Raw genomic sequence first — 55,871 nt, 5'->3', positions numbered from 1 at the left:
TGAAGGCCGCGATGTGCTGATCGTCGAAGATATCGTCGACACCGGGCACACGCTGTCCCACGTCACCGATTATTTGCGCTCGCGCCACCCGGCGCGGCTGAAAACCATTGCCCTGCTGGATAAACCCGCCCGCCGCGAAGTCGATTTCCGCGCCGATTGGACCGGATTTGAAATCCCCGACGCCTTTGTCGTGGGCTATGGCATCGACTTTGCGCAGCGCAATCGCAACCTGCCCTACATCGGTCAGGTGCGGTTCACGGACGAGGCATGAACCCGCGCTGGCTGCTGAACGCCAGCCGCTGGGCGCGCAATCCGCCCTCGGCGGGGCGCGTCTGGCTGGTACTGGGCGTGGTTGCGATCTGCCTTGCGCTGGCGGGGGCCGAATGGCTGATTGGCGCTGATGTTGAAATGCAGCGCCAAAACCTGCGGCCGTTCACGACAAATTAAGTGAAAATATGAAATGACGGCGGCATGACACATCATGCCACATTCCGCATCGCCTCCACCCACACCGCTGCGCGGGTGCCGATCATTGACGAAATCCTGTCCACGGTCCGGCGGCATTTAGATATGCCGCTGGCCTATTTGGCGGTCTTTGATTCGGGGGATGTGGTTTACCGCGCCGTATCCACGGATCGCCGCGCCCCGTATTTCGAGGCGGGGGACCGCCGTCCGGCCAAGGGCAGCTACTGCCTTGCTGTGCGTGATGGCCGCCTGCCGCAAATGCTCGCCGACACGCGTATGAATCCCGTTGCGATGTCGCTGCCTGCGACGGTGATGTTGCCCGTGGGGGCTTATGTCGCGGTACCGCTACTTATGGCCGATGGTACAGCCTACGGCGTATTCTGCTGCATGTCCCACGATCCAATGCCCAATCTTAGCGAACGTGACCTGGCAATCGTCACGAACTTCGCCCAGCTTTTGGCTGATGCGATCGGGTCCGGCGTCAAGGCGGATCAAGATGGCCGTGATATGCGCCAACAGATCGAAGACGTGATCATTGATCGCGATTTTACGCTTCTGCTGCAACCTATCGTGGCCCTGCACAGCAATGCCGTTGTCGGGGCAGAGGCATTGTGCCGCTTTCGCCCTACCCCGTACCGCAACCCTGATACATGGTTCGCGGATGCCCGCAAAATTGGCATGCAACGCGAATTGGAACGTGCCGTGATCCTCAAAACGCTCGACAGGCTAGAGGATCTGCCGCGGGCCTTGACCCTCTCCATCAACGTATCGCCGGATATGATGATCCACGGCAACCTGCCCGCGATGATTGATGGCCCCAATAGCGACCGGATCGTGCTGGAACTGACAGAGCATAATTATTTTGACAGCATGACCGATCTACAGACCCAGATTAAACACCTGCGGCGCATGGGGGCGAAAATCGCTGTCGATGATCTAAGTGCGGCGCATTCCAGCCTAAGCACCGTGCTGCAAATCAAACCGGATTTCGTGAAATTGGATAGCGAATTGGTACGCGGCATCCATATGGACCCCGCCAGTCAGGCGCTGACCGCAGGCATTGTCCACTTTGCCAAGGCAATTAATGCCGACGTCATCGCCGAAGGGGTAGAGCGGGTGCAAGAGGCTGAAAGTCTGCACAAACTTGGGGTGAAATTCGGCCAAGGCTATTTCCTAGGCCGCCCCGGCGGCATGAATGCCCTGCAAGCGCGGATGTATCAGATTTGACCCGGGCCAATTTGGTCCGGGACTGCGACCATCCCGGCCGCAGTCCCGTCCGGTCAGCCCAGTTTCGCCAGACGCGCGGCCCGCAGCCGGGCAAAGTCATCGCCCGCATGGTAAGACGACCGCGTCAGCGGGGACGCCGAAACCATCAAGAACCCTTTGCCAAAGGCGGCTTTTTCATAGCCAGCGAATTCCTCTGGCGTGACGAACCGGTCGACGCGGTGATGCTTTGGCGTCGGCTGCAAGTACTGACCGATGGTCAGGAAATCGATGTCCGCGGCGCGCATGTCTTCCATGACTTGCAGAACCGCTTGGCGATCTTCGCCCAGTCCGACCATGATACCCGATTTGGTGAACATCGTTGGATCAAGCTCTTTCACCCGCTGCAGCAGGCGCAGCGAATGGAAGTACCGCGCGCCGGGGCGCACCTCAGGATACAGGCCCGGCACGGTTTCAAGGTTGTGGTTGAACACGTCCGGCTTGGCCGCCACCACGATTTCAAGCACTGACGGATCGCAGCGGATGAAATCTGGGGTCAAAATCTCGATTGTGGTCTGCTGCGCTTGGCGGCGAATGGCGCGGATCGTTTGGGCAAAATGCTCTGCCCCGCCGTCTTCGACATCGTCGCGGTCGACGGAGGTGATGACAACGTGGTTCAGGCCCAGCTTTTTCACCGCATCGGCAACGCGGCCTGGCTCGAACACGTCCAACGCCTCTGGCGGTTTACCGGTCGCGATGTTGCAGAAGGTGCAAGCGCGGGTGCAGACTTCGCCCATGATCATCATGGTCGCGTGGCCTTGGCTCCAGCATTCGCCGACATTGGGGCAACCTGCCTCTTCGCAGACTGTCGTCAGCTTATGTTCGCGCATGATATCGCGCGTCTGGCGATACCCTTCAGAGTTCGGGGCTCTGACCCTGATCCAATCAGGTTTCTTCGGCTGGGCCGCGTCGGGACGCTTGGCCTTTTCCGGGTGGCGCTGGGCAGGAATTTTCAGATCGCGCATGGGCTGCGGGCCTTTTATCTGTGATTGGCAATTACCTAAGGGTCCGCGGGGCAAAAGTCCATTGCCTGCCCCGCAGGTCCGCCATGCGTATTGCCGCAGGATATCAACCGATGCGCGGCGCGAACTTGCCCATGGTTTGTTCATAGTGGCGCACCAAACGCTGGAGCGAGATGCGCAGCACGATCTTGCCCGACCGCGCCGACCAGCCAAGCCGCTTTTCGGTGATTTCCAGCCCTTCAAGCAGGCAGCAGCACCGCAAGGCGGCGTCTTGCAAACCCAGTCCCAGATCATCCAGCGCAGCAATCACGCGGTCGCGGGCGGATTGGGTCGCGGGATGGACCGGGGCCGCACCGGTCAGCGCGCCGCGCCAGTCCTCTGCGACATCGGGGCCGGGCTGGGACAGGACGAAATCTTCGCGCAGCCGCTCTCCGACGCGGACCAAATCGCGGTGCAAGAACGGTTTGCCATCCTTGCCCCGGCGGCGCGACAGCCCGATCAGCGGCGTCTCCGTCGCAATAAAGCGGGCGGCGGCAGCGGCTGCCTCTGGCCGGGTCCAGTCGTTATCGCCGCCCAGATCGGTAAAGCCGCTGGCACGGTTTTCTTCGGCCGCGGTCAGGCGGCGCAGTTCGGTGCGGCCAAGCCCGGTGATGTGATAGCGGGCGATCCGCGCCTCTGGATCGGGGCAACTGACCCAGTTTTGCAAGGCGATCGCTTGGGCAATCTCTGCCTCGACCACAGCAGTGCGCAGCGTGCCGCCTGCGCCGTCCTCTCTGACGATCACCGCACTATCCATATCGCGGGCCACGGCCATGATCGCACGGGGTTCGCACAGCCGGCGCAGCACATGCAGCGCTTCGCGGTTCAGGCGGCTTTGGGACACGCAAGCGGCGGCGGCGGGTATGGAAACAGGCACGTAGTGCAGCATGGCAGAGCTTTCTGTAGCGTCAGGTGTAGAAGAGGTAAGCGAGAGCGCACGCAGCGCCGCGTCGATCAGCGGATCATCGCGCCGCGCTTCGCAGCTGCGCACTTGGCGCAGGATCGTCGAAGGGTGCACATCGCGCTGCCGGGCCAAGGCCCGGATCGACGTGCCGTCGACCGTATGGGCCAGATAATGCCGGACCGGGTCCGGAACCCACGCCGGATAATCCGGTGTGTGAATTTGTTTAAGCATTGTCATATCGGCCAGTCCCCCTGGTCCCTGCAGAACCCACGTGTGCCACCTTGCAGAAAGGGATACAGACTAGATAAATTAAGGACGTTATCTTAACTGATAGTTAATGTTATCAACTTGGTAACACTCTTCCAAAAAATGATTAACGAATGAGAGCAGGACCGTCCGGAGAGTCCGCACGGCCCGCAACACCCTTTTAGGTTGTGCCACCAAGTGTGCATGACGTCGGGATGCCCCCGGCAAAAGGGACATGACATGCAGGACATTCAATCACAGATCAGACAGCTAAAGCGGCCAGGCCTATTGGTGCAGGCGGCGCGATTCGGGCTTGATGGATTTCGGCGCAGCCGGGATTTGGCGCGCTTGCTGCCGGACGCTGCACATGTCAGCTGCGGCGCGGCGTTGATGGCCTTATTAGAGGCAGAGCGCGAAGAGAACGACGCCCGCACCGCCCACAGCGCGCATTACGCGCTGATCCGCCATATTCAGTTGCTGACGGCCATCATGGCAGAGGCGCGCGATTTTGAAATTAGCGCGCGCCCCCGCAGTGTGACGTAGACCTCATCGTTTAAGTGCCGCGATGGCCTACATAAAGCTATCTGGCATCGACGCTTTTTTGTCCGCCACATAGGCCCGCAGCCGCGCCTCGATCTCTGGGTCTAGGGGCGGCTGGACATAGGTGTCGACCATCTTTTTGACCCGTATGCTGGCAAGGGCTTGGGTATCGCGCGCACCCTCTTCGTCCCATGTCTCGAACGGTTTGTAGTCGAACAGATCAGACCGCCAGAACGCGGACTTAAAGTTCGCCTGCGTGTGCGCGCAGCCAAGGAAGTGGCCGCCGGGCCCGACCTCTGCAATGGCGTCCATCGCTTGACCGGTTTCCGACATATCAACACCGCGGGCAAAGTGATGCAGCGTGCCCAGCTGATCTGCGTCCATCACGAACTTTTCAAAGCTGGCAACAAGGCCGCCTTCCAGCCAGCCGCAAGCGTGCAGCATAAAGTTCACGCCGGATAGCAGGCCCATCTGCAGGCTGTTCGATGTCTCGTAAGCTGCCTGCGCATCGGGAAGCTTTGATCCGCAGAACGATCCGGCACTGCGATACGGCAGGCCCAACCGGCGGGCCAACTGCCCTGCCCCGTATGTGATATGCGCAGCCTCTGGTGTGCCGAAGGTGGGCGCGCCAGAGTTCATGTCGATCGAGGTCACAAATGCGCCAAAGATCACCGGGGCACCGGGACGCACGAGCTGGGAATAGGCAACGCCCGCCAGCACTTCGGCCATGACCTGCGTCAGCGTGCCCGCAACGCTGACCGGCGCCATCGCGCCGCCGACGATGAAGGGGCTGATGATGCTGGCCTGATTATGCTCTGCAAAAATCTCGAGCGCGCCCATCATGATCGAATCGAACGTCATCGGAGAGTTGATGTTGATCAGCGACGTCAGCACCGTGTTGTCGCGCACGAAGTCCTTGCCGAACAAAATCTCGCACATCTCGACGCTGTCTTTGGCGCGGCTGGGTTCGGTGACAGAGCCCATAAAAGGCTTATCTGACAGCACCATATGGGCCAGCAGCATATCAAGGTGGCGTTTGTTCACCGGAATATCCGTCGGCTCGCAGACGGTACCGCCGGAATGGTGCAGCCACTTGGACATATAGCCAAGTTTTACGAACTTTTCGAAGTCGGCCATGGTGGCATAGCGGCGGCCACCTTCGGCATCGCGCACAAAGGGCGGGCCGTAGACCGGGGCCAGAACAAGGTTCTTGCCGCCAATCACGACGTTCCGCTCTGGATTGCGGGCGTGCTGGGTGTATTGGCTGGGGGCCGTGCTGCACAGTTTCCGGGCAAGGCCGCGCGGAATACGCACACGCTCGCCTTCGATTTCTGCGCCAGCCGCACGCCAGCGGTCCAGCGCGGCAGGGTTATCAACGAAATTGACACCAATCTCGGCCAGAATCGTCTCTGCGTTGCGCTCGATCACGTCCAGCGCCTCTTCGGTCAGCACCTCGTAGTTCGGGATGTTGCGTTCGATATACTTAGCGGTTTCCACACTGACGGCGGTCCGTTCCGCACGCCGTGCGGCCCCGCCGCCCCCGCGTGCCCTGCGTACTGTTGTTGCTGCCTCGGTCATATCCGCACCTTTCCCGCTGATCTTGCGCCTGTGATACGACGAGTTTCAGCGGGCAGAGAAGCGACAAACGCCACCCTTGGGGCGAAAGCGACATTGCAGCGTTGCGAAATCCGACTTATTCAGCAGCATGGATATACAAGACCACGAACGCCTGCTGATCATCGACTTCGGCTCTCAGGTTACGCAATTGATTGCGCGGCGCCTGCGGGAATTGAACGTCTATTGCGAAATTCATCCCTACCAAAAGGTCACTGACGCCTTTCTGGCAGAGTTTGCGCCCAAGGCAGTGATTCTGTCTGGTGGCCCGGACAGCGTGACCCGCGAAGGATCGCCGCGTGCGCCTGATAGCGTGTTTACCATGGGCGTGCCGATTTTGGGCATCTGCTATGGCCAGCAGACCATGATGACCCAATTGGGCGGCAAGGTTGAACGCGGTCACGGCACTGCCGAATTCGGCCGCGCCTATGTCACGCCCAAGGGCGAGCTTGACCTGCTGCGCGGTTGGTTCCTGACCGAGCGCGAGCAAGTCTGGATGAGCCACGGCGACCACGTGTCCGCCATCGCGCCCGGCTTTGAAGTATACGGCACCTCGCCCAACGCGCCTTTTGCCGTCACCGCTGACGCGTCGCGCCATTTCTATGCCGTGCAGTTCCACCCCGAAGTGCACCACACGCCCAACGGCGCGAAACTGTATGAAAACTTCGTCCGTATCGCCGGTTTCAAGGGCGATTGGACGATGGGCGCCTACCGCGAGCAAGCGATTGAGGCGATCCGCGCGCAAGTTGGCGACAAGAAAGTCATCTGCGGTCTGTCCGGCGGCGTCGATTCGTCCGTGGCGGCTGTCCTGATTCACGAAGCCATTGGCGACCAGCTGACCTGCGTTTTCGTGGATCACGGCCTGCTGCGGCAGGGCGAGGCGGACGAAGTCGTTAAGATGTTCCGTGATGAGTATGCAATCCCGCTGATCCACGCGGACGAGCAGGAATTGTTCTTGGGCGAATTGGACGGCCAGTCCGACCCGGAAACCAAGCGCAAAATCATTGGCCGCTTGTTCATCGACGTGTTCCAGAAATACGCGAACGAGATCGAAGGCGCGGAATTCCTCGCTCAGGGGACGCTGTACCCCGATGTGATCGAATCGGTCAGCTTTTCCGGCGGCCCGTCTGTCACGATCAAAAGCCACCATAACGTTGGCGGCCTGCCTGAAAAGATGGGCCTGAAACTGGTGGAGCCGCTGCGCGAACTGTTCAAGGACGAAGTCCGCGCGCTGGGCACCGAACTGGGCCTGCCGCCCAGCTTTATCGGGCGCCACCCCTTCCCCGGTCCCGGTCTTGCGATTCGTTGCCCCGGTGAAATCACCCGCGAAAAGCTGGAAATCCTGCGCAAAGCGGACGCGGTCTATATCGACCAGATCCGCCGCCACGGATTGTACGACGAGATTTGGCAGGCCTTCGTGGCGATTCTGCCGGTTCGTACCGTTGGCGTGATGGGCGACGGGCGCACCTATGACTTTGCCTGCGCCCTGCGCGCGGTCACGTCTGTCGACGGTATGACGGCGGATTATTATCCGTTCACCCACGAATTCCTTGGCGAGACCGCAACGCGGATCATCAACGAAGTGCAGGGTATTAACCGTGTGACCTATGACATCACATCCAAACCTCCGGGCACCATCGAGTGGGAATGATCACAGCAGCCTCGGCCCGCGTGGCCGGGGCATCCCTATGACGCCGACCCTGCGCGCCTGTCTGTGGATGATAGGTGCGATCTTCTCGTTTACCTCGATGGCCATCGCTGGCCGTCAGGTAAGCTTTGCCCTCGATACCTTTGAAATCATGACATATCGCAGCCTTCTGGGCATCGCGATTGTCTGCTCTATTGCCTATGCGACGGGCACGTGGCGACAGATCAACACGCAGCAACTCGGGCTGCATGCCGTACGCAACTTGTCGCATTTCATTGGCCAGAACCTGTGGTTTTTCGCGCTGACGATGATCCCGCTGGCGCAGGTCTTTGCGCTGGAATTCACCACGCCGATTTGGGTGCTGCTGTTGTCGCCGCTTGTCCTGGGCGAACGGTTAACCCGCGTCGGCCTGATTGCCGCGCTGATCGGCTTTATCGGCGTATTGATCGTCACCCGCCCCGGCAGCGCGCCGATCTCTGCGGGCCTGATCGCCGGTGCGCTCTGCGCCATCGGCTTTGCGTTTTCCGCGATTTTAACGCGCAGGCTGACCCGCACCCAGACGATCACCTGCATCCTATTCTATCTGACGGTAATGCAGGCGGTGTTTGGTCTGATCTGCGCTGGATACGATGGTGACATCGCCCTGCCGACCGCTGCCACGCTGCCGTGGCTGGTCGTGATCGGATGCGCTGGCCTGTTCGGCCACTTTTGCCTGACCACCGCGCTGTCGCTGGCCCCCGCCAGCATCGTCATGCCCATCGACTTTGCGCGCCTGCCGACCGTCGCGATCCTTGGCGCGCTGATCTATGGCGAACAGCTGGATCCCTTTATCTTCTTGGGGGCCGCGCTGATCTTTGGCGGCAATTACCTGAACATCACCAAAGGCCAATCCCGCCGCGCCTAGGGCCTGCTCACGACAAAGATGGCACATCGCACCGCGATCCGCGGTTTGACGCCGCGTCATTAATTGACCGTTCAATTCTGTGTGTACAACGTGTGGATTGAGGAAACTTTCATGACGGGGATGGAGACATGAAAAAACAATTTACGCTGGGCGCAGCCCTGCTGATGACCACGACGGCCGCTTCGGCATCGGGCATCGACCGCAACCTGACCAACTACGGCCTGCTGTTTGAAACCGGCAACTACGCTGAGCTGTCATATGCCAACGTCTCGCCATCCGTGTCGGGTACCTATGGCCCGACCGCAACCGCTTTGGGCGGCGGCGCGACAAGCACCGACGTGATGTCCAAAGACTTCGAAACGCTGTCCGGCTCGGTCAAGTATGACCTGACCGACAAGCTGGCACTTGGTCTGTTTTCGAACCAGCCTTTCGGCGCAAACGCCGACTATACCAACGGCTTCTACACCGGCCTTGCTGCTGAATGGGATTCGCGCGGCACGTCTATCGTGCTGAAGTACAAAGTCACGCCAAACATCAGCGTTTACGGCGGTGCCCGCAGCATCGTGTCGCAAGCAACGATCGACATTCCCGACCAGCTGATCCGCGTGCAATATGGTCTGGCTGCACAGCAGCTGGGTGACGCGGCAGCAGCCGCAGCCGCTGGCGGCGACCTTGCCACCGCAGGTGCCCTTGGCCAGCAGGCGCAGCAGCTGGGTGCCATCGCCACGACGACGCCCGTTGGCGGCCTGACCTATAAGGCGACCACCGATTCCGACCGTCAGACCAGCTATATCGTCGGTGCCGCTTATGAGCGTCCCGAGATCGCGCTGCGCGTCGCACTGACCTACGAGTCGGGCTACACGCACTCTTTCGAATCGGTCGAATCCTTTGGCGGTATCGACACTGATCCAATGACGACCAACATCGAAATGCCTGACGTCTACACCCTCGACTTCCAGTCGGGCGTCGCCACAGACACGCTGATCTTCGGTTCGATCCGTCACGCCACCTGGTCCGATTGGGAGGTTCGCCCCCCCGTCTATGGTGCCAGCATCCCTGCAAGCCCCGTGGGCAGCGCACGTGTGACCGGTATCGACACCGACACGACAACTTACCGCATCGGCGTTGGCCGCAAGTTCTCTGACGCGATTTCGGGCTTTGCCCGCGTGACCTACGAGCCCGGCAACGGCGATGTGCTGTCGCGTCTGTCCCCGACGGATGGTTCCATCGCTTACGGCTTTGGCGGCAGCTACACCAACGGCGCAATCAAAGTGACCGGCGGCGTCGAGTACATCACCTTTGGTGAAGGCGACGACAACGAAAACGCGCTGCTGGCGACTAACTTCTCTGACAACGACGCTGTCGCTGTTGGCCTGTCGGTCGGCTACCGTTTCTAAAAATACCTGACCTGAATTGCAAAAGCCCCGGCACATCGCCGGGGCTTTTCGCATGTTTCGGATTGCGCAAGCGCTGCAATCCCCGTCATGTCAGCCCATGACAACACAGCTTCAAAAATCCATGTCCCCCCGCGCTTGGGCAGAGCTTTGCGTTCTGGCCCTGATCTGGGGCGGATCATTCCTGTCAATTCGCGTTGCCTTGAACGAGATGGGGCCGCTGACCGTTGTCGCTTACCGCGTTGGCTTGGCGGCGGTCATCCTGTGGGCCTATGTCGCGTGGCGCGGGCTGGCCGTACCCCGCAGCGCAAGGCTATGGGTCGGCTTTGCGGGCATGGGGCTGCTGAACAATGTGATCCCCTTTAGCCTGATGGCGTGGGGCCAGTTGCATATCGAAACCGGGCTGACAGCAATCCTGAACGCGGGGACCGCGATCTTTGGCGTGCTGGCCGCCGCGGTCTTTTTCGCGGACGAACGCCTGACCCTGCGCCGCGCCATTGGCACCGCGCTTGGGTTTGCGGGCGTTGCCACTGCGATTGGACTAGACCAGCTTGGCGCGCTTGATCCGCGCTCTCTTGGCCAGCTTGCCGTGATTGGCGGCACGGTTTCTTATGCGTTGGCGGGGGTTTGGGCGCGCAAACGCCTTGCCGGCCTGCCGCCGCAGATCGCCGCGGCCGGGATGCTGACAGCCGCCACAGCGATCATTCTGCCCGCCGCTTGGCTGATCGAAGGTCCGCTGCCGCTGCCCCGCGCGCCTGCGACTTGGGCTGCCATCGTATACTACGCCGTGATCGCCACAGCGCTGGCCTATCTGATGTATTACCGCGTGCTGGCGATGGCCGGGTCCGGCAACCTGATGCTGGTCACACTGCTGATCGCACCCGTCGCAATCCTGCTGGGGGCCGTCGCCTTGAACGAGGCGCTGCCGCCCCATGCCTACGCCGGATTTGCCCTGCTCGCGGCAGGGCTGATCGTGCTTAACGGACGTGGCTTAAGACAGAGCGCGCGGCGCGCAGGCCCGGTGCCTCGCCCCCTTTCCCCAGACGGTCCATCGTCAGCGCCATAGCCGTGTGCTGCGCCATTGGCGCGGCGAGTACCGCCCGCAAACCGTTCGCGATTTGCGACGATGTGCAGTCTTGCCCGATGAATTCGGGCACCGCGCGGGTGTCCGACACAAGGTTGACCAGCGTCACCGTATCCACCAACAGCATCCGCCCGATGATCTGGCGCGACAGCCAGTTCATGTCATAGGCGATGACCATAGGCGTGTTCGACGCCGCAAGTTCAAGCGACACCGTGCCAGAAGCCGCCAGCGCCACATCCGCCGCGCGAAAGGCTGCGCGTTTCGCCACCGCATCATCCGGCGCGATCAAGATCGGCTGAGCGGGCCAATCGGCGGTGAGGTCCCGCACCAGATCAGCCACCGGCCCGGCGCAAGGCACGACGACGCGGATGTCGGGCTGGGATTTTTGCAGCAACGCCAAGGCCCCGCCAAAACGGCTGGCCAGCCGTGTCACCTCTCCCTTGCGGGATCCGGGCAGCGCGAGAATCAGGGGCGCATCGCCGATGCCGTGGGCGGCGCGGAAGGCGTCCGCCTCGGCCCCGGTCGCGACAGGCTGCGCCACAACCGGGTGACCGACGAAATCGCAGGTCATACCAGCGGCTTGCATCAACGGCGGCTCGAACGGGAACAGCGCCAGCACATGATCGATATGGCGTGCCATCTTGGCAGCGCGCCCCGGCCGCCACGCCCAGACTGTCGGTGCGACGTAGTGGATGGTGCGGATGTTTGACCGCGCCTTGACCAGCTTTGCCACGCGCAGGCAGAAATCCGGGCTATCGATGGTCAACAGCACGTCAGGCTGGGCCGCGATCACGGCCTCGGCGCATTCGGCAATCCGGCGTTTCAATGCGCGGTATTTCGGCAAGACTTCGGCCAGCCCCATCACGCTCAGCTCGTTCATATCGAACTGGCTGACCAAGCCCTGCGCCTGCATCAGCGGACCGCCGACACCTTGGAATGTCACGTCCGGTGCAAGCGCGTGCAGCCCCGCCATCACCGCGCCGCCAAGGGCATCGCCTGACGGCTCTCCTGCGATCACGAAAACCTTCATGCTGCCCCCTTTGGCCTGACCCACAGGAACATGCCCTGCGCGTCCAACACCTTTATTACACCCGCCAAATCCGGCACCATGACGCCGTCCGCCTCGATCACAATTCCTGCAAGGCCCGCCGCTGCGGCATTCGCCACGGTGCGGGGGCCGATTACAGGCAGATCGGCGCGGCGGTCTTGGTTTGGCTTTGGGCCTTTGAACAGGATCGCGGCCTTTGCCGTTGCTCCTATGCGGCCGAGCATCGCATCCGTGCCTGCGTCATCCTCTGACGCGATCACGGTGCCCTGCCGGATGACACAAGCTTGCCCCAGATCGGCAGCGCCCATCAGGGTCAGCTGCGCCACACCGGCAAGCGCATCCGCGCGGTGCAGCTGGGAAGGCTGCGCTTTGGTCAGAACGCCTGCGGGGGGCAGCAAATCAGGTGCAGCCTCGTGCGCACCGATTACTTGAAATCCACGCTGTTCCAGCACTGCGATAAAGCCACGCAGCGCGCCGTCGTCGCCTTTTCGCAGGCTGCGCCAGATCGTCGGCACCAGCCGAAGCGTCGCAAGGTCAAAGGCGCTGACGTGGATTTGCGGGCGACGGACGCTGCCCACCATGCAGATCTGCGTCACGCCGCGCGCTTTCAAATCGTTCAAAAATCCGCCCAGCCGTTCGATGCGAAAGGTCACATCGGGGGCGATTTCTGGCGTAAAGCCGTCCAGCGCGCAGACCAAAGGCCGCTGCGGCAACGCATGCAGCACCGCCGCCGGCAGCGCGCCGGTCCCGGCGATCAGCGCCAGCATCAGTGCGGTGTCAAGAAACTGCGGTCGCTGTCAGCCATGATAAAGGCCAAGACCTGCTGCACCGCTGCGCTGTCACTGCCCGCCAAACCTTCGGCGCGGGCGTGGAAGGTGCCATCGCCGTCCTTAAGCGCCGCATAGGCTGCCCGCAGGGCAGAGATATCGGCGCGCGGCATACCGCGACGTTTCAGGCCGACAAGGTTCAACCCTTCCAGCGTCGCGCGCGGGCCCATAACAAGGCCGTGGGGGATCACGTCGTTGGTCACCATCGACAGCGCACCGATAATGGCACCCTGCCCGACGCGCACAAACTGATGCAAACCCGACAATCCGCCAACGATAACATCGTCTTCTAGGATGCAATGCCCCGCCACAGCGCTGGAATTCACGATGATGACGCGGTTGCCGATCATGCAATCATGCGCGACGTGGCAGCCCGCCATCAGCAGACAGTCGTCGCCAATCCGGGTCAGACCGCCGCCGCCCGCCGTGCCCGTATTCACCGTCACATGTTCGCGGATGCGGTTGCGTGCGCCGATGCGCAGTTGCGTTTCTTCGCCGTCGAATTTCAGATCCTGCGGGACTTCGCCAATCACGGCGAACTGAAAAACCTCGCACTCGTCGCCGATATGCGTGTCGCCGGTGACGACGACATGGCTTTTCAGGGTCACATTGGCCCCCAGCACCACCTTGGGCCCGACAAGGCAAAAGGCACCAATCACGCAGCCTTCGCCGATGACGGCCCCGTCTTCGATAACCGCGCTAGGGTGAATCTGTGCCATCAGTTGCGCATGTCCAACATGGCGGCAAATTCACATTCGCAGGCCAATTCGCCATCAACTTCGGCGCGGCCATGGAATTTCCAGACCTTTGCACCGGGTTTGCCGCGCAGGGTTTTCACCTTCATCAGCATCCGGTCGCCGGGGATCACTTTGCGGCGGAATTTACAGGCATCGATCGACATGAAGTAGATCAGCAGATCGCCGTTGATCAGCCCCATGGACGCGCCAACCATGACGCCAGCGGTCTGGGCCATCGCCTCGATGATCGTCACGCCGGGCATGATCGGGGCACCGGGAAAGTGGCCTTGAAAATGCGGCTCGTTCATCGTCACGTTCTTAATGCCCGTGGCCGAGGTCGTCCCGTCAATGTCGATCACGCGGTCAACCAGCAAGAACGGATAGCGATGAGGCAGGATGCTTTGGATCAGCTGAATATCACATTCGGTGATCGGGTCGGTGGTCTCTTGCGTCGGGGCATCGGTCATCGGCTCTTCGTCCTTCACTTAAATGATGCGCGCGGCACCTGCGTTTTGATTACCAAGCTGCCCTGATCCGGGCAAGGGCAGCAAAGGTTTACGGATTTTCGGGATCAAGAACCGGCAAGGCGCCGGAGTCTTGCGCGGGTGCGTCTTGCGGACCCGGCACAGTGGCTGGCGGCACGATGTCAGAGGGCACGGCGCTGGGGGGCACTTCACTTAGCGCGGGCACATCGCTGGGCGCGCTACCATCCGCATCCACGAATTGCGCATCAATCCGTGCAATCGCTTCTTCGGTAATGTCCGCCGACAAAAGCGCAATGAAAACAGAGCGTTGATCGAATGTGACTGTCGCGCCTTTTTCGATCATCAACTGACCGACGACGCCCTGCACCTGCGCAAAGAAATCCTTTTGTGCCGTCAGGCGGGCGTTTTGCAACGCGACCTCTTTGGCGTCGCGGGCGCGGCGGATGCCTTGCACCTTGGTGTCGAAATCCGCCGCTTCTTGACGAAAATCAGCGGCTGGCATGGTGGGACGGCGCAGGGTCAGGCTGCGCTCTTCCTCGGTCAAGGCGGCTACAATGCGGTCATTTTCCGCCTTCAACGCCTCGGCGTTGGTGTCCAGATTAGCCCGGATCTGCTGGCCGTAGCGCGACTCTTGATACAGCCGGTCGCTGTCCACGATCAGCACCGGCGGCGCGTCCGCCGGCACCTGTTGCGCGCCAGCGGGGGTGATCGACGCCAGTGTCACCACCAGCGCAGCCGCTAGCGCCCGCATCAGAACGACGTCGAAATCGTGACGTCGAAGACCTGCGTTTCGTCGTACTCTTCGGACTTCAGCGCTTCGGTAAAGTTGAACCGCAGCGGGCCAAGCGGTGTGGTCCAGAAGATCGACAGACCAGCCGTCGCGCGCGGCGTGAAGCCGTCATAGATGATGTTCGTGTCAGACGACCCATCGCGGCCCACATCCCAGACCGAGCCATAGTCCGCAAACACACCGCCAGTGATGCCATATTCCTCTGGCAAGCCCAGCGGGAATTCAGCCTCTAGCCGCGCGACAGCGTAGGAATTACCGCCCAGCGAGTCGTTGATGTCCGTATCGCCGCCCGGCTGGTAATCGCGTGGGCCGACGCCGTTGGTGTCAAAGCCGCGGAACGAATTGCCGTTCAGGAAAAAGCGGTCGGTGATGCGGCTAAAGCCTTCTTGATAGGCCAGATGACCACCCTCGATCGTGGCGCGCAGGGTCACGTCGTCGTTCAGCACCTTACGCTCTGCCGCGGCCAGCGCCGTGGTTTTGATGAACTGGGTGTCGCCAAAGGCGAATTCCTGACCAAACCGGAACACGTAACCAGATGTCGGATCAAGGCCGGTGCGGCGGTTATCGAACGAATAGCTGTATCCAACAGAGGCGTTGAACACGCCGTCCTGATCCGCTTCTTCTTGGATAAAGTCGCTGACGCTATCCACGTCGCCGGTCAGGTCGTTGTATTCCAGCGCAACAAAGGTCGACATCCGGCCGCTTTCGCTGACTGGGAAAGTCAGGGTCGGGCTGACGCGGAATGTCTCTGTGTCGTAGTTATCTTCGTCATCGAAGGATGTGCGATAGCTGAAGTCAAAGCTGGCACGCAGGTCGCGGCCCAGAAAGTTCGGCTCTGACAGGCTAAAATCCAGCACGCGGTTGGATTCAGCGGTCGACACCTGAAGGCTGAGGGACTGGCCGCGGCCAAGGAAGTTCTTTTCACGGAAGCTGGCGACAAGGCCGACACCGTCGTCGGTGTTGTAGTTCGCGCCAAACGACAGCGAGCCTGTTGGCGCTTCTTCGACGTTCACATCGACGATGACCTGATCAGGGGTCGATCCTTCACGTGCTTCGACGCTGGTGTTGGTGAAAAAGCCAAGCGCGCGGATGCGGTCGGCGGCTTCGCGGATGGTACGCGGGTTGAAGGGATCGCCCTCGACCGTGCGGAACTGGTTGCGCACAACCCGGTCCAGCGTAGTAGAGTTGCCTTCGATATCAATACGTTCAACGAAAATACGCGGGCCGCGGACCAGCTTGTAATCCACATTCAGCGACAGGTCGCGGTCGTTGCGCGTGACCACAGGTTCCACCGCCACAAAGGTCAGACCGCGCTGGATCGCCAACCGTTCAAGGCGGGCAATATCGCGGTCGATCTGACCAGGGTTATAGTCCATGCCCGTCTTGGTCGTCAGCGCCTTTTGAAACTCAGCGACGTTAATTTCCGGCAGATCAGAACTGGCAGAGACGTTGGCAAAGGTGAACTTCTGACCTTCCTGCACGTTGTACGTGATCAGGTAGGCATCACGCTCGCGGGTCAGCGTCACATCGACGTTTTGCAGCGTGAAATCGGCATAGCCGCGCGACTGATAGAAGTCGGTCAACACCTGCTTGTCGAAATTGATGCGGTCCTCGGAATAGGTGTCGCGGCTGATGATCGCGCGCAGCAGGCCCGCCTGCTTGGTTTCCAGCACTCCGCGCAAACGGCGGTCCGAATAGCTGCGGTTGCCGACAAAGGTAATGCGCTGCACTTCGGTCACGCCGGCTTCGGACACTTCGAACACCAGGTTCACGCGGTTTTCGCTGAGCCGGATAATCCGGGGCGTGACCGACGCGTTGATCCGGCCGTTCTTGGCGTAAAGCCCGGTGATCGTGGCAACGTCTTGGTCGACTGTTGCGGGGGAATAGATCTTGCGCGGCTGGCTTTGCATCAGGGGCAGGAATTCGGCGTCCGACAGACGGCGGTTCCCCTCGATCGAGATTTGGTTCACGGTCGGGAATTCAACAACGTTGATCGACAAGGTGCTGCCATTGGCCTGCACATCGACCGTTTCAAACAGGCCAGAGTCGCGGATCTTCTGCGCGGCAGTGTTCACTTGATCGGCGCTTAGCGCCTCACCCCGGCTGATGCCCGCGAATGACAGGATCGTGCTATCAGCGACCCGCTGGTTGCCGTCAATCTGCACCGCGTTAAAGGCAAAGTTCTGCGCGCTGGCACCGCTGACCTGAAGCACCAACAGCATCGCTGAAAGCGTCAAGCTGGCCCGTGCGACCCGTGTTGCGACCCCAGTTGAGACTGGCGCATTTGCACCCGCGTTTTTATTGATCATGATGCTGCCTGCTACCCGTGTTCCCTGTTGCATTTGAATTACCCAACCCGAACCCGGATGTCAAAACGAACAAGCACGCCCGAGGGCGTGCTAGCAAAGGTAAATTGGCAGTGTGGCTTAAAGCAGAGCGATATAGGCCCCAGCGTAAAGCGCAGCGATCATCATGCCTGCGGTCAGAAGGCGATCCCAGTTCAGTGACAACAATGTGCTAACACCTTTGTAGCTTTTCGAAATGGTCTGCATCTGCGGCTCCTTCTTAGTCTTAAGAGGTACTAAGAAAAAATTAAGGCCGAAATGCGGCAGCGCTATGTCCCGTTAGGGGCACAGTACCAGATCATTCAGGATTGCAAAGACCATCAACGAGCCAATCATAGCGACACCGGCCATCATCAAAACGTTCAGCGCGCGGTCCGACGGCTTGCGGCGGGTAATCGCCTCGTAGGCGTGAAACACAAGGTGTCCGCCGTCCAGCACGGGGATCGGGAACAGGTTCAGCAGGCCAACCGCCGCCGACAGCATACCGATGAACAGCACATAGCTGGTCGCGCCTTGGCTGGCCATTGTGGCGCTGGTTTGGGCGATCCCGACAGGGCCGGACAGGTTGCAGGTCGAAATCGCACCGGTCACGATATGCGCCAGCGCAGAAAGCGACGTCGTGATTGTCATCCACAACTGCTGCATCCCCAGCCAGACCGCACGCCAAGGCGAAATACGATCTGTCGCCACGTCAAAGAACAAATCGCCCGTGATGCCGATCAACCATCGCGTCTCAAAACCGCCATCCGCTTGTGGCAGGTCCATGCGGCGCGGGGCCAGCGTAATGGCGCGGGTTTCGCCGCTGCGCCAGACCGTCAGGTCCAGATCGCGGCCATCGGCGGCGTTCACGATGTCGATAAGCTGCTGAAAGGCAAAGACCGGCGCGCCGTCGACGGCAGTGATGACATCGCCAATCTTAAGCCCGGCATCATCCGCAGCGGACCGCGGCGTCACGCCAGAGGCGCGCGGCGGCAGCGGATAAGGGCCCTGCACCACGATTTCGTCGCCATTCCGGCGCACAGTGTAATCGACGCGGTCGGTGACAGGCAGGCTGTCCAGCCCCTCGTCCTCGCCCATCGTGATCCCGCCGATCATGATGATTTCATCGCCCGGCAGCATGTCAGAGGCATAGGCCGGCGGCAGCGCCACCTCTGCCGCATAGGTCACCGGATCGCGCGGCGCGCCGGACACCATGATGTAACCAGCGAACAGGATAATCGCCAAAATAAAGTTAAAAATCGGCCCCGCTGCGACCGTTGCAGCCCGTGCCCACAGAGGCGCGCCCAGCATCGTATGGCGGGCATCCCTGCCCTCTGCCACATCGGTGCCGCCGACGCTGGCTGCATTGGCATCGCCCAGAAACTTGACGTAGCCGCCAAACGGCAGCGCCGCGATCTGCCAGACCGTGCCGCGCTTATCCGTGCGCGCAAACAGCACCGGGCCAAACCCGATCGAGAAGACCTCGGCGTGGATTCCGCTCCAACGGCCGACGATGTAATGGCCATATTCGTGGATCGCCACGATGATGGACAAGGACACCACGAACATCAAAAGCGTGAACAGGCCACCGCCCAGCTGCGGTAGAAGTTGCGTCAGATCCACTGTGTTATCCCCGATGTGTCAAAGCATCCGCAACACGCTGGCGCGTCTCGCGGTCGATATCCAAAATAGTGTCTAACTGCATCGGGGCATTTTGCGGACCCTCATGTGCTGACATTTTGGCGAGCGCGTCTGCAACGACGCCGCTCATGTCCATGAAACCGATGCGGCCTGCGATAAAAGCATCAAGCGCGGCCTCTTTTGCGGCGTTAAACACCGCGCCCATCGCGCCGCCCGCCTGCATGACGTCGCGCGCAAGGCGCAGCGCGGGCCAGCGGGCCTCGTCCGGGGTGCGAAAAGTCAGCTGGCCGATTTGCGCCAGATCAAGGCGGTCCACAGGCAGATGTTTGCGGTCCGGCCAGTGCAGCGCATAACCGATGGCGTGGCGCATGTCGGGCGGGCCAACGTGGGCCATCAGCGCACCGTCGTTAAAGCCGACCAGCGCATGCACCAACGATTCAGGGTGCACGATCGCCTCGATCTTGTCCGGGCTGATGCCAAAGAACTCTTTGGTCTCAATCAGTTCCAAGGCCTTGTTGAACATGGATGCGCTATCAATCGTGATGCGCTGCCCCATGTCCCAATTCGGATGGCTGGAGGCTTGCGCCAGCGTCGCGCTTGCCAGCTGTTCCAGCGGCCAGTCGCGAAACGCGCCGCCCGATGCGGTGATGACGATGCGTTCAACGGCCGCCATGTCCTCGCCCACCAGCGCTTGAAACACGGCGGAATGTTCGCTGTCGACCGGCAGGATCGTCGCGCCATATTTGCGCACGGTCGCCAGCAAAAGCGGGCCAGCGGTGACAAGGGATTCCTTGTTTGCCAGCGCCAGCGTCGTGCCCTGTTCCAGCGCCGCCATCCCCGGCGGCAAGCCAGCGGCACCGACAATCGCGGACATGATCCAATCGGCGGGCATGCGGGCGGCGTCATTGATCGCCTCTGCACCGCAGGCCACGCGGATACCGGTGCCGGACAGCAGGTCTTGCAAAACGGGGTATGCGGCAGGGTCGGAAACGACGGCAACTTCGGCCTGCAAGTCCTTGGCATCTTTCGCCAATTGCACGGCGTTGGACCCGCCCGTCAGGGCGACGACATGATACGCCGCGCGGTCACGGCGGATCAGGTCAATGGTGCTTTGGCCGATAGATCCGGTCGCACCCAGAATGGTGATCCGCCTCAAAAGGCGACTCCCGGCACGTTAAAAAGGCCGGCCACCAACAGCATGAAAAGCGAGGCACCCAGCAGCGCATCAAAGCGGTCAAACAGCCCGCCGTGTCCGGGGATCAGGGTGGAGCTGTCCTTGACCTTCATCCGGCGCTTTAGCCCGCTTTCGGCAGCATCGCCAAGCTGGCTGGCAAAGCTAAGGACCATCGACAGCAGCACAATTTCAAACCCAGCGCTGGTGAACAGCGTAAAGATATAGCCCACAATGCCCGCCGCGACCCAGCCGCCAGCGGTGCCGGACCATGTCTTTTTCGGGCTAACCTTGGGCCAGAATTTCGGCCCGCCAACAGCGCGGCCAATCATGTAGCCAAAGACATCCGTCGCCACGACAACGCAGATCAGCCACAGGATCCAGCCAAAGCCATAGTCGGCGCGGAAGGTGACAATGCCCCAGCCCGCAACCTGAATGCCTAAGGAAAAACAAAAGAATGCAAGGCGTTCGTGCTTTACCCGCCATGCGCCAATCAGGGGCACCACAAGGAACAGCAACAGACCAAGCGCGGTCGCATGGACCAGCATGCCCGACAGCACAGAGGCCGTCAGCGCCGCCAGCAACATGCCCGGCGTGGGCAGGTCAGAGGCGATCATCATCCACAATTCCCAGATCATCACGGCGGTCACAAAGACCACCATCATCTGGAACCAAACGCCGCCCATCACGACGCCAATCGCGCCTACGACAACCATCGCGGCGCTAGACGCAAGCCGGACGGTCAGATCATCCCATTTACCAGAGGGTGTCGGCACGCCAGCGCTCACGTCAGGCTACCACCCCGCCAAAACGGCGCTCTCTTGCGCCGAACTTCGACAGGACTTCGGCGAACACTTCGGCGCTGAAATCAGGCCAGAGCGTGTCGATAAATTCGTATTCCGCATAGGCCGACTGCCACAGCAAGAAGTTGCTGATCCGCGCCTCGCCGCTGGTGCGGATGACCAGATCGGGGTCGGGCAGAAAGCGGGTATCAAGGAACTTGGACAGCGCCTCGGCGTCGACGTCTTTGTAGGACAGACGCCCCTGCTCGACCTCGAACGCCAGCCTTTGGGCCGCGCGGGTGACTTCATCGCGGCCGCCATAGTTCAGCGCGATGGTCAGATGCACCTTGTCGTTGTCGGCGGTGTAAAGCTCTAGGTTGTCCATCATGCGGACCAGCTTGTCGTCCAGCCGGATGCGGTCGCCGATAAAGCGCACGCGCACGCCTTCGTCGAACAGCGCCTTGGCTTCGCGCATGATATAGCGCCGGAACAGCGCCATCAGGCCCGCGACTTCGGTCTGTGTCCGCTTCCAGTTTTCCGTGGAAAACGCAAAGATTGTCAGATACTTAACGCCCTGATCGGGGCAAGCGCGTACGATTTCGCGCACGCGTTTCGCCCCGGCGTGGTGACCGAACAGGCGCGGACGCCCGCGCTGCTGTGCCCAGCGGCCATTGCCATCCATAATCACGGCGACGTGGTTCGGGCCGCCTGTGTTTGGTGTGATGTCCGTCTCGGGCATGAGGCCTCTTTTCCACGGTTGCGACCCAGTCCGGGTCAATCAGGTCGTCCGGCGCGCGGCCTTAAACCTGCATAATCTCAGCTTGCTTGCTTTCCAGCGTTTCGTCCACTTTCTTGATGTGGGCGTCGGTCAGTTCCTGCACGGCGGCTTCCCAGAATTTCTGGTCATCGTCGGCCATGCCGTCTTTGTTTTTCTTGATCTGATCCATGCCGTCGCGGCGCAGGTTGCGAATGCTGACGCGCGTGGCTTCGGCATAGCCGCCCGCCACTTTGGTCAGCTCGCGGCGACGCTCTTCGTTCAGCTCTGGGATCGGCAACATGATAATCGTGCCGTTCAGCTGGGGATTAATGCCCAGACCGCTTTCGCGGATCGCCTTTTCGACCTTGTTCACAAGGCCCTTGTCCCAGACGTTGATCGTGACCATCCGCGGCTCTGGCACGTTGACTGTGCCGACCTGGTTGATCGGGGTCGGGCTGCCATAAGCATCCACCATGATCGGTTCCAGCATAGAGCCAGAAGCCCGGCCGGTGCGCAAAGACGCCAGTTCCACGCGCAGGTTAGCGATCGCGCCATCCATGCGGCGGCCCAGGTCGTCGGTATCGAGTTCGAAATCTTCAGCCATAATCGTCATGCTCTGTCTTGCGGCAAATTGCCTACTTTCCCCGCTCTTAGGGGAAAGTCGTTGAATTGTATAGCGCGCGCCGCGTCAGTTTCCCCTGAGTGTGGCGCAATCACGCGTATGGGTTCAGTCGTGGACGGTGGTCGAGGTGCCCTCGCCCGCAAGGATCCCCTTGAAGCCGCCGGTATCGTCCAAGCTGAAAACAATGATCGGCAGGTGGTTATCGCGGGCCAAGGCAATGGCGCTGGCATCCATCACGCCCAGATGCTTTTGCAGCACCTCGTCATAGCTGATCCGCTCGTAACGCACCGCGTCATCGAACTTGTTCGGGTCTTTGTCATAAACGCCATCAACCTTGGTGCCTTTAAAGATGGCCTCGCAGGACATCTCGTTAGCGCGCAGCGTCGCGGCGGTGTCGGTGGTGAAATAAGGGTTGCCCGTGCCAGCGGCAAAGATGCAAACGCGCTTTTTCTCTAGGTGGCGCACGGCGCGGCGGCGGATGTAGGGCTCGCAGACCTGATCCATCGGGATGGCGGAAATCACGCGGGTGTGGATTTTCAGCTCTTCCAGCGCGGATTGCATCGCCAGCGCGTTCATCACCGTCGCCAGCATCCCCATGTAGTCAGCCGTCGTGCGCTCCATGCCTTGGGCAGAGCCTTGCAGGCCGCGAAAGATGTTGCCGCCGCCGATGACCATGCAAATCTCGACGCCCATATCGTGGACGGACTTGACCTCTCTCGCGATGCGCTGGACGGTTGGCGGATGCAGGCCAAAGGCGGTGTCGCCCATCAAAGCCTCACCAGAGATCTTGAGCATTACGCGTCCGTATTTGGTCCGCTCTTCGGTCATGGGTAAGGATCCTTATGCTGGGGCTGCCGTTTGGGGCTGCTGCGGGCTGCGGTCTTGCGGCTTTCGCTTTGGCGCAAAATGAAGCATATGGGCAAAAGGTTCAATGCCGTGTGACGGCGCAATGCAGATTTCGCCCATGATCTTGAACGCGATCCCCGCGGTAGCCCCTGATACGCCGATCCTGATCGCTGGCCCGACGGCCAGCGGCAAGTCGGCACTGGCGCTGGCAATCGCCCGCGCGCAGGGCGGTGTGATCGTGAACGCGGATGCGTTGCAGGTCTTTGACGGCTGGCGTTTGCTGACCGCGCGCCCGCCGGACGCGGATTTAGCGCAGGCACCGCATCTGCTGTATGGCCACGTGCCGCTGGACCAATCCTATTCCGTCGGCCACTGGCTGCGCGATGTGGCCCCCTTGCTGCAGGGGGCGCGGCCCATCATCGTCGGCGGCACAGGTCTGTATTTCAGCGCCCTGACCGAAGGTCTGGCTGACATCCCCGCCACGCCAGCGGACGTGCGCGTCGCAGGTGATGCACTGGCGCTGCCCGATCTGCTGGCCCAAATCGACGATGCCACCCGCGCCCGCATCGACACCGCCAACCGCATGCGCGTGCAGCGCGCGTGGGAAGTGCTGCAGACCACAGGCCGCGCCCTTGCCGATTGGCAGGACAACACGCCGCCGCCGCTGCTGCCATTAGCGGATGCCCTGCCCCTTGTGATTGACGCCCCCAAAGACTGGCTGAGCCCCCGCATCGCCCGCCGCTTTGATCTGATGCTGGACCAAGGCGCGCTGGCTGAAGCCGCCGCCATCCGCCCGCAGTGGAACCCGGCTGATCAATCCGCGCGCGCCATTGGCGCGACTGAACTGATCGCCCATCTGGACGGCGAAATGTCGCTGAGCGATGCGCGGGCTGCCGCGATCATCGCCACACGGCAATATGCAAAGCGGCAAAGGACTTGGTTTGCCCGCCGAATGCGCGATTGGTATCGCATTGATGCATCATCCACAGATTTATCCACAGGTCTGGCGGGCCAACCCTGAAAAGACGTTGTTTTTCAAAGCGCCGCGCCGCAAGGTTTGCACAACTTTGACTGGATGCACCTGATGCCCAACGACTTTGCCCAGCTGCCGCTGCCTGACGCAGCCCCGGCCACCCTCGCCTTGCAGGCCCTTGGCCAAACGCCGCAAGCAAACCGCTGGCGCACAGAGGCGATGCGCAGCCATGCCACGCCGCGCCTGATCTTTTTCGCACGCGGCCAAGGGCGCATTACCGTCGCCGGCCTGACCAGCGGGTACGGCCCCAACAACCTGATCTTTATTCCCGCCCGCACGATGTACGGGTTCGAGATCGGTGCCGCTGTCTTTGGCCAAATCCTGACCCTACCCGCCGCGATGGCCGCCGAATGGCCGGACACGCCAGTCCATCTGCGCCTGCGCGATGTGGCGGGGCAAAAGGAACTGCTGGCGCTGATTGAGGGGCTAGAGCGCGAGCTGCAATCATCGCGCCCCCACAGCCGCCGCGCGGCGCATTATCACGCGGGGCTGCTGTCGGTTTTCTTTGCCCGCCAGATCGCCCTGCAAAGCATCGATCCAGCGCTGGCCCGTCAGCAGACCAGCGCAGCAAAGCTTGTTGCCGCCTATACCGGGTTGATCGAGCGTGATTTTCGGTCAGACCACGGCGTCGCAGACTACGCCTCTGAACTGGGCGTGACGCCCACCCACCTGACGCGCTGTTGCCGCCAGACCTGCGGTCAATCCGCGCTTGGCCTGCTGGCCGACCGCCGCCACTTCGAGGCGTGCACAATGCTGCGCGACACCAAAACGCCTGTGCAGGACATTGCCAGCCAGACCGGCTTTCAATCTGCCGCCTATTTCAGCCGCGCCTTTCAGGCCCGCGCCGGCGTCAGCCCCACCACGTTCCGCCGCGCAGGCCCGCAGGTCCGGTCCCGTTGAGATAAATCTAGGGTGTGTCCGCAAACCGCGTTGGTCCGCTATGCGGGACCAAGCTGCCGCTGACGACAGACTGCTCTATCATTTGATCGGTGTTTCCAGACCATAAAAATCAAAAAACTCCGTTGCCCGATCTAAGGCTTCGGCACTCTCTGAGTGGAAGAAGACGTTTCCTTCCCAGAATTCAACGTAGTCGGTAGATCCATTCACAAGCAATTTGGCATCCCAATTTCCGACGCTGAGCAATGTACAGAGGGTAATCAAACGCTCGCCTTCTAGATTTTGTTGAGGCGTACCAGCGAATTGATCCGGCAAACTATCCGACAGCGGTCCTAGAAGGACACCTGGATTTTGGACAAGATGATCGTCTGGTAGATCGTGGCTTAAAACATTGAGAAAATGGCGCGTTTGGGATGGGAAACCATCGGTAAAGTGGTCTATCCAAAGCAATCTGTGTGAGTTTTTCGGTAGCCAGTCTGCTATCGAAAGAAATAACGCAGAAAACTGTATTGGGGCTGGATCAAGAAAGCGCCCAATCCGCTCTGGCTTAGTCGGCCCGTCGCATATTACGTGTAAGAGCCGCCTGTACCAATCATTCTCTAGGGAGACCGCGTACTTATCCTCACCCAGATATTTGACCGCGTCTGCAATATTAAGAGATTTCACTTCTATCTGCTCGATCATTTCTGGTGTCTGGGTGACGATAGGTTCGGTTCAGATGTTAGTCAATTTGGGCTCTAAGCAGACATCCCTGCCGTTCGGACAACATGGCCGATAACGCCGAGTGAAAGCTTTCTAACAAAGAGTAGCGATCGACCAGGCAAAAACCGACGCGGTTTACGGACACTCCCTAAATCTAAGCTTTCAGCCGTATTACGGCATAAAACCGGACAACCTGCGTTGACGCGGCGCGGCGCTTGGTGCCTGCTAGGGATCAAAGGGCGCAGCAGCGTCCGCCGGATATAACTCCGCCGAATATGATGACGTCAGGATGTAACCCGATGACAGCCCCCCGCGCGCCGCGCCTTCATCCTGCCGCCCCCCTTTGTGCGCGCGAAGTGGCGCAGGGCAAACTGGACCGCCGTGAATTCTTGTCCCGCACGACCGCGCTTGGTGTGACCAGCGCCGCTGCTTACGGGTTGCTTGGCGCGGCGATGCCGACGCAGGCGCAAGCACAGGCGCAGCTAGGCGGCACGCTGCGGATGCAGATAGAGGTGCGCGCGCTCAAGGACCCGCGCACATACGACTGGCCGCAGATGTCCTATATCACCGCAGGCTGGCTGGAATACCTTGTCGCCTACAACAACGACGGCACCTTTACGCCGTGGCTTTTGGCAGGCTGGGACGTGAACGACGACGCGACCGCTTATACCCTGCACGTCCGCCCCGATGTGACATGGAACGACGGCACCGCCTTTACCGCCGCCGATGTGGCCCGCAACATCACCCGTTGGTGCGACAAGTCGGTGGAGGGGAACTCTATGGCGACCCGCATGGCGACGCTGATCGACCCGGACACGGGCAAGGCCATCGACGGCGCGATCACCGCGACGGACGATTTGACCGTGACGCTGACCCTGCCCTTTCCCGACATCACGATGATTGCAGGCATGTCCGATTACCCCGCCCAAATCGTGCCCGCAGATTTCAACGCAGATGACCTGGTCGCCAACCCCAAAGGCACCGGCCCATATTTGCCAGAGGTGGTCGAGGTCGGCACCCGCGCCGTGCTGACCCGCAACACAGGCCATAACTGGTGGGGCGACGCCGCAGGCTTTGGCGCGGCTATCGACCGGTTTGAATTCATCGACTACGGCACTGATCCATCAGCCTTTGTCGCCGCCGCAGCCGCAGGCGAGGTTGACGTCATCTATGAAACCGTCGGTGAATTTGTCGATATTCTGGACGGCATGGGCTGGCAAAAGTCAGAGGTCGCGTCAGGCTCTACCATCGTGATCCGCACCAACCAACTGGCCGAGGTGGACGGCCAAACGCCTTATGCCGACGTGCGCGTTCGCCGCGCGATCACCATGGCTGTCGACCCAGAGGTGTGTCTGGAGCTTGGCTACGGCCACCGCGGCGTCGTGGCGCGCAATATGCACATCGGCCCGATGCACCCCGAATGGGCCGACATTCCCGCTATTCCGGTTGATCCAGCCGCAGCCTTGGCCCTGATGACCGAAGCCGGCCAGCAAGATTTCGAGATGGAGCTGGTTTCTATCGACGATGACTGGCGCAAGAACACCACCGACGCGGTCGCCGCCCAGCTGCGCGACGCTGGTTTTACCGTCAAACGCACCACCGTCCCCGCCAGTACATTCTGGAGCAACTGGACGACCTATCCCTTTTCATCGACCGACTGGAACCACCGCCCGCTTGGCACGCAGACCTATGCGCTGGCCTACCGGTCGGGCGAGGCGTGGAATGAAACCGGCTTTGCCAATGCCGCCTTCGACGCCTTGCTGGCAGAGGCGAACGCGATTGCAAACGCGGACAAGCGGCGCGTGGTCATGGCCAAACTGCAGACCATTTTGCGCGACGAAGGCGTGATTTTGCAGCCCTACTGGCGTTCGCTTTATCGCCACGCGGCACCCGGCGTGATCGGCGCGCAGATGCATATCGCCTATCTGCCCCGGCTGTACGAATTTGCCTTTGCGGCTGGTGCGGGCACGACGAGCGAGCCTTAACCTGCTGCGTCAGGTCTTGGCCTGCACCCCGTCACCCTGCGGCGAATGGGCGACACCATTGATCTGGTCGGCAACGCCTTGCAGATGATCCACCTCTTCGCGTATCGGCATCGCGCCCTGCGCATAGGACATCGCACGCTGGGATTGGGCCCTCGCGGCATAGGCGAAAATACCGGGGCTTTGCTGCGCCATCGCAAGCAGGGCGCGTTGCAAAGTGATCTGCACCTCATACAGGGCCGCCCCGTCGCGGGCGGTGGCGGCAAAGGCGTCGCGCAGCATTTCATCTGCCGACATGCCGCGAACCCAAAGATGCGGAAAATCAATGTCAGGCACAGCGCGGTCGTCCCACAGTGACATCACGCGGGTCATGCGGCGGATCACATCAATGGCGGTGCCCGGATCGTTCACCGCAGGCGACAGCGCACGGCTGGCGATTTCCGATAGGGTGATCATGCCAAAGCGCGGGTCTTGGTCAAAACTGCGATCCATCCCGATGTCAAAGCCGTCGTGGATTTCCGCCAGTAGCGTATCGAATTCGGGCCCAATCGGCCCTTCCAGCACATGCGCCAGCACAGTGCCCTGATAGACAAATTCCCCCGGCAAAACATCAAGATAGATGCTAAAGCCCGCGTCCTGCGCGAGCGTATTGAGGCGGTCCAGATTGATAAACTGCATATGCCCCACGGCGCGGCTAGGCAGCGGAATGGCGCGGTCTGGCGGGCTGCGGCCCTGCATCGGATTGGCCCCCAGCCAAGGTGCCGCAAGGCGGTTTTTCATCGCATTTGTCGTCGCAACCTCGACCCGGTCCATCGTGTCGCTCAGGCGGCCAAAGTCGGTCAGGTGGCCGATCCAGCGCACAAGGTTAAAGACGATCAGCACCAGCACAAGGATCGTCGCGGCGAACAGAATAACGCGCCCGCCCTCGCCATAAATGCCGATTTTCAGGCTGATAATCCCGACCAGTGAAAAGATGAACGCCCCCAGAAAGCTGGCCAAGACTTGCTGCGCGGTGCGGTCGGTTTTCAGTAATTGAAACGCCCGCGGTGTGGCTGTGCTGGACGCGGCGGCAAAGGCCGACAGCATGATCGACAGCGAAAACGTCGTGACCGCCAGCATGGATGACGCAAGGATATTGAGCAGGCTGTCGATGGCATCAGCGCCGATCTGAAAGGCCAGCTCCTCAGGGATCAGCCCGCGCAGGGCCACGGCGATAAAGGCCGCGACCAGCGCCAGCACCGCATAGGCCCCAATCGGCACCCAGATATGGGCAAACAGACGATTCAGGCGGTAGCGTAAAGAGGATAACAAGGGGCAAGGGCCTTTCGCAGCAGACGCCAGTGCGGCGCCTCGTTCCCAGCAACATAACGCAGCGCGCGTGAATGCCTAGATGCAAGGCCGGGAACATTCGCGGCGCTCAAACATTGCGTCCCCAGCATAAAGGGACGAACGCAATGCGCGACGACAATCTAAACTGAGCGATGCCCGTGATGCGCGCAGGCTACGCTGGCCGCGCGTTGGTGTATCTTATCGTGTCCGGGGTATCGCTGTTCGCGATCTGGCACGGCGGAGAGGCGAAAGGCACCTCAGAGGCGCTGTCCACGGTCGAACGGTCCCCCTTTGGCATGGTCGCGCTGATCGTCGTGGCGCTTGGCCTGTTTGCCTATATGATCTGGCGGCTGATTGATGCGTGGTTCGACCTAGAGGACCACGGGACCGACGCCAAAGGGCTGTTTGCCCGCACCGGACAAGCCGTCACCGGGCTGATCCACGGCGCGCTTGGCGGGTTGGCGCTGCTGCTGCTGTTTGGCAGCACCGACAGCGGCGAAGGGTCCAAAACCGCGTTTTACATGTCCAAACTGCTGTCATGGCCGATGGGTGCGATCGTCATCGGCGTGGTTGCGGTGATCACCATGGGCGCTGGCGCCTATTATCTGCACAAAGCGTGGAGCCAGAGTTACCGCCAGAAACTGCAGGCGAACCACTTTACGCTGCATTGGAACAAGCTGCTGCAAATCGGCGTCGCGGCGCAGGGTGTGTCTGTGCTGATTATCGGCTTTCTGATCGGGCTCACAGCGTGGCGGCATGACCCGAGTGCCGCGGGCGGGCTGAACAAGGCCTTTGGCTGGCTGTCGCAGCAGGCCTATGGCCAAGCGCTGGTAACCGCGATGTGCGTCGGCTTGTTGCTGTTCGCCCTGTTCATGGCCGTGAACGCGGCCTATCGCATCATCCCGCGCCTGAAAGACCCGGACGTTCTGTCACTCGCGCAGAAGCTAAAGCAAAAGGCAGAGGCGGCCTAGTTGCCCCAGATCACACGGACATAGTTGCGGGTTTCGGCATAGGGCGGGATGCCGTTGTATTTTTCCACCGCGCCGGGGCCTGCGTTATAGGCGGCCAGCGCGTGGGGCCAGTTGCCGAACTTGTTGTACTGCGCCTTCAAGTAGCGCGCGCCGCCCTCTAGGTTTTGCGCCGGATCGCGGGGATCGACGCCCAGCAGGCGGGCGGTCCCCGGCATCAGCTGCGCCAGACCCATCGCGCCTTTGGTCGATACGGCGGCCACGTTCCAGCCTGATTCTTGCTGAACCAGCCGCAGGAAAAGATCCTCTGGCACGCCATGTTTGCGGGCGGCAACGCGGGCCACATCCAGCAGCGGTCCGTTATAGCGGCCGATATAGCTAGGCACCGCTGGGGCGGTCACGGGAATGATCGCACGCGGCGGCTGCAAACGCACAGAGTTGCTGTATTGCTTGGACGCGCGGTTATCTAGAACCGACAGCTGACTTTGGAACAATGCCATGCGCGACGAGGTTGATACCGTGTCCGCAAAGCTGGGAGCGCCCGAAAGTGCCAATGTCGTCAGCGCCAATGTCGTTGTCAGTGCCAGACCCATGATCCGCATACCGTCACCCAATGCCGTTTCAATCTGCGAAGGCTAGACCAAGCCGGCGCCGATGTCAGCCAATTTCCGATCACCTTTGCGCGCAGACGCCTCTGCGCGCAAAGGTGAACTGTTGTTGGCCAACCGGATCTGGCGGCCAGATCTTGCCGCCAGATCAGGCCGCTTGATCGGTTCACCTTCGCCTGCTTATCTGCCACATTGGCGCAAACTTAGAATCGTAAGGAAAAAGTCATGGCAGGATCGGTCAACAAGGTCATTCTGATCGGCAATCTGGGTGCCGATCCAGAAGTCCGTACCTTTGGGAACGGCGGCAAGGTGTGCAACCTGCGCATCGCCACGTCAGAGACGTGGAAAGACCGCAACTCTGGCGAGCGCAAGGAAAAGACCGAATGGCACACCGTTGCCATCTTTCAAGAGGGTCTTGTCGGCGTGGCCGAGCGTTTTTTGAAAAAGGGCTCTAAGGTTTATATCGAAGGCAAGTTGCAGACCCGCAAATGGCAGGACCAGTCCGGCGCTGACCGCTATTCGACCGAAGTCGTGCTGCAAGGCCCCGGCACCGTGCTGACCATGCTGGACGGCGCGAGTGGCGGCGGCGGCGGTGGCGGTGGTCGCGGCGGCAATGATGGCGGCGGCTATGACCAAGGTGGCGGCTACGGCGGCGGCGGCAATTCCGGCGGTGGCTACGACCAAGGCGGCGGTTACGGCGGCGGCAGCTCTGGCGGCGGCTCGTCCTCTGGCGGCGGCGGCGGTGGTCGCAGCGATATGGACGACGAAATCCCGTTCTAAAAGACAAACGCCGCCCCAAGGGGCGGCGTTTTGCATTGCGGGGCTTGGTTTGCCTGCGGGGGTGTCTGCGGCGGTTTAGGCCGCGTCGCGCAAGACGCTCAGCACCGCATCCGCTGGCACGTCGGATGTGACAAACGCCTGCCCAATCCCGCGCGCTAGGATGAACCGCAGTTGCCCCGCGACGACTTTCTTATCCTGCCCCATCAGCCCCAGCAGCACCTCTGCATCCGGCAAATCGCCATCGATATCGCGGATATCAACCTTTTGCCCCATCGCTTTAAGGTGGGCGCGCACGCGGCTTGGGTCTTCTTGACTGCACAGGCCAAGGCGCGATGACAGCTCGAACGCCATGGCGCAGCCGATGGCGACACCTTCGCCGTGCAGCAGGCGGCCGGAATACCCGGTCGCCTTTTCCAGCGCGTGGCAAAAGGTGTGGCCAAGGTTCAGCAGCGCGCGGTCGCCCTGCTCTGTCTCGTCGCGGGCCACGATCTCGGCCTTCATCTCGACCGACCGCGTGACCGCATGAATGCGCGCGGCGATATCGCCATCCGCCATGGCGGGGGCGTTGGTTTCCAGCCAGTCAAAGAACGACGCGTCCCCCAGCAGGCCGTATTTCACAACCTCGCCGTAGCCCGCCAGAAAATCGCGGCGCGGCAAGGTGGCCAGCAGGTCCGTATCCGCCAGCACAAGGCTGGGCTGGTGGAACGCACCGATCAGGTTTTTGCCGTGGCGCGTGTTGATACCGGTCTTCCCCCCGACAGAGCTGTCGACCTGCGCCAGCAGCGTCGTGGGGATCTGCACAAAGCGGACCCCGCGCCGCAGCACGGCCGCCGCAAAACCGCCCAGATCGCCAATCACGCCGCCGCCTAGGGCGATGACGATGTCATTGCGCTCGACTTTCTGGTCGAGCAGGAAATCACAGCATGCCTCGAGCTGGGCCCAGCTTTTCGTCGCCTCTCCGGCGGGCAGGCGCAAGGCTTCGGATGTGATGCCAGCAGCGGTCAGTGACGCCTGAAGCTGGGGCAAATGCAGCCCCGCCACCGTATCATCGGTCAGGATCGCGACATGCTTGCGCCCGCCAAGCGCGGCGATACGCGCGCCCGCACCGGACAGCAGATCGGTGCCGATCACCACATCGTATTCACGCCCCGGCAGGGCGACGGGAACAGTTGCAGTCATAAGGCCTCCAGCACATCGGGACGGGTAAGTAGCAGTGACATCACGCTTGATGTCGTGTCTTCGATCGTGGCGCGGTGCCCGACGGCCAGATGCAGCTTGGCCTTGGCATAGATCGGCGTGCGCGCGTCATAAATTTCCGACAGGGTCGCATAGGGGTTCGCCGTGCGCAGCAGCGGGCGCGAATCCTTGTGCCGCACCCGGTCCCACAGCACCGGCAGCGGCGCGTTCAGCCAAACCGCGACACCGTGCTTTTTGATCTGCTTGCGGTTCCGCTTGGCCAGAAAGGCACCGCCCCCCGTGGACAGGATACAAGGCGAGCCCATCAGCAGCCGGGCGATCACCTCTGATTCGCGGCGACGAAAGAAAGGTTCGCCGTCACGGGCGAAAATCTCAGCAATCGTGGCGTTTGCAGCGGTCTCAATCTCGTGATCGCTGTCAAGAAAGGGCACATCCAGCCGCTGCGACAGCGCGCGGCCAATCGCCGTTTTGCCAGACCCCATCATCCCCACCAGCACGACCGTGCGGCGCAGGGCATAGCGTTGCTGCGTCTCATCGCTTTGCATCACGGGGTTCAAATTCCCTTTTTGGTGGCCCCGAACAGGCTGTGCGCCGCCGAGTTTCGAATTGTCACCCTGAATGGCGTGATCTTGCCGAAAAGGCCATATATAAACATGGCACAGCCCGGCACACGATCGGGCGACAGGCAAACGACGGGACGCGAAAATATGTGGCGCTTAATCAAAACCCTTTTCATTTTGGTGCTGCTCGCGGCGGTGGCCTTTGTGGCCTATGCCTATGCGGGGCCTTTGTTTTTCCCGAATGACTTTGCCCCGCCCAGCACCCAAATCACCCAGCCCGTCACGCTGGAGACGAAATAGCTATGGCGCAACGCGGCCTGATGCTGCCCCTGTTTCACGCCGCGTTTCTGGCCGCCGCCAGCAGCGCTTTGCCGCTTGCGGCCCAATCGGATCAGCCACTTTCCGCCATCGACTGGCTGTCGCAGTCGGTTGAACCGCCCGTCGCCGCGGCCAAAGCGCCTTCCAAACCCCGCCTGAACGAGCCGCCCACCGCCGACGGCGCGGGCACGCCGCAGATCATCGTCACCCCGCTTGATGCGGTGGCCCCCGACGCCATCGGAACGCTGGCGCAGGCTGACACCGGCCTGCCGGTGACACTATGGTCCGCGAGTGACAGCGACATGCTGGCGACGCTTATTCAGGCGCAGTCAGAGCCAGAACTGCCCGCGCTGCACGATCTTTTCGTCACGCTGCTGCTGGCCAAGGCCGACGCCCCCGCGGGCGATGCCGGGGCCTTGCTGCTGGCACGCATCGACAAACTGCTGGACCTAGCAGACCTGACAGAGGCGCTGGCCCTGATCAAAGCCGCCGACCCCATAGAACCCGCCCTGTATCGCCGCTGGTTCGACGTCGCCCTGCTGACCGGCACAGAGGACGAGCCTTGCGCCGCAATGCAGACCGCCCCCGGTCTGGCCCCGACCTATCCCGCGCGCATCTTTTGCCTTGCGCGCAGCGGCGACTGGATGGCCGCCGCGCTGACGCTGAACACCCACCGCGCCCTTGGCGATATGCCCGATGACGAAGACGCGCTGCTGTCGCGCTTTTTAGACGCCGACCTTGTCGATCCCGCAGCGCCCTTGCCACCGCCCGACCGCATCAGCCCGCTGATCTTTCGCATGCGCGAAGCCATTGGCGAAGGGCTGTCCACTGGCCCGCTCCCCCTTGCCTTTGCCCGCGCGGACCTGCGCGACACCGTCGGGGAAAAGGCGCGTCTGGACGCGGCCGAACGCCTGTCCTTGCACGGTGCGCTGTCGCCGCAGGACCTGTCCCGTGTCATGACCGGCGTGACGCCCGCCGCATCCGGCGGCGTCTGGGACCGGGTCGACGCGTTTCGCAAATTTAACGCCGCCATGAACGACGGCGACCCGGATGCCGTAGCAGACACCCTGCCTACCGTCTGGTCCGCCATGCAAGAGGTCCGGGCAGAGGTCGGCTTTGCCACCCTGTATGCCGCCCCCCTGTCGCAGATCGACCTGACCGGACCCGCCGCACAGATCGCGACGACCGTGCAACTGCTGTCGGGCGATTATGCCCGCGCCGCCGCCCTGCCGGACGTGCCGGCCTTTGTGCGCGCTGCGGCCCTTGGCGATTTCACGGGCGTTGATCCGCGCAGCAGCATGGAAGAGGCGATCGCCGCAGGTTTTGCCGATACGGCCCCGCCGCAGGTCTTTGCCGACCTGCTGGCCGAGAAAAAACTGGGCGAGGCTTTGCTGCGCGCCCTGCCCTTGTTTGACGCAGGCGTCGCAGGGGATGCACGCTCTGTCACCGATGCGCTGCTGGTGCTGCGCCGCGCGGGGCTGAACGATGTCGCCCGCCGCGCCGCCCTGCAACTGCTGCTGCTGAACCGCACCCTATGACGGACACCGCCGCGCAGGGGCCAGACGCGATGGCCCACTGGATCCAAACCTTTGTGGCCGCCCAAGCGGCAGAGCTTGACGCCGCCCGCAACACCCAGTTGGCCTATGCCCGCGATTTAAGCGATGTCGCAGGCTGGCTGGCGGACAAGGGGCTGCACTTTGCCACCGCCACGCAGGACGACGTCACCGGCTACCTGATCGACTGCGACAATCAGGGCCTGTCCCGCGCCACCCGCGCCCGGCGCCTGTCGTCGATCCGCCAGCTGTATCGTTTCGCATTCGAGGAAGGCTGGCGCAGCGACAACCCCGCAATCCAGATCAAAGGGCCGGGCAAGTCCAAATCTTTGCCCAAAACCCTGACCGTCGACGAAGTCGGCCGCCTGATGCAAGCGGCCCGCGACTGCGAAGTGGATGCGGTCAAGAACACCTGCCTGATGGAACTGCTTTACGCCACCGGCATGCGCGTGACCGAACTGGTGTCTCTGCCCGTGTCTGCGGCCCGCGGCGATCCGCGCATGCTGCTGGTGCGCGGTAAAGGCGGCAAAGAACGCCTTGTGCCCCTGTCGCCTCCCGCCCGCGCTGCCGTCACCGCTTGGCTGATCGACTGGGACGCGGCGCAAGAACAGCGGCGCACCGCAGGCAAGCCCGTGTCCAAATACCTGTTTCCGACGCGCGGGAAAATCGGCCACATGACCCGGCAACGGTTCTTTTTCCTAATCAAGGAACTGGCGCTGACCGCTGGCATCCCGCCCGCTGACGTCACCCCCCACACGATGCGCCACGCCTTTGCTACGCACCTGCTGGCAGGCGGGGCCGATTTGCGCGCGATCCAGATCATGCTGGGCCATGCCGACGTTGCCACAACCGAAATCTACACCCACGTTCTGGACGAGGCGCTGAGCGCACTTGTCTTGACGCACCACCCGCTGGCGCGCAAACCAAAGCCCCAATAAACCCGCAAACCCTTGAAGCGGGCCGCAACCATCCCCATAAACCCTCAAACCACTTTATATAGGCAGACCATGGACCCCGTATCGACCGCCGCCCCGCTTTTTGACGCAGCCTTTTGGCTGACGGCAGGCGGCATCATGGTGCTTCTTGTCATGTCGGGCTTTTTCTCCGGCTCTGAAACCGCGCTGACCGCCGCCTCGCGCGGCAAATTGCGCGCTGCCGCCGACCGGGGCAGCAAAGGCGCGCAAAAGGCGCTGGATGTCACCGAAGACAGCGAACGGCTGATCGGCTCGGTCCTGCTGGGCAATAACGTCGTGAACATTCTGGCGACGTCGCTGGCCACCGCGCTGCTGACAAAAACCTTCGGCCCCAACGGTGTCGCGCTCGCCACGCTGGTCATGACCCTGCTCGTCCTCATCTTCGCCGAGGTGCTGCCCAAAACCTACGCGATCACCAATCCCGAAAGCACTGCGTCACTGGTAGCCCGGCCGATCCAGCTGATCGTTATCGTGTTTTCGCCCATCGTTAATGCCGTGCGCTACTTTGTGCGCGGCGTCCTTTACGTCTTTGGCGTGCGCACCGATCCTAACAGCCACATCCTTGCCGTGCGCGAAGAAATCGCCGGTGCCCTGCAACTGGGCCACTCCGAAGGCGTGGTGGAAAAAGAAGACCGCGACCGCATTCTGGGTGCCCTCGACCTCGCCGACCGCACTGTGGCAGAGGTGATGCTGCACCGCTCTGGGATTGAGATGGTCGACGCTGACCAGCCCGCCGTCGACATCCTGCGCCAATGCCTTGAATCGGCCCATACCCGCCTGCCGCTTTACCGTGATGATCCCGAAAACATCGTCGGCGTCATCCACGCCAAAGACCTGCTGCGCGCCATCCACACCAGCGACGCCGATGGCGGCGACCCACTGACCCGCGTCGACATTATGGACGTGGCAATGCCGCCCTACTTTGTGCCTGAAACCACGGCGCTGGACGAACAGATGCGCCAGTTCCTGAAACGCAAAACCCACTTTGCACTGGTCGTGGACGAATACGGCGCGCTGCAGGGTCTGCTGACGCTTGAAGACATCATCGAAGAAATCGTCGGTGAAATCGCCGATGAATTCGACGAAGAAGACGACTACGTCTTCACCCAGACCGAAGACGGCGCCTACCTTATCGACGGCTCGATGACGATCCGTGACGTCAACCGCGCCCATGACTGGAGCCTGCCTGACGAAGAGGCAAACACCGTCGCAGGCCTCGTCATCCACGAGGCGCAGATCATTCCCGTCGAAGGTCAGGTTTTCTCGTTCCACGGCTTCCGGTTCGAGGTTGTCGACAAAGACGAAAACCGCCTCGCGACCCTGAAAATCCGCCCGCTTTAAACCAGCAAGGGCGCGGCTCAAACCGCGCCCTTGCCCTGCAAGACGCGGCACTTGTCCCATCATCTTGCCAAAAAATACTCAAAACTCTGATCCGGCCCACGGCGCGCCCATCAGCGCCCCTTGAACAGCCCGCCCAAAATCCCGCGCACAATGCGCCGCCCGGTGGTGCCTTTCAGCTCTTTGATCACAACGCTGGCGATTGCCCCGCCAAAGCCTTGATTGGACGTGCTGCTGCGCTTGCGCGATGTGGACCGCCCGGTTTGCGGCGCATCATAGCGGCGGGCCTGTTTGAATTCGCGCTCTTTCGCTTCGGCAGCTTCCTCTGCTGCTTCGGCTTTTGCCGCCTCTGCGGCAGCGCTATCGGCACGTTTGGATAGCATCTCGAACGCACTCTCGCGGTCGATCGCCGTGTCGTATTTCCCGGCCATTGGGCTCGCCGCCATCAGGGCCGCGCGCGCCGCCGCATCAATCGGTCCCAGCTGCGACGACGGCGGGCGGATCAAGGTGCGCTGCACCATCATCGGCGCGCCTTTGCCGTCCAGCATGGATGTCAGCGCCTCTCCGGTGCCGACCTGCTGGATCGCCTCTGCCGTGTCGAAATCGGGGTTGTCGCGATAGGTCTCGGCGGCTTTTTTCAGGTCCTGACGGTCGCGGGCGGTGAAAGCGCGCAAAGCGTGTTGCACCCGGTTACCAAGCTGGCCCAGCACATCGTCGGGCACATCGGCGGGGTTTTGCGTGATGAAATAGACGCCCACGCCCTTGGACCGGATCAGACGCGCCACCTGTTCGACCTTATCGACCAAGACCTTTGGCGCGCCGTCGAACAGCAGATGCGCTTCGTCGAAAAAGAACACCAGCTTGGGCTTATCCGGGTTGCCGACCTCTGGCAGCTCTTCGAACAGCTCTGACAAGAGCCACAGCAGGAACGTCGCATAAAGCTTTGGCGATCCCATCAGCTGATCGGCAGCAAGGATATTGATCTGCCCGCGCCCGTCGGGGGCGCAGGTCATCATATCAGCCAGCTCTAGCGCGGGTTCACCAAACAGCGCATTGCCGCCTTGGTTTTCCAGCGTCAGCAGGCTGCGCTGGATCGCCCCGACCGAACTGGCCGCAACATTGCCATACCGCAGGGACAAGTCTTTGGCGTTCTGCCCGGTCCAGACCAGCAGCGATTGCAGGTCTTTGAGGTCCAGCAGCGGCAGACCTTCTTCATCTGCGACGCGAAAGGCGACGTTCAGCACGCCCTCTTGCACGTCCGTCAGACCCAGAAGCTGCGCCAACAGCAGCGGCCCCATCTCGGCCACGGTGGCGCGGATCGGGTGGCCTTGCTGGCCCAGCAGGTCCCAGAATGTCACAGGAAAGGCGGTGTATTGCAGATCCAGCCCGATTGTCGCGGCCCGTTTGGTAAAGGCGTCGTGCAGTTTGAAATCTGCCGTTCCGCTGGCGGCCAGACCTGACAAGTCCCCCTTCACGTCGGACAAAAACACCGGGACACCAGCGGCCGAAAACCCTTCGGCTAGAATTTGCAGCGTGACGGTTTTACCGGTGCCCGTGGCCCCCGCGATCAGCCCGTGACGATTGGCCTTGTCCAGCAGCAGGGCCTGCGCCTCGCCGTAATCTTTGCCACCGCCACCGATAAAAATGCTGTCAGACATGCCGTCCCCCGAGTTTTCATTCCGGTCAAAATACATCCTTAACACCTCTATGCCAGAACAAAGGTGCCCGGTGTTTCCAATGTCCCCCGGGGGCACTGGGCGACTCCTCCCTGTCAGACTTGCCGCGCCTTCGGGCGCGGCGTTTTTTATCATCTGTTCTATGTTGACGCCGGGCGCTGCATTGCCTAACGTCTGCACAATTCGTCGGCAAAGTCCGACAGGGAGACAGCGGAAAAGGGTCCTTTCGGGGGCCCTTTTTCTATGCGCAACAGGTTATTACGCCTGATGCGGCCTGCGCGGCAGCGCGCCGCCCTTCGTTTTTTCCCACTGACAGCCCCCCACTGTCGTGATAGGCCCGCCAACAGACCCATGACCCGGAGAACCCTGTTATGAAAAACGCCTTTACCCCTGTTTTGGCTGCCATCGTGTTGGCCACGTCGCCCATGGCTTTGCTGGCCCAAACGGCTGATGCACCAAGCGCTGATACCGCAATCGAGGCCCCTGCGGCTGAGGCCACTGCTGCCGACGCACCGACCACAGACGCTGCTGATGCGCCTGCGACAGACGCACCTGCCGACGCGGCACCCGCTGCAGATGCCGCGACCGATACCGCTGCTGCTGGCCCCCAGGTCGGCGAGCCATATATTCGCGACAACTTTGGCGATTGGTCGCTGCGCTGCCTGAAGGCAGAAGAGGGTCAAGCCGACCCTTGCCAGCTGTACCAACTGCTCAAGGACTCCGACGGCAATGCGGTTGCTGAATTCAGCACCTTCCCGCTGCCCGATGGCCAGCAGGCCGCTGCCGGTGCGACGATTGTTGTGCCGCTTGAAACCCTGCTGACCCAGCAGCTACGTTTGACCGTGGATAGCAGCGAAGCAAAGCTGTACCCCTTCACGTTCTGCAACACCGCTGGCTGCGTCGCCCGCGTCGGCTTTACCTCTGCTGAACTGGCCCAGCTGAAGCGCGGCAACAAAGCGACGCTGCGTATGGTGCCTGCTGCGGCACCCGATCAAGAAGTGCTGCTCGACATCTCTTTGTCCGGCTTCACCGCTGGCTTTGACAGCGTGAACGAACAGTAAAACTGATTGAACGACCTTAGGCCGCCCTGCCAAAAGCGGGGCGGCTTTTGCGTGTCTTAGGCGCGGCGCAGCGCCAGCACTGCGTTCAATCCGCCAAAGGCAAAGGCGTTGGACATGGCCACATCAACGCGGGCCTGCCGCGCGGTATTGGCGACGTAATCCAGATCACACGCCGGGTCAGGCGCAGACAGGCCAATGGTCGGCGCGATGACCCCGTCCCGCAGCGCCATGATGCAGGATAGCAATTCGACGGCGCCGGTGCCGCCGATCAGGTGGCCGTGCATCGCCTTGGTCGATGACACCTGCAAAGCGTCCGCATGGGCACCAAAGACATCGTGGATCGCCTGCGTTTCGGTCCGGTCGTTTACGGCGGTGCCGGTGCCATGGGCGTTGATATAGCCCACATCCGACAGCGCGATGCCGCCATCGGCGAGCGCACCGCGCATCGCCCGCGCGGCCCCTTCGGCAGAGGGGGTGACGATATCGGCAGCGTCCGATGACATGGCGAAGCCCGCGACTTCGCACAAAATATTCGCGCCGCGCGCGAGGGCATGCTCGCGCTCTTCGAACACGAAAACCGCGCCGCCTTCGCCCTGCACCATGCCGTTGCGATCAGCAGAAAACGGGCGGCAGCCGTCGCGGGACATGACGCGCAGGCCTTCCCACGCCTTGATGCCGCCGAAACACAGCATCGCCTCGGTGCCCCCCGTCAGCATGACATCGGCCATGCCGCCCCGGATCATCCCCAGCGCCTGCCCCATCGCGTGATTAGACGACGCGCAGGCAGTGGATATCGTCAGCACCGGGCCGCGCAGATTATGCCGGATCGACACATGGCTGGCGGCGGCATTGGCCATCAGACGCGGCACGATAAAGGGATGCACGCGATTTTTCCCCTCGGCATAGACCGCGCGGTAATTGTCGTCCTGCGTGTTCAGCCCCCCGCCAGAGGTGCCAAGGATCACGCCCGCCCGTTCGCCCGCATCGCCGGACAGATCCAGCCCCGCCTGCCCCATCGCCTGCGCAGCGGACAGCAGCGCGAACTGGGTAAAGCGGTCGTAAAGCGTCAGGTCTTGGCGGCTGAAATGGTCCGCCTCGTCATAGCCGCGAACCTGCGCGCCGATCTGAATTTGCAGCCGGTCCACGTCGCGGATGTCCAGCGGGCCAATGGCGCAGGTGCCTGCCTGCATCGCGGCCAGCGTCGCGGGGACGTCATGGCCCAGCGGGTTAATCGTGCCTGCCCCGGTGATGACGACCCGGCGCACGGCGCTAGACCTTCTCTTTCACAAGGTCCTGCACGGCGGCGATAATCGCGCGCACGGATGTCACGTCAAACCCGCTTTCCGCAGGCGCATTGGCGTTGAAGGGTACGGTGATATCGAACGCCTCTTCGATGGCAAAGATGGTTTCCACCAGCCCCATGCTATCGATCCCAAGGCTATCAAGGGTGTCGTCCAGCGTCACGTCAGACACATCCAAAAGCGCCTGATCCGCGAGGATGGCGATCACTTTGTCCTGCACATTCATGGTCATGGCTCCTGCTATCCGTGCCTGCGATTTAATCGCTCGCGCCGTCTTTGGGAACCAATTTCTGCAACGCGGCGAAATCCTTAAGCAGCTGCGGCAAGCGGCGCAGGCCCTTTTCGCGGGCGCGGTAGCTGGGCAGGTCCATCGCGGGCAGCCCCATGACAAACATGCCGTCCTTGGTATCGACGTAAAGCCCGCTGGCCCCCGCCATCACCACGTCATTGCCGACGGTGATATGATCCTTGGTCGCGGCCTTGCCGCCCATGACAACGCGGTCACCCAGCACACCCGATCCTGCCATCGCCGCCTGACCGCACAGGATGCAGTCCTCGCCGATGATGCAGTTGTGGCCGACCATGACGTTGTTATCAATCTTGGTGCCACGCCCGACCTGCGTGGCGCGGATCGTGCCCGCATCGACGCAGGAATTTGCACCCAGTTCGACATCATCGCCAAAGATTACCCCGCCAAGGCTGTGGATGCGGTGGCGCTTGCCGTCGGCCGGCGGCGTCAACGGCTCGCGGCCCATCGACTGATAGGCGCGTTCCTCGTTCGACAGCTCGCGCGTGACATAGGAGAAACCATCAGCCCCAACGACAGCGTTCGGCTGCAAGATGACACGGCTGCCAAAGTGGCAATTGCGGCCCACGCGGCTGCCGGAGTTCAGCCAGCAATCGTCGCCAAGGGTCGAATTCAGGCCGATCGTGACATGCGCATCAATGCGGCAGCGATCGCCAATGCGCACGCCTTCGGCCAGCACAACAAACGGCCCAATGCTGGGGTCCGCGCCGATGGTGCAGCTGTCTGGTATGATCGCGGTGGGGTGGATGCCCGTGGGCGCGGGCGCGGGATCGAACGACTGGGTCAGCGCCGCCATCGCCAGACGCGCACGCGGTACGGTGATGGCGGCCTTCAGCCCCATCGCCTGCCAATCGGCCCCGTCCCAGACAATCGCCGCCTGGGCCGCGCTGGATTTAAGCGCGCCCGCATAGGCAGGCGACATCGCCAGCGCCAGATCGTTTGCGCCCGCTTGCCCCGGCTCTGCGGGGTGGTCCACCACAAGCGCCGTATCCCCGAAGGCTTCGGTCCCAAGGGCCTTTGCAATCTCGGCTACTGTCAAACCCATGGCGGACCCCTTTGGTGTAAGTTCAGGGCAGATTTAGCCCTGAACGGCGCGCACGGCTACCCCTGTCTGCGACAGTGCATTCCAGATCGCAGCATCGCGCCCATAAACGTCGCGGCGGAACTGCAGCGCGCCGGTCACATTGGTAAAGGCGGTGCGGTAGACGATATGCACCGGCACCGGCTCTTCCAGCGTCACACGGCTTTCAGCGCCGGTTTTCAGGCGGGATTGAAACAGCGCCTCTGGGTTCGATTCCTGCTTGGCCAGCAGCGCATAGGCGAAATCGAAGGGGTCGTTCAGACGGATGCAGCCGTGGCTAAATGCGCGGCTTTCGCGGCTGAACAGGCTCTTGGACGGGGTGTCGTGCAGATAGATGTTGTACTTGTTCGGGAACATGAACTTCACCAGCCCCAGCGCATTACGTTCGCTTGGGCCCTGACGCATCGAATAGGGAAAAGTGCGGGCGGTATAATTGCCAGCCTTGACCGACCCGCGCGGCACAACATTGCCGCTGCGATCCGTCACGTCCAAATGGCTAACGGCGTTCGAGTTGCTTTGCAGCTGCGGCAGGTATTCGTTCACCACGATGGACCGGGGCACGTACCAGCTGGGGTTGATAACCATGTATTCCATCACGTCCGAAAATTCAGGCGACTGGCGGTCGGTTTCACTTGCCCCGATGACAGAGCGGGTGGAAAATGTGACGCGGTCGTTGTCCACGATCGTCGCGGTAAAGTCGGTCAGGTTGACCCAGATGTGACGCAGGCCGCGCGGGCGGTTGATCCAGCGCTCCCGCTCCATCGCGACGATGACGGACTGCATCCGCTTATCCAGCGGGACGTTGATTTCTTTCATCGTGTCGCTGCCAGCCGTGCCGTCGGCGGACAGGCCCATCGACTGCTGAAAACGCTGCACGGCGGCCTGAATGGTCGCGTCATAGGTCTGCGTTGCGGTGCGGTCCAAGTGACCCATCAGGATCAGACGGTTGCGCAAATCAACGACAGCCTGACCGCTGGCACCCGGCGCAAGGCTGGATGCCTGCACCGCCGGGCCATAGCCGCCCTGCGCCAACAGATTTTCCAGGCGCAACTTTTCCCGCATCAGGCGGGCATATTCCGGGCTGCTGGGTGGCAGCGCGCGCAAGAATGCATCGGGGTTGGACTGCAAAAAGCCTTGCAAGGTGGCAAGGCGGGACCGCAATGGCACTTCGCGCACGATCAGCGGCACGACCTTGGACGGGGTCAGGATGCCGGTCTGTACGTCGCGGGCGTAGGTCAAAAACGCGGTCGAAAGCGCGACTTCCATCGCGCCCTGCTGCGTAGGCGTCGTGGCCGCCTGCAACTGCGCGATCATCTCTTCGGCGTTATAACGCGCCTCTGGCAGACCGTGGGCACCGGCGTTTGACAAGGCGGTCAGCAGCGCATTGCGCCGGGTGGTCGCGGCGCGGTCGTCGCCCGCCCAGATGCCCTGAAAATCACGGGCGCGGTAGAAAGTGGCCAGATCCTCGTCCCGGGCCGCCGATTCGGCGACAGCTTGGCGAAACGCGGTCACTTGGGCCTGCGCTGGGGCCGTACCCAGCACCCACAAGGTCATTACAGCGGCAAACATGAAAAAAGCGCGCAAAACGCGCGGCGCGGTCCGTGGCAGCGAAACGATCGTCAAAGTCTATCCCCCGAAAGACATGTGGCACCCGAAATTGGTGCATAAATTACAAGGGTTTTGCTAGATTGCCCCCAGCGATGTCCATGGCCAAATGACCCCCGGTGCGCTTTGCCCGCACCTGTTGCATCCCTACCCCTTTTGGCTAAATCGCGCGCAGTTGCACAAGCAATGCGCAATTTTTTGCCGATTTATGAGCTGCAAGGGAACCTTTTCCCCTACGCCCTTGGCGGGCCGCGGCACCCGTGTCATACAAACCTTGCATCTGGGGATAGATGAATAAGCGCGAAAAATATGCGCAAACGGGACAGGACAGATCAACCATGACGGAACAGCGTTCTTCTGGCATCTCAAGACGTGGTCTTTTGGGTGCATTCGCGGCGACCGCATTGACGGCCGCCCCCACATATTCAAAGGCCGCAGGCTTCCTGCGCGGCAGCGGCGATATTCGCCGCATCAGCATGTATTCTGGCCGGACCGGCGAGCGTTTGGACACGATCTATTGGATCGAAGGCCGGTACATCGGCGAGGCCCTGCGCGAAGTGAACGCATTCATGCGTGACTGGCGCAACGGCAAGGTCGTCAATATGGACAGCCGCACCGTAGATATCATGGCCGCAGCGCACCGCCTGATGGACACGTCAGAGCCTTACATGTTGCTGTCCGGCTACCGCAGCCCGGAAACCAACGCGATGCTGCGCAGCCAGTCGGGCGGCGTTGCGCGCAATTCGCTGCACATGCGCGGTCAAGCTGCTGACCTGCGGTTGTCCAGCCGGTCCGTGAACGACATGACCAAAGCAGCAGCAGCCTGTAACGCTGGCGGCGTTGGCACCTATCGCGGTTCCAACTTCGTCCACATGGATTGCGGCGACGTGCGCACTTGGCGCGGTTAACCACCCGCTAACCTTGATGCGGAAACAAAGCGCCTTCGGGCGCTTTTTTCATGTCGCGGCCCGCTTGCAGCCGCCCCCGCACCCAGTGTAAGGATAGCGCATCAGCCGATGGTTGATCACATGCGGGTATGGTGAAAAGGTATCACGAAAGCTTCCCAAGCTTCAGTTACGGGTTCGATTCCCGTTACCCGCTCCAATTCTCCTCTTGCCGCGCAGGAACATCACATGAGCATTGAACGTATCGAATCCGGCGACCGGATGTCGCAAGCCGTTGTCCACAATGGCATCGTCTATCTGGCTGGCCAAGTTGGCGCGCCCGGTCAAGACGCCACCGCCCAAACGACCGAAGTTCTGGCCCAAGTCGATCGCCTGCTGGCGCTGGCGGGTTCAGACAAGTCCAAAATCCTGACCGCGCAGGTTTGGGTTGCAGACATGGCCGATTTCGCCGCGATGAACGCGGTCTGGGACGGCTGGGTGTCCAAGGGCAACGCCCCTGCCCGCTGGACCGGTGAAGCCAAGCTGGCCACCTCTGACTACAAGGTCGAAATCATCGTGACCGCCGTCGTCGGATGACCGTTCCGTTTCTGACACCGCTGCACACAGACGACCTGCGTGCAGCGGGCATTCCGGAACCGTGGACCTTTGGCATGGCCGACAAGGTCCGCTTTGGCGAAATCGACGCGCTGCAGCACGTCAATAACGCGGTCTATCTGAAGTGGTTCGAGAACCTGCGCATCTTGTATTTCAACGACCGCGACGTCTGGTCGATTGATGGCAAGCGGCCCAAGGTCGTGCTGCGCAATATCGGTCTGGACTACCGGTCAGAGGTCAAGCTGACCGATGAATACATCATGACCGGCCGCACAACCAAGCTTGGCAACAGCAGCTTTACCATGGAATATGGCGTCTGGGTGCGGGGCCGCTTGACCACCACCAGCCACGCGGTGATGGTCATGCTGAATGACGACAATTCAAAATGCACCATCCCCGATCACATCCGTCAGATGTTCATCGATCAGGACGGCGCTGTCGCGGGCTGATTTACAGCCCGTAACTTTGCAGAAAACCGACCAAAGCCGCCGTTGACCCATCTTTGTCAGTGGCGGCTTTTGTGCCTTCAACGACAGGTTGGAGCGAGGTCGCAAGCTCTTTGCCCAATTCCACGCCCCATTGGTCGTAGGAATTCACGCCCAGCACGACGCCTTCGACGAACACACGGTGTTCGTACAAAGCAATCAGCATGCCCAGCATTTCCGGCGTCAACTGCGGATAGGTCAGCGTGATCGACGGACGGTTGCCGGGGAATACGCGGTGCGCCGCTTGGCGTTCCAGCTCTGCGCCGTCAAACTTATCCGCGACCTTTGCGCGCGCCTCATCCAGCGTGCGGCCCTTCATCAGGGCTTCGGATTGGGCCAGGCAGTTGGCGACCAGCAGCTGATGCTGGTGGTGCAGATCATCGTGATGACCGCGAGCTGCGACAAGGAATTCACACGGAATAACCCGCGTGCCCTGATGGATCAGCTGATAGAACGCATGCTGGCCGTTGGTCCCCGGCTCGCCCCAGACGACGGGGCCAGAGTTATAAGGCAGCGGCGCGCCATCAAGGCTGACGCCCTTGCCGTTACTCTCCATCTCTAGCTGTTGGAGGTAAGCAGGCAAGCACGACAGGTTGTTGTCATAGGGCAGCACAGCGCGGGTCGCGTAATCGCACACCTGATTGTGCCAGATGCCCACCAGCGCCAGCAGCGCCGGCATGTTTTCGCGCCATGGTGCCGCGCGGAAGTGGCGATCCATCGCCTGACCGCCGCGCAGGAACGCGCGAAATGCATCCGGCCCGATGGCGATCATCAGGGACAAACCAATCGGCCCCCACATGGAATAGCGCCCGCCAACCCAATCCTCGAATCCGAACACGCGGCTTGGCGCGATGCCGAAATCGGCGGTCTTGTCAGCGGCGGTGGACAGGGCGGCGAACTGCGCGCCTGTGTCTTTGACGGTTTCGCCCATCCACGCTTTTGCGGTGCGGGCGTTGGTCATGGTTTCGATGGTGGTAAAGGTCTTGGATGCAACGATCACCAGTGTCGTCGCCGGATCAAGCCCTTGCAATGTTTGCGCAATATCCGCCGGATCGACGTTGCTGACGAAATGGCAGCGCGGCCCGTCGTGATAAGGGGCCAGCGCAAGCGTGCCCATCTTTGGCCCAAGGTCGGATCCGCCGATGCCGATGTTCACCACATCGGTAATCGCGCCGCCCTGCCCCTGATAGCTGCCATCCCGGACAGCTTCGGCAAAGACTTCCATCCGATCCAGCGTCGCCAGCACGTCATGCATCACGTCCACGCCGTCCACCATGACAGCGTCGCCATCCAGATTGCGCAACGCCGTATGCAGCACAGCGCGGCCTTCAGTGTCGTTGATCGGCGCGCCAGTAAACATCGCCTCGCGGCGGCCAGCGACATCGGCCTTTTCCAGCAGCGCAATCAGCTGATCCAGCGCTGCGCCGTCGATCTGTGTCTTGGCAAAATCTAGCCGCAAGTCCCCGGTCTGCGCTGCAAAATCGCGGGCCCGGTCACCGTCCAGTGTGTCATTGATCCGGCGGTCTTTGATGGAATCGAAATGGGATTTCAGGTCAGCAAACATAGATCAGGACTCCGCCCAGTGAACGATGGACCCGGGCAGAACGGCCGCAACGGGCGCTTCTTCCGGTGTCAGGGTGGCGGCGCGTTCAAGCGCGGCGCGCTTTTCGGCACCGATGATAACGATATGACGGCTCATCGCCTGTTTCAGCACAGCGGCGGACAGGGTAATGCGCGGCTCTGGCGCACCGGGCGCGCGCATCGCAACAAGGCGGTCGGTGCCGTTCAGCGCCAAATCCAACTGATCCGCCCCGGGAAAAATGCTGGCGGTATGCATATCAGCGCCCATCCCCAGCAGCACCAGCGACAGCGGCAACTCCGGCGTCAGCGCCTCTTGCAGGTCTGCCAATTTATCCTCTGGCGTCGGCGCATCGGCATACAGCGGCACATATTTGGCCTCTGCCGCGCGGTCCGTCAGCAGGCGCTGGCGCAGCAGGCGGGTGTTTGACCGCTCTGATGTTTCAGGCACCCAGCGTTCGTCGGTCAGCATCACATGCACGCGTGCCCAGTCCAGATTGGCCGAGCACAGGTTGTCGAAAATCGGCCCCGGCGTCGTGCCACCCGGCACGGCAAAGGACGCGTGGTCGTGGGTGGATAGCACCTGACGCAATTCACCGGCCAAGCGGTTGGCCAGCTGAATCATCATCATCTCGCCATCGGGGTATTCAATGAATTCCATGACTTATCCTTTGATGTCGCGCCAACGCCGGCCATCGCGGTGCATCAGCATCATCGCGTCCTCTGGCCCGGCGCTGCCTTGATCGTACAATTTCGGCACATCGTTCCGCGCCTCCCAGCCATTGATCAGCGGGTCGGTCCAAGCCCAAGCGGCCTCGACCTCGTCTCCGCGCATGAACAGCGTTTGGTTGCCGCGAATGACGTCCATGATCAGACGCTCGTAGGCGTCGGTCGCTGGTTCACTATCTTCGCCAAGCGCATCGGCAAAGGTCATGTCCAGCGGCACATCAATCAAACGCATGCCGCCGGGGCCGGGTTCCTTGATCGTGACCTGCAGGTCCATGCCCTCGTTCGGCTGCAAACGTATCGCCAGAATGTTGCGGTGCCGCGCCGTGTCACCTTCAAAGATCGAATGGCCAAGGTCCTTGAACACCACGGCGATTTCCGACGTGCGAACCTTCATCTTTTTGCCGGTGCGCAGATAGATCGGCGTATCGGCCCACCGCCAATTCGCCACATTCACCTTCATCGCGATAAAGCTTTCGGTAAAGCTGCGCGGGTCTTCGACATCGGCGCGATAGCCGGGGCTGTCGCCGCTTGCGTCATATTGGCCGCGCACGATGTGGTGGCTTTCCACGGGCTGCAAGGCACGGATAACTTTCAGCTTTTCGTCGCGCACCTCGTCGGCACCAAAGACGCTTGGCGGCTCCATCGCGATCAGGCACAGCAGCTGCATCAGGTGGTTCTGCACCATATCGCGCATCGCGCCAGACTTGTCGTAATAGCTGCCGCGCCCGCCAACACCGACGGTTTCAGCAACCGTAATCTGGATGTGATCGACGTAGTGACTATTCCAAAGCGGCTCGAACAAGACGTTGCCAAAGCGAACCGCCATCAGGTTCTGGACGGTTTCCTTGCCCAAATAATGATCGATGCGGTAAATCTGGCCCTCGGCAAAGTGGGTGGCCAGCGTGTCGTTCAGCGCCTTGGCGCTTTCCAGATCGCGGCCAAAGGGTTTTTCGACAACGATCCGGCTGTCTGCATTGGCGATGCCATGATTGTGCAGCCGTTCCGCCAAAGCACCGAACAGCGAGGGCGCGACCGAGAAGTAGAAGGCGCGCACGACCCCGTCGCGATTTAGCGCCGCCAGATCAGACCAGCCCGCATCGCCAGTGGCATCGATCGTGACGTAATGCAGCGCATCAAGAAAGTCCTGCAAGCCTTTGGAATCGTTCTTTTCTGCGCCGCCAAACTCGGTAATCGCGTCTTTGATCATGTCACGATATCCGGCGCTATCCAGATCGGACCGTGCCGCGCCGATGATCCGGCTGCCCACCGGCATCTGCCCTGCTAGAAAGCGGCGGAACAGGCCCGGCAAGATTTTGCGGCGGGCCAAGTCGCCGGTTCCACCAAAGATGACAAGGTCGAATTCATCGACAGGAATGACGCGAGAAACCATGGAGACTCCGGCTGCTGATGGGCGCGTTAGCGCTAACGCCTTTCTGATACCCAGCAAGGCCGGGAAAGTCTAGCGCATGCCGCCCCCGTGCCAACCGCTTTTCACAGGTTGGTTTACGCCTCCAGCTCTGCATCCCAATAAAGGTAGTCCATCCAGCTGTCATGCAGATGCCCCGGTGGAAACTTGCGCCCGATATTGTTCAGCTCTGATGCCATGGGCTGGCGCGGCGGTTTGCGCAGGCTCAACCCAGACTGCTTCAGCAAACGCGAGCCTTTACGCAGGTTGCAAGGGCTGCACGCGGCAACAACGTTGGTCCAGCTGGTGACCCCGCCCCGCGCGCGCGGCAGAACGTGGTCAAAGGTCAGATCGCCCCGGCTGCCGCAGTATTGGCAGCAGAATTCGTCCCTTAAAAATAAATTAAAGCGCGTGAAGGCCACGCGCTTTTGAGGTTTGACATAATCTTTGAGGACGACGACCGAAGGGATCCTGATCCGCGTCGAAGGGCTGTGCACCTCTTCGTCGTATTCGGATATGATCGTGACCCGGTCTAAAAACGCCGCCTTGACCGCCTCTTGCCAAGGCCAAAGCGAGAGCGGGTAATAGGACAAGGGCCTGTAATCCGCGTTCAGCACCAAGGCGGGGAAGTGTTTCAACGCCCCCGGTTCGCGCACAAAATCCGTTCTGAAATCACCGTCCATCACCGCCTGCACCCATCTGCTGGCGGCCGGCTGACGGCACCCTTGCCACGGGACCGCACCGGCCGCGTCGGGAAAACTATATCTGGTGCCCTTCAAAAACCAACAGTTATTTTAGGCGCCAGATGTCGCAGGTCTGACTGCACAAGGTAAAGCCTGTGTGACAGCCTAAAGATAAATCAAACCGCCCTGGGAAAAGGCTGTGCTTCAATCTGCGGGGTCCACTTGGCAACCCGTGCGCGCCCTTGCGCCTTGGCCACGTATAGCGCGCGGTCGGCGCGGGCCATGACCATACCGATGCCTTGGCCTGCGTCGCCTTTGGTCAGGCCAATCGACATCGTCAATGCGATCATGCCCGCATCGGGCAAATCGACCACCAGACCATTGGCAAGATGCCCGGCCAAGGCAGCGCTTCCCGGCGCATCACCGGGCACAAAGATGCCAAACTCCTCTCCTCCCAAACGGGCGCAGGCAATGTTGGATTTCACCTGTTCGCGCAGGAAATCGGCCGCGGCCCGCAGGCAGATATCGCCAACCTGATGGCCATAGGAATCATTGATCCGCTTGAAATGATCCAGATCGATCATCAGCAGCGCGCCGCGCTGTCGCAACTGGTCGTCGCCCGCAATACCATCCAAAAACGCCCGCCGGTTCGGCAGCCCCGTCAACATATCCGTTGTGGCCAAGCGAAGCAGCTTGGCCTGCAAACGGGCCAAATGCCCAACCAAGGCAAGGCTTAGGATCACAAACGGCGTTCCAACAATCGCACCGTCGCGGAAGTTGTACATAAAGCCGTTGTGGTTCGCCCCAGCTTTCAAAAAGTCGCGGCCCCAGTTCATCAAACCGATGATTAACAGCAAAACAACCGCCTTAAAGACGAAGTCAAAGGCGTTGCGTGGTGCGATGATCTTTACAAGTCTGTCCACGATCCCTCTGCCATTGATGCGGCAAGGGGATCGTTACAGGGACATTACGAATAAAGTCTTAATCCATGCCCAAACGGTCAGCCATAAAGGCCAGCGCGACCTGCAATCCGTCCGGCGCGATGCCGTGGGCGGTGCCTTTCATGACGTGGGCAAAGACTTCGGTCCAGCCTGCGCCTTGCAGCGCTTCCGCCGCCAGCGGTAGGGATTGGGGCGGCACGACGTTGTCCTGATCGCCGTGGATCAGCAAAACGGGGGGGCGGCACACGACCTCGTCCACCAGCAAGTCCGGCTGCAACAGGCGGCCAGAGATGGCGACGATGCCCGCCACCGGGTCTTCGCGCCGGGGCAACACATGCAGCGCCATCATCGTGCCTTGGGAAAAGCCCAGCACCATGACCTGTTCAGGCAGCAGGTCTTCATCGACCATAATGCCGTCCAGAAAGGCGTTCAGATCGTCGGCGGCGTGGCGCATGCCTTCCTCTGATTCCTCTTCGGATGATCCGTCGATCCACGGGATCGGGAACCACTGAAAGCCCATGGGCGATCCTGCGCAGTCTTCTGGCGCGTCGGGGGCGATGAACAGCGTGTCGGGCATGTGGTCGGCCAGCGGATCGGCCAGCCCCAGCAGATCAGCCCCGTTCGCGCCGTAACCGTGCAAAAAGACGACCGCTGCGCGGACCTCGCCTGATGCCGGTTCCTTGCGGCCTGCGTTAAGTGCGCGTGTCATCGAATTCCCTCGCGTGATTTCATATGCGCGTAATAGGCCCAGAGCAGCCGCGCCGCAACAGAGCGCCAAGGCGACCAGTCTTCTGCCATGACGCGCAGGGCCTTATCCGTGGGCCGGGCGGGCAGATCAAACAGCTGCCGCGCCCCTTCTTGCAAGGCCAGATCGCCGGGGGCAAAGACATCGGCGCGGCCAAGGCTAAACATGGCGTAAATCTCGGCGGTCCAGATGCCAATGCCGGGGACAGCGACCAGCGTGCTGATGACCTGATCGCTCGGCATCGCGCGCAGGGCGGCGTAATCCAGCTGCGCCTGCGCCAGCGCGTGGACATAACGCGCCTTGGGCCGCGACAGGCCAAGGGCGCGCAAATCGTCTTCGCTGCTTTTCAGCACATTCTGCGGGTCCGTCATGCCCGCCGCATCTAGCCGGCCAAAAATCGCATTGGCCGAGGCGACGCTGACCTGCTGGCCGCAAATAGCGGACACAAGCGCCGCGAAACCGTCGCTGCGCAGCCGCAAAGGCAGCGGTGTGACCAGCCCAAGCGCCCGTTTAAAGCGCGGATCGCGGGCAGCCAGCCATGCGGCGCCTTCTGCGACACAGGCGTCGCCTTGGATGATACGCCCCGTCACTGCGAGAGCGCCCAAGCCACTGCCGCATCAACAGAATCTGTGATCTGCGCCCCTTCGGGCGGCGGCGGGCGGCGGATCATCAAGACAGGTATCCCAAGCGCGCGCGCAGCGGTCAGTTTGGTGCGGCTGGCGTCCCCGCCAGCGTTTTTGACAACAATCCAGTCGATGCCAAGGGCGGCAAAAAGTTCCATTTCATGCTCTACCGAAAACGGCGGCCGCCCGATCAGGAATTTGCCCCCTTCAAAGGGGAAAGGCCCGGTCGGCGGATCGATCTGGCGGCAAATCAAACGCCGCCCTGCCAGATTGGCAAAGCGGTCCAACGTCTGTCGCCCGGTGCCAAGGAAGACAGTCTTGCCCTGTGGAATGAGCGCGGCGGCGTCTTCCTCGCGGGCAATTTCCTGCCAGTTATCGCCCGTGCCGGCCACCCAAGGCGCGCGCAGATGATACAGATACGGCAATCCCAGTTCCGCGCAAATGGCCGCGGTACGCGCGGTGATCTGGTCCGCAAAAGGATGGGTTGCATCCAGCACGGCGGTAATCCCGGCCTCTTTCACATAGGCAATGAACCCGCCCCGCCCGCCAAACCCGCCGACGCGCATTGGCAGGGGCAAGGGTTTCGCCCGCTGCGTCGCCCCGGCCAAGGAGGCAACCGCATCGACGCCGGCCTGTGCCAGCGCCGCCGCGATCTGCCGCGCCTCGCCCGATCCGGCCAGTAGCAACAGCGTCATGCGCCGGCCCGCGCCAAAATGGTGCCAGCCCGGTCGATCACCACGATGTCGAACTGCATCTCGCCCCCAAATCCGGTTTGGACGACTGCAAGCGCGCGGTCCGCGACCGCTTGCGCCATTGGTTTTCCTGCGATCTCATAGGCTTGCAAGGCGGTGTTCGCCTGCGCGAGTCGCGGATCGCCGCACATCACAGCTAGCGCCTGAAAATCAACCTGACTGCGGCCAGAGTGCAGATCAAGCGCCCCCTGCGCCAGTTTCGTCAGCTTTCCTATGCCGCCGCCGATGGTCACACGCGGGACCGGATGGCGTTTAAGGTATTTTAACATACCCCCGGCAAAATCACCCATATCCAGCATGGCGTGATCGGGCAGCCCCATCAGCTTTTGCACCGCCGCCTCGCTGGTCGATCCGGTGCAGCCAGCCACATGGTGCACGCCGTCCGCCCGCGCCACATCAACACCGCGGTGGATCGACGCAATCCAAGCGGCGCATGAAAACGGCCGCACGATGCCTGTGGTCCCAAGCACTGACAGCCCGCCAAGAATCCCCAGACGCGGGTTCCACGTCTTTTGCGCAATCTGCGCGCCGCCCGGAATACTGACCGTAATCGCGATATCGGCAGGCTGGCCAAACTCAGCCGCAAGCTCTTCGACCTGCGCCGTCATCATTTGGCGCGGCACCGGGTTGATCGCAGGCTCGCCCACCCCAATCGGCAGGCCCGCTTTTGTGACCATGCCGACCCCCTCGCCCGCATGAAACGTCACACCGCCGCCGCCTGCGCTCTGCGCGACGCGCACAATGATCAGCGCGCCATGGGTGACATCCGGATCATCGCCCGCGTCTTTGGTAATACCTACCTCGGCCCAGCCATCGCCGGCGTCCGTATGCGCCAAGGCAAAGACCGGCACCTCGCCCTTGGGCAAGGTGATCTGCACATCTTTTGGAAAGCTGCCGCCCCACAAGCGCAGCAAGGCGGCCCGCGTGGCCGCTGTCGCGCAGGCGCCCGTGGTCCAGCCACGGCGCAAAGGGCCATCGGGCTTGCGTGTCATATCGCGACCTTAGCCGCCGCAGCGGCACTTGAAAATGCCGCATCCCGCACTTTTCAATCATCCCGGTTCGCTCCATAACAATCCTATGACTCAAACCGTAAACCTTCCCGCTTTTGACTGGCCCACATTGCAACCCGGCTGGGTCTGGCTTTGCGGCGCTGGACCCGGTGATCCGGGCCTGCTGACGCTGCATGCGCTGAACGCGCTGCGCCAAGCCGACGTCGTGATCTACGACGCGCTGGTGCAAGAGGCGATCCTGGACTGGGCCCCGCAGGCCGAACACATCTACGCGGGCAAACGCGGCGGAAAACCCTCTGCCGTGCAGCGCGATATCTCGCTGCGCCTTGTTGATCTGGCCCGTGCAGGCAAACGCGTGCTGCGCCTCAAGGGCGGCGATCCTTTCGTCTTTGGCCGCGGCGGAGAAGAGGCGCAGACCCTCGTGCAGCACGGCATCCCCGTGCGTATTATTCCCGGCATCAGCGCGGGCATCGGTGGGCTGGCCTATGCGGGCATCCCTGTGACCCACCGCGACGTGAACCAATCTGTCACCTTCGTCACCGGCCACGACCAAAGCGGCAATACCCCCAGCGCCCTCGACTGGGCTTCGATTGCCAAGGGCAGCCAGGTCATCGTGATTTATATGGGCATGAAACACGTCGCCCAAATTGCCGCCCATATGCGCGCCGCTGGCCGCCCGGCGTCAGAACCTTGCGCCGTCGTCACCAATGCCACAACGCCGGACCAGCAAGTGTTAGAGACCACGCTTGGCACCATCGTCGATGACATCGCTGCGGGCAATTTCGAGCCGCCCGCCATCATCTGCATCGGCCGCTCGGTGCTGATGCGCCAAGTCTTGGACTGGCAAGGCATGGCGCAGGGCGAGGGGCCGCGCAACCTCGACCCTCTCGGCCGCGGCCTGCCTGCAGAATCGGCCTAAGCCCATGCCCCTCATCATCTTGCCAAAAATACTCCCGCCGGAGGCATCAGTGGCCCGATGCCGGGCCTGATCCTCGCGGCCCCCGCGTCCGGCAGCGGCAAGACCACCGTCACGCTTGGGCTGCTGCGCGCCCTCACCC

General features: G+C 61.6%; 58 protein-coding genes and 1 tRNA gene (2 of these 59 only partly in view). 24 read left to right on the top strand and 35 right to left on the bottom strand.

What is annotated here, in order from left to right; all coding sequences use genetic code 11:
- The 3 genes in view from hpt to BM131_RS02060 are tightly spaced (at most 24 nt apart) and all read left to right on the top strand, a layout consistent with a single transcriptional unit that may run on beyond the window.
- A protein-coding gene (gene hpt / locus BM131_RS02070; protein ID WP_090184923.1) for a hypoxanthine phosphoribosyltransferase crosses the window boundary here: on the top strand, positions 1-271 show its final stretch. The gene continues 272 nt to the left of window position 1, outside the view; the window shows 271 of its 543 coding nt (coding positions 273-543); its start codon lies off the left edge, out of view; its stop codon occupies positions 269-271.
- On the top strand, positions 268-447 hold the full coding sequence (locus BM131_RS02065) for a hypothetical protein (protein WP_090184921.1): 180 nt from the start codon (positions 268-270) through the stop codon (positions 445-447). Before hpt ends, BM131_RS02065 begins: the two co-directional genes overlap by 4 nt.
- A gap of 24 nt (positions 448-471) precedes the next feature.
- The gene (locus BM131_RS02060) at positions 472-1,692 is read left to right on the top strand and encodes a sensor domain-containing phosphodiesterase (RefSeq protein ID WP_090184919.1); all 1,221 of its coding nucleotides are present in this window, start codon (positions 472-474) and stop codon (positions 1,690-1,692) included.
- Positions 1,693-1,745: 53 nt separating this feature from the next.
- Here the strand turns inward: BM131_RS02060 and lipA are convergent, their stop codons facing one another.
- Positions 1,746-2,693: a lipoyl synthase gene (lipA, locus tag BM131_RS02055; RefSeq protein ID WP_090184916.1), complete on the bottom strand. Its 948-nt coding sequence runs from the start codon at positions 2,691-2,693 to the stop codon at positions 1,746-1,748.
- A 103-nt stretch (positions 2,694-2,796) separates the two neighbouring features.
- A complete protein-coding gene (locus BM131_RS02050; protein ID WP_175499126.1) occupies positions 2,797-3,870 on the bottom strand; it encodes a DUF6456 domain-containing protein in 1,074 nt (357 codons plus the stop codon).
- A gap of 249 nt (positions 3,871-4,119) precedes the next feature.
- Between BM131_RS02050 and BM131_RS02045 the strand changes: the two genes are divergently transcribed.
- Positions 4,120-4,422 carry a DUF6477 family protein gene (locus BM131_RS02045; protein WP_090184914.1) on the top strand — a complete coding sequence of 101 codons (303 nt, stop codon included), beginning with the start codon at positions 4,120-4,122 and terminating at the stop codon, positions 4,420-4,422.
- A 27-nt stretch (positions 4,423-4,449) separates the two neighbouring features.
- On the opposite strand, the gene BM131_RS02040 is transcribed toward BM131_RS02045, so the two are convergent.
- Positions 4,450-5,997: a trimethylamine methyltransferase family protein gene (locus BM131_RS02040; protein WP_090184911.1), complete on the bottom strand. Its 1,548-nt coding sequence runs from the start codon at positions 5,995-5,997 to the stop codon at positions 4,450-4,452.
- A gap of 127 nt (positions 5,998-6,124) precedes the next feature.
- Between BM131_RS02040 and guaA the strand changes: the two genes are divergently transcribed.
- From guaA to BM131_RS02020, 4 genes are all read left to right on the top strand, one after another.
- The gene (gene guaA, locus BM131_RS02035) at positions 6,125-7,684 is read left to right on the top strand and encodes a glutamine-hydrolyzing GMP synthase (RefSeq protein ID WP_090184908.1); all 1,560 of its coding nucleotides are present in this window, start codon (positions 6,125-6,127) and stop codon (positions 7,682-7,684) included.
- Positions 7,685-7,721: 37 nt separating this feature from the next.
- Positions 7,722-8,585: a DMT family transporter gene (locus BM131_RS02030; RefSeq protein WP_090184905.1), complete on the top strand. Its 864-nt coding sequence runs from the start codon at positions 7,722-7,724 to the stop codon at positions 8,583-8,585.
- A gap of 128 nt (positions 8,586-8,713) precedes the next feature.
- Positions 8,714-9,982: a hypothetical protein gene (locus tag BM131_RS02025; protein WP_090184902.1), complete on the top strand. Its 1,269-nt coding sequence runs from the start codon at positions 8,714-8,716 to the stop codon at positions 9,980-9,982.
- Between the two features lie 97 nt (positions 9,983-10,079).
- Entirely contained in the window at positions 10,080-11,045 is a 966-nt protein-coding gene (locus BM131_RS02020) for a DMT family transporter (RefSeq protein ID WP_090185349.1), read from the top strand.
- Here BM131_RS02020 and lpxB read toward each other — a convergent pair.
- The 13 genes from lpxB to pyrH form a co-directional block, all read right to left on the bottom strand.
- Positions 10,957-12,093 carry a lipid-A-disaccharide synthase gene (gene lpxB / locus BM131_RS02015; RefSeq protein WP_090184899.1) on the bottom strand — a complete coding sequence of 379 codons (1,137 nt, stop codon included), beginning with the start codon at positions 12,091-12,093 and terminating at the stop codon, positions 10,957-10,959. The two genes, BM131_RS02020 and lpxB, sit on opposite strands and share 89 nt — an antisense overlap.
- Positions 12,090-12,878, bottom strand: coding sequence for an LpxI family protein (locus BM131_RS02010; RefSeq protein WP_090184897.1), 789 nt, complete (start codon positions 12,876-12,878; stop codon positions 12,090-12,092). The genes lpxB and BM131_RS02010 overlap by 4 nt, the downstream gene beginning before the upstream one ends.
- Positions 12,878-13,657, bottom strand: coding sequence for an acyl-ACP--UDP-N-acetylglucosamine O-acyltransferase (gene lpxA, locus BM131_RS02005; RefSeq protein WP_090184894.1), 780 nt, complete (start codon positions 13,655-13,657; stop codon positions 12,878-12,880). Before lpxA ends, BM131_RS02010 begins: the two co-directional genes overlap by 1 nt.
- A complete protein-coding gene (gene fabZ, locus BM131_RS02000) occupies positions 13,657-14,142 on the bottom strand; it encodes a 3-hydroxyacyl-ACP dehydratase FabZ (RefSeq protein ID WP_090184891.1) in 486 nt (161 codons plus the stop codon). The genes lpxA and fabZ overlap by 1 nt, the downstream gene beginning before the upstream one ends.
- Before the next feature lie 88 nt (positions 14,143-14,230).
- Positions 14,231-14,911 (bottom strand): OmpH/Skp family outer membrane protein, encoded by a 681-nt coding sequence (locus tag BM131_RS01995; protein WP_090184888.1) that lies wholly within the window; start codon positions 14,909-14,911, stop codon positions 14,231-14,233.
- Positions 14,911-17,259, bottom strand: a complete 2,349-nt coding sequence (gene bamA, locus BM131_RS01990) for an outer membrane protein assembly factor BamA (protein WP_090184885.1) — start codon at positions 17,257-17,259, stop codon at positions 14,911-14,913. The genes BM131_RS01995 and bamA overlap by 1 nt, the downstream gene beginning before the upstream one ends.
- Positions 17,260-17,376: 117 nt before the next feature.
- The gene (locus BM131_RS20645) at positions 17,377-17,502 is read right to left on the bottom strand and encodes a hypothetical protein (RefSeq protein WP_281245293.1); all 126 of its coding nucleotides are present in this window, start codon (positions 17,500-17,502) and stop codon (positions 17,377-17,379) included.
- A 72-nt stretch (positions 17,503-17,574) separates the two neighbouring features.
- On the bottom strand, positions 17,575-18,897 hold the full coding sequence (gene rseP, locus BM131_RS01985; RefSeq protein WP_175499124.1) for an RIP metalloprotease RseP: 1,323 nt from the start codon (positions 18,895-18,897) through the stop codon (positions 17,575-17,577).
- A 4-nt stretch (positions 18,898-18,901) separates the two neighbouring features.
- Positions 18,902-20,071, bottom strand: coding sequence for a 1-deoxy-D-xylulose-5-phosphate reductoisomerase (gene dxr / locus BM131_RS01980; protein ID WP_090184883.1), 1,170 nt, complete (start codon positions 20,069-20,071; stop codon positions 18,902-18,904).
- The gene (locus tag BM131_RS01975) at positions 20,068-20,874 is read right to left on the bottom strand and encodes a phosphatidate cytidylyltransferase (protein ID WP_090184880.1); all 807 of its coding nucleotides are present in this window, start codon (positions 20,872-20,874) and stop codon (positions 20,068-20,070) included. The genes dxr and BM131_RS01975 overlap by 4 nt, the downstream gene beginning before the upstream one ends.
- A gap of 1 nt (position 20,875) precedes the next feature.
- Entirely contained in the window at positions 20,876-21,607 is a 732-nt protein-coding gene (gene uppS, locus BM131_RS01970) for a polyprenyl diphosphate synthase (RefSeq protein ID WP_090184878.1), read from the bottom strand.
- Positions 21,608-21,668: 61 nt separating this feature from the next.
- Complete coding sequence (frr, locus tag BM131_RS01965; RefSeq protein WP_090185345.1) at positions 21,669-22,229, bottom strand: ribosome recycling factor; 561 nt, start codon at positions 22,227-22,229, stop codon at positions 21,669-21,671.
- A gap of 123 nt (positions 22,230-22,352) precedes the next feature.
- Complete coding sequence (pyrH, locus tag BM131_RS01960) at positions 22,353-23,075, bottom strand: UMP kinase (RefSeq protein ID WP_090184874.1); 723 nt, start codon at positions 23,073-23,075, stop codon at positions 22,353-22,355.
- 121 nt (positions 23,076-23,196) lie between these two features.
- On the opposite strand from pyrH, the gene miaA reads away from it, so the two are divergent.
- Both miaA and BM131_RS01950 read left to right on the top strand, forming a co-directional pair.
- Positions 23,197-24,114, top strand: a complete 918-nt coding sequence (gene miaA / locus BM131_RS01955; RefSeq protein ID WP_090184871.1) for a tRNA (adenosine(37)-N6)-dimethylallyltransferase MiaA — start codon at positions 23,197-23,199, stop codon at positions 24,112-24,114.
- Between the two features lie 63 nt (positions 24,115-24,177).
- Entirely contained in the window at positions 24,178-25,026 is an 849-nt protein-coding gene (locus tag BM131_RS01950) for a helix-turn-helix transcriptional regulator (RefSeq protein ID WP_090185342.1), read from the top strand.
- Between the two features lie 78 nt (positions 25,027-25,104).
- Here the strand turns inward: BM131_RS01950 and BM131_RS01945 are convergent, their stop codons facing one another.
- The gene (locus BM131_RS01945) at positions 25,105-25,707 is read right to left on the bottom strand and encodes a hypothetical protein (protein WP_090184868.1); all 603 of its coding nucleotides are present in this window, start codon (positions 25,705-25,707) and stop codon (positions 25,105-25,107) included.
- 317 nt (positions 25,708-26,024) lie between these two features.
- Between BM131_RS01945 and BM131_RS01940 the strand changes: the two genes are divergently transcribed.
- Positions 26,025-27,710: an ABC transporter substrate-binding protein gene (locus tag BM131_RS01940; RefSeq protein WP_090184865.1), complete on the top strand. Its 1,686-nt coding sequence runs from the start codon at positions 26,025-26,027 to the stop codon at positions 27,708-27,710.
- A 9-nt stretch (positions 27,711-27,719) separates the two neighbouring features.
- Here BM131_RS01940 and BM131_RS01935 read toward each other — a convergent pair whose 3' ends face one another.
- Positions 27,720-29,018, bottom strand: coding sequence for a DUF2254 domain-containing protein (locus BM131_RS01935; protein ID WP_175499123.1), 1,299 nt, complete (start codon positions 29,016-29,018; stop codon positions 27,720-27,722).
- Positions 29,019-29,197: 179 nt separating this feature from the next.
- On the opposite strand from BM131_RS01935, the gene BM131_RS01930 reads away from it, so the two are divergent.
- The gene (locus BM131_RS01930) at positions 29,198-30,007 is read left to right on the top strand and encodes a DUF1206 domain-containing protein (protein ID WP_245754107.1); all 810 of its coding nucleotides are present in this window, start codon (positions 29,198-29,200) and stop codon (positions 30,005-30,007) included.
- Here BM131_RS01930 and BM131_RS01925 read toward each other — a convergent pair.
- Positions 30,004-30,597, bottom strand: coding sequence for a lytic transglycosylase domain-containing protein (locus BM131_RS01925; protein WP_090185340.1), 594 nt, complete (start codon positions 30,595-30,597; stop codon positions 30,004-30,006). The genes BM131_RS01930 and BM131_RS01925 overlap by 4 nt on opposite strands.
- 240 nt (positions 30,598-30,837) lie before the next feature.
- Between BM131_RS01925 and ssb the strand changes: the two genes are divergently transcribed.
- Complete coding sequence (ssb, locus tag BM131_RS01920; RefSeq protein WP_090184860.1) at positions 30,838-31,392, top strand: single-stranded DNA-binding protein; 555 nt, start codon at positions 30,838-30,840, stop codon at positions 31,390-31,392.
- Positions 31,393-31,467: 75 nt separating this feature from the next.
- Here ssb and aroB read toward each other — a convergent pair whose 3' ends face one another.
- Positions 31,468-32,571, bottom strand: coding sequence for a 3-dehydroquinate synthase (aroB, locus tag BM131_RS01915; RefSeq protein WP_090184857.1), 1,104 nt, complete (start codon positions 32,569-32,571; stop codon positions 31,468-31,470).
- Positions 32,568-33,134 (bottom strand): shikimate kinase, encoded by a 567-nt coding sequence (locus tag BM131_RS01910; RefSeq protein ID WP_090184854.1) that lies wholly within the window; start codon positions 33,132-33,134, stop codon positions 32,568-32,570. Before BM131_RS01910 ends, aroB begins: the two co-directional genes overlap by 4 nt.
- Here BM131_RS01910 and BM131_RS19900 point away from each other — a divergent pair.
- The 4 genes from BM131_RS19900 to BM131_RS01890 all read left to right on the top strand — a co-directional run bounded on the left by BM131_RS19900 (position 33,111) and on the right by BM131_RS01890 (position 37,335).
- Positions 33,111-33,449, top strand: a complete 339-nt coding sequence (locus BM131_RS19900) for a hypothetical protein (protein ID WP_139222574.1) — start codon at positions 33,111-33,113, stop codon at positions 33,447-33,449. The genes BM131_RS01910 and BM131_RS19900 overlap by 24 nt on opposite strands.
- A gap of 2 nt (positions 33,450-33,451) precedes the next feature.
- Positions 33,452-35,005: a hypothetical protein gene (locus BM131_RS01900; RefSeq protein WP_245754106.1), complete on the top strand. Its 1,554-nt coding sequence runs from the start codon at positions 33,452-33,454 to the stop codon at positions 35,003-35,005.
- On the top strand, positions 35,002-35,958 hold the full coding sequence (locus BM131_RS01895; RefSeq protein WP_245754105.1) for a site-specific tyrosine recombinase XerD: 957 nt from the start codon (positions 35,002-35,004) through the stop codon (positions 35,956-35,958). The genes BM131_RS01900 and BM131_RS01895 overlap by 4 nt, the downstream gene beginning before the upstream one ends.
- A 69-nt stretch (positions 35,959-36,027) precedes the next feature.
- Complete coding sequence (locus tag BM131_RS01890; protein WP_090184850.1) at positions 36,028-37,335, top strand: HlyC/CorC family transporter; 1,308 nt, start codon at positions 36,028-36,030, stop codon at positions 37,333-37,335.
- 110 nt (positions 37,336-37,445) lie between these two features.
- Here BM131_RS01890 and BM131_RS01885 read toward each other — a convergent pair whose 3' ends face one another.
- Positions 37,446-38,990, bottom strand: a complete 1,545-nt coding sequence (locus BM131_RS01885; RefSeq protein ID WP_090185331.1) for a helicase HerA-like domain-containing protein — start codon at positions 38,988-38,990, stop codon at positions 37,446-37,448.
- 443 nt (positions 38,991-39,433) lie between these two features.
- On the opposite strand from BM131_RS01885, the gene BM131_RS01880 reads away from it, so the two are divergent.
- Positions 39,434-40,069, top strand: coding sequence for an invasion associated locus B family protein (locus BM131_RS01880; RefSeq protein WP_245754114.1), 636 nt, complete (start codon positions 39,434-39,436; stop codon positions 40,067-40,069).
- 56 nt (positions 40,070-40,125) lie between these two features.
- Here BM131_RS01880 and BM131_RS01875 read toward each other — a convergent pair whose 3' ends face one another.
- The 4 genes from BM131_RS01875 to BM131_RS01860 are packed head-to-tail and all read right to left on the bottom strand — an operon-like array spanning position 40,126 to position 44,327.
- Positions 40,126-41,334 carry a beta-ketoacyl-[acyl-carrier-protein] synthase family protein gene (locus BM131_RS01875; protein ID WP_090184843.1) on the bottom strand — a complete coding sequence of 403 codons (1,209 nt, stop codon included), beginning with the start codon at positions 41,332-41,334 and terminating at the stop codon, positions 40,126-40,128.
- Positions 41,335-41,338: 4 nt separating this feature from the next.
- Positions 41,339-41,602 carry an acyl carrier protein gene (locus BM131_RS01870; protein WP_245754104.1) on the bottom strand — a complete coding sequence of 88 codons (264 nt, stop codon included), beginning with the start codon at positions 41,600-41,602 and terminating at the stop codon, positions 41,339-41,341.
- A gap of 25 nt (positions 41,603-41,627) precedes the next feature.
- Positions 41,628-42,722, bottom strand: a complete 1,095-nt coding sequence (locus BM131_RS01865) for a UDP-3-O-(3-hydroxymyristoyl)glucosamine N-acyltransferase (RefSeq protein WP_090184837.1) — start codon at positions 42,720-42,722, stop codon at positions 41,628-41,630.
- A gap of 33 nt (positions 42,723-42,755) precedes the next feature.
- Positions 42,756-44,327 carry a L,D-transpeptidase family protein gene (locus tag BM131_RS01860; protein WP_090184835.1) on the bottom strand — a complete coding sequence of 524 codons (1,572 nt, stop codon included), beginning with the start codon at positions 44,325-44,327 and terminating at the stop codon, positions 42,756-42,758.
- A 374-nt stretch (positions 44,328-44,701) separates the two neighbouring features.
- On the opposite strand from BM131_RS01860, the gene mepK reads away from it, so the two are divergent.
- The 4 genes from mepK to BM131_RS01840 all read left to right on the top strand — a co-directional run bounded on the left by mepK (position 44,702) and on the right by BM131_RS01840 (position 46,311).
- Entirely contained in the window at positions 44,702-45,271 is a 570-nt protein-coding gene (mepK, locus tag BM131_RS01855) for a peptidoglycan L,D-endopeptidase MepK (protein ID WP_090184832.1), read from the top strand.
- A gap of 122 nt (positions 45,272-45,393) precedes the next feature.
- A tRNA-Gly gene (locus BM131_RS01850) sits at positions 45,394-45,467 on the top strand.
- 29 nt (positions 45,468-45,496) lie between these two features.
- Positions 45,497-45,844, top strand: a complete 348-nt coding sequence (locus tag BM131_RS01845; protein WP_090184830.1) for a RidA family protein — start codon at positions 45,497-45,499, stop codon at positions 45,842-45,844.
- On the top strand, positions 45,841-46,311 hold the full coding sequence (locus BM131_RS01840) for an acyl-CoA thioesterase (RefSeq protein ID WP_090184828.1): 471 nt from the start codon (positions 45,841-45,843) through the stop codon (positions 46,309-46,311). Before BM131_RS01845 ends, BM131_RS01840 begins: the two co-directional genes overlap by 4 nt.
- A 1-nt stretch (position 46,312) precedes the next feature.
- Here BM131_RS01840 and pgi read toward each other — a convergent pair whose 3' ends face one another.
- The 9 genes from pgi to BM131_RS01795 all read right to left on the bottom strand — a co-directional run bounded on the left by pgi (position 46,313) and on the right by BM131_RS01795 (position 54,795).
- Complete coding sequence (gene pgi / locus BM131_RS01835) at positions 46,313-47,911, bottom strand: glucose-6-phosphate isomerase (RefSeq protein WP_090184823.1); 1,599 nt, start codon at positions 47,909-47,911, stop codon at positions 46,313-46,315.
- Between the two features lie 3 nt (positions 47,912-47,914).
- Positions 47,915-48,586, bottom strand: coding sequence for a 6-phosphogluconolactonase (pgl, locus tag BM131_RS01830; RefSeq protein WP_090184820.1), 672 nt, complete (start codon positions 48,584-48,586; stop codon positions 47,915-47,917).
- A gap of 3 nt (positions 48,587-48,589) precedes the next feature.
- A complete protein-coding gene (zwf, locus tag BM131_RS01825) occupies positions 48,590-50,044 on the bottom strand; it encodes a glucose-6-phosphate dehydrogenase (protein ID WP_090184817.1) in 1,455 nt (484 codons plus the stop codon).
- Positions 50,045-50,157: 113 nt separating this feature from the next.
- Complete coding sequence (locus BM131_RS01820; RefSeq protein ID WP_090184814.1) at positions 50,158-50,742, bottom strand: HNH endonuclease; 585 nt, start codon at positions 50,740-50,742, stop codon at positions 50,158-50,160.
- 176 nt (positions 50,743-50,918) lie between these two features.
- The gene (locus tag BM131_RS01815) at positions 50,919-51,665 is read right to left on the bottom strand and encodes a GGDEF domain-containing protein (RefSeq protein WP_090184811.1); all 747 of its coding nucleotides are present in this window, start codon (positions 51,663-51,665) and stop codon (positions 50,919-50,921) included.
- A 58-nt stretch (positions 51,666-51,723) separates the two neighbouring features.
- Positions 51,724-52,392, bottom strand: coding sequence for an alpha/beta hydrolase (locus BM131_RS01810; protein WP_090184808.1), 669 nt, complete (start codon positions 52,390-52,392; stop codon positions 51,724-51,726).
- Complete coding sequence (locus tag BM131_RS01805) at positions 52,389-53,018, bottom strand: DNA-3-methyladenine glycosylase family protein (protein WP_090185328.1); 630 nt, start codon at positions 53,016-53,018, stop codon at positions 52,389-52,391. The genes BM131_RS01810 and BM131_RS01805 overlap by 4 nt, the downstream gene beginning before the upstream one ends.
- Positions 53,015-53,746 carry a cobalt-precorrin-6A reductase gene (locus BM131_RS01800; RefSeq protein WP_090184805.1) on the bottom strand — a complete coding sequence of 244 codons (732 nt, stop codon included), beginning with the start codon at positions 53,744-53,746 and terminating at the stop codon, positions 53,015-53,017. The genes BM131_RS01805 and BM131_RS01800 overlap by 4 nt, the downstream gene beginning before the upstream one ends.
- The gene (locus tag BM131_RS01795; protein ID WP_090184802.1) at positions 53,743-54,795 is read right to left on the bottom strand and encodes a cobalt-precorrin-5B (C(1))-methyltransferase; all 1,053 of its coding nucleotides are present in this window, start codon (positions 54,793-54,795) and stop codon (positions 53,743-53,745) included. The genes BM131_RS01800 and BM131_RS01795 overlap by 4 nt, the downstream gene beginning before the upstream one ends.
- Before the next feature lie 85 nt (positions 54,796-54,880).
- Between BM131_RS01795 and cobA the strand changes: the two genes are divergently transcribed.
- Both cobA and BM131_RS01785 read left to right on the top strand, forming a co-directional pair.
- Positions 54,881-55,732, top strand: coding sequence for a uroporphyrinogen-III C-methyltransferase (gene cobA, locus BM131_RS01790; protein ID WP_090184799.1), 852 nt, complete (start codon positions 54,881-54,883; stop codon positions 55,730-55,732).
- A 57-nt stretch (positions 55,733-55,789) separates the two neighbouring features.
- Positions 55,790-55,871: the start of a cobyrinic acid a,c-diamide synthase CobB gene (locus BM131_RS01785; RefSeq protein ID WP_090184794.1), read on the top strand. Its footprint extends 1,181 nt past the window's final position; 82 of the gene's 1,263 nt are visible here — the first part of the coding sequence; its start codon is at positions 55,790-55,792; its stop codon lies beyond the right edge, outside the window.

The organism is Loktanella salsilacus (assembly GCF_900114485.1).
GTDB lineage: Bacteria > Pseudomonadota > Alphaproteobacteria > Rhodobacterales > Rhodobacteraceae > Loktanella > Loktanella salsilacus.
Note: the sequence above shows the minus strand (reverse complement) of the source record. Positions and strands in the feature narration are given on the sequence as shown.

Excerpts from the sequence above, each read along its gene's own strand:
- BM131_RS02065 (WP_090184921.1), top strand. The coding sequence starts at position 268 with ATGAACCCGCGCTGGCTGCTGAACGCCAGCCGCTGGGCGCGCAATCCG.
- BM131_RS02060 (WP_090184919.1), top strand. The coding sequence starts at position 472 with ATGACACATCATGCCACATTCCGCATCGCCTCCACCCACACCGCTGCG.
- lipA (WP_090184916.1), bottom strand. The coding sequence starts at position 2,693 with ATGCGCGATCTGAAAATTCCTGCCCAGCGCCACCCGGAAAAGGCCAAG.
- BM131_RS02050 (WP_175499126.1), bottom strand. The coding sequence starts at position 3,870 with ATGACAATGCTTAAACAAATTCACACACCGGATTATCCGGCGTGGGTT.
- BM131_RS02045 (WP_090184914.1), top strand. The coding sequence starts at position 4,120 with ATGCAGGACATTCAATCACAGATCAGACAGCTAAAGCGGCCAGGCCTA.
- BM131_RS02040 (WP_090184911.1), bottom strand. The coding sequence starts at position 5,997 with ATGACCGAGGCAGCAACAACAGTACGCAGGGCACGCGGGGGCGGCGGG.
- guaA (WP_090184908.1), top strand. The coding sequence starts at position 6,125 with ATGGATATACAAGACCACGAACGCCTGCTGATCATCGACTTCGGCTCT.
- BM131_RS02030 (WP_090184905.1), top strand. The coding sequence starts at position 7,722 with ATGACGCCGACCCTGCGCGCCTGTCTGTGGATGATAGGTGCGATCTTC.
- BM131_RS02025 (WP_090184902.1), top strand. The coding sequence starts at position 8,714 with ATGAAAAAACAATTTACGCTGGGCGCAGCCCTGCTGATGACCACGACG.
- BM131_RS02020 (WP_090185349.1), top strand. The coding sequence starts at position 10,080 with ATGACAACACAGCTTCAAAAATCCATGTCCCCCCGCGCTTGGGCAGAG.
- lpxB (WP_090184899.1), bottom strand. The coding sequence starts at position 12,093 with ATGAAGGTTTTCGTGATCGCAGGAGAGCCGTCAGGCGATGCCCTTGGC.
- BM131_RS02010 (WP_090184897.1), bottom strand. The coding sequence starts at position 12,878 with ATGCTGGCGCTGATCGCCGGGACCGGCGCGCTGCCGGCGGCGGTGCTG.
- lpxA (WP_090184894.1), bottom strand. The coding sequence starts at position 13,657 with ATGGCACAGATTCACCCTAGCGCGGTTATCGAAGACGGGGCCGTCATC.
- fabZ (WP_090184891.1), bottom strand. The coding sequence starts at position 14,142 with ATGACCGATGCCCCGACGCAAGAGACCACCGACCCGATCACCGAATGT.
- BM131_RS01995 (WP_090184888.1), bottom strand. The coding sequence starts at position 14,911 with ATGCGGGCGCTAGCGGCTGCGCTGGTGGTGACACTGGCGTCGATCACC.
- bamA (WP_090184885.1), bottom strand. The coding sequence starts at position 17,259 with ATGATCAATAAAAACGCGGGTGCAAATGCGCCAGTCTCAACTGGGGTC.
- BM131_RS20645 (WP_281245293.1), bottom strand. The coding sequence starts at position 17,502 with ATGCAGACCATTTCGAAAAGCTACAAAGGTGTTAGCACATTGTTGTCA.
- uppS (WP_090184878.1), bottom strand. The coding sequence starts at position 21,607 with ATGCCCGAGACGGACATCACACCAAACACAGGCGGCCCGAACCACGTC.
- frr (WP_090185345.1), bottom strand. The coding sequence starts at position 22,229 with ATGGCTGAAGATTTCGAACTCGATACCGACGACCTGGGCCGCCGCATG.
- pyrH (WP_090184874.1), bottom strand. The coding sequence starts at position 23,075 with ATGACCGAAGAGCGGACCAAATACGGACGCGTAATGCTCAAGATCTCT.
- miaA (WP_090184871.1), top strand. The coding sequence starts at position 23,197 with ATGCAGATTTCGCCCATGATCTTGAACGCGATCCCCGCGGTAGCCCCT.
- BM131_RS01950 (WP_090185342.1), top strand. The coding sequence starts at position 24,178 with ATGCCCAACGACTTTGCCCAGCTGCCGCTGCCTGACGCAGCCCCGGCC.
- BM131_RS01945 (WP_090184868.1), bottom strand. The coding sequence starts at position 25,707 with ATGATCGAGCAGATAGAAGTGAAATCTCTTAATATTGCAGACGCGGTC.
- BM131_RS01940 (WP_090184865.1), top strand. The coding sequence starts at position 26,025 with ATGACAGCCCCCCGCGCGCCGCGCCTTCATCCTGCCGCCCCCCTTTGT.
- BM131_RS01930 (WP_245754107.1), top strand. The coding sequence starts at position 29,198 with ATGCGCGCAGGCTACGCTGGCCGCGCGTTGGTGTATCTTATCGTGTCC.
- BM131_RS01925 (WP_090185340.1), bottom strand. The coding sequence starts at position 30,597 with ATGGGTCTGGCACTGACAACGACATTGGCGCTGACGACATTGGCACTT.
- ssb (WP_090184860.1), top strand. The coding sequence starts at position 30,838 with ATGGCAGGATCGGTCAACAAGGTCATTCTGATCGGCAATCTGGGTGCC.
- aroB (WP_090184857.1), bottom strand. The coding sequence starts at position 32,571 with ATGACTGCAACTGTTCCCGTCGCCCTGCCGGGGCGTGAATACGATGTG.
- BM131_RS01910 (WP_090184854.1), bottom strand. The coding sequence starts at position 33,134 with ATGCAAAGCGATGAGACGCAGCAACGCTATGCCCTGCGCCGCACGGTC.
- BM131_RS01900 (WP_245754106.1), top strand. The coding sequence starts at position 33,452 with ATGGCGCAACGCGGCCTGATGCTGCCCCTGTTTCACGCCGCGTTTCTG.
- BM131_RS01895 (WP_245754105.1), top strand. The coding sequence starts at position 35,002 with ATGACGGACACCGCCGCGCAGGGGCCAGACGCGATGGCCCACTGGATC.
- BM131_RS01890 (WP_090184850.1), top strand. The coding sequence starts at position 36,028 with ATGGACCCCGTATCGACCGCCGCCCCGCTTTTTGACGCAGCCTTTTGG.
- BM131_RS01885 (WP_090185331.1), bottom strand. The coding sequence starts at position 38,990 with ATGTCTGACAGCATTTTTATCGGTGGCGGTGGCAAAGATTACGGCGAG.
- BM131_RS01880 (WP_245754114.1), top strand. The coding sequence starts at position 39,434 with ATGGCTTTGCTGGCCCAAACGGCTGATGCACCAAGCGCTGATACCGCA.
- BM131_RS01870 (WP_245754104.1), bottom strand. The coding sequence starts at position 41,602 with ATGACCATGAATGTGCAGGACAAAGTGATCGCCATCCTCGCGGATCAG.
- BM131_RS01865 (WP_090184837.1), bottom strand. The coding sequence starts at position 42,722 with ATGGGTTTGACAGTAGCCGAGATTGCAAAGGCCCTTGGGACCGAAGCC.
- BM131_RS01860 (WP_090184835.1), bottom strand. The coding sequence starts at position 44,327 with ATGTTTGCCGCTGTAATGACCTTGTGGGTGCTGGGTACGGCCCCAGCG.
- mepK (WP_090184832.1), top strand. The coding sequence starts at position 44,702 with ATGACGGAACAGCGTTCTTCTGGCATCTCAAGACGTGGTCTTTTGGGT.
- BM131_RS01845 (WP_090184830.1), top strand. The coding sequence starts at position 45,497 with ATGAGCATTGAACGTATCGAATCCGGCGACCGGATGTCGCAAGCCGTT.
- BM131_RS01840 (WP_090184828.1), top strand. The coding sequence starts at position 45,841 with ATGACCGTTCCGTTTCTGACACCGCTGCACACAGACGACCTGCGTGCA.
- pgi (WP_090184823.1), bottom strand. The coding sequence starts at position 47,911 with ATGTTTGCTGACCTGAAATCCCATTTCGATTCCATCAAAGACCGCCGG.
- pgl (WP_090184820.1), bottom strand. The coding sequence starts at position 48,586 with ATGGAATTCATTGAATACCCCGATGGCGAGATGATGATGATTCAGCTG.
- zwf (WP_090184817.1), bottom strand. The coding sequence starts at position 50,044 with ATGGTTTCTCGCGTCATTCCTGTCGATGAATTCGACCTTGTCATCTTT.
- BM131_RS01820 (WP_090184814.1), bottom strand. The coding sequence starts at position 50,742 with ATGGACGGTGATTTCAGAACGGATTTTGTGCGCGAACCGGGGGCGTTG.
- BM131_RS01810 (WP_090184808.1), bottom strand. The coding sequence starts at position 52,392 with ATGACACGCGCACTTAACGCAGGCCGCAAGGAACCGGCATCAGGCGAG.
- BM131_RS01800 (WP_090184805.1), bottom strand. The coding sequence starts at position 53,746 with ATGACGCTGTTGCTACTGGCCGGATCGGGCGAGGCGCGGCAGATCGCG.
- BM131_RS01795 (WP_090184802.1), bottom strand. The coding sequence starts at position 54,795 with ATGACACGCAAGCCCGATGGCCCTTTGCGCCGTGGCTGGACCACGGGC.
- cobA (WP_090184799.1), top strand. The coding sequence starts at position 54,881 with ATGACTCAAACCGTAAACCTTCCCGCTTTTGACTGGCCCACATTGCAA.